Annotated in this window: 57 protein-coding genes, 1 rRNA gene and 1 pseudogene; 18 read left to right on the forward strand and 41 right to left on the reverse strand. The window is 35.9% G+C overall.

Going from position 1 to position 57,671, the window contains the following annotated elements; genetic code table 11:
- Positions 1-71, reverse strand: a 16S ribosomal RNA gene (locus ACQKNI_RS20695); the annotation flags it as partial.
- Between the two features lie 401 nt (positions 72-472).
- Here ACQKNI_RS20695 and ACQKNI_RS20700 point away from each other — a divergent pair.
- A complete protein-coding gene (locus ACQKNI_RS20700; protein WP_088231693.1) occupies positions 473-829 on the forward strand; it encodes a YgzB family protein in 357 nt (118 codons plus the stop codon).
- A gap of 192 nt (positions 830-1,021) precedes the next feature.
- On the opposite strand, the gene ACQKNI_RS20705 is transcribed toward ACQKNI_RS20700, so the two are convergent.
- The 7 genes from ACQKNI_RS20705 to ACQKNI_RS20735 form a co-directional block, all read right to left on the reverse strand.
- Positions 1,022-1,441 carry a GNAT family N-acetyltransferase gene (locus tag ACQKNI_RS20705; RefSeq protein ID WP_098252951.1) on the reverse strand — a complete coding sequence of 140 codons (420 nt, stop codon included), beginning with the start codon at positions 1,439-1,441 and terminating at the stop codon, positions 1,022-1,024.
- Positions 1,442-1,610: 169 nt separating this feature from the next.
- Positions 1,611-2,039 (reverse strand): peroxide-responsive transcriptional repressor PerR, encoded by a 429-nt coding sequence (gene perR / locus ACQKNI_RS20710; RefSeq protein WP_000237831.1) that lies wholly within the window; start codon positions 2,037-2,039, stop codon positions 1,611-1,613.
- Positions 2,040-2,337: 298 nt separating this feature from the next.
- Positions 2,338-2,793 carry a thioredoxin-dependent thiol peroxidase gene (gene bcp, locus ACQKNI_RS20715; protein ID WP_088231857.1) on the reverse strand — a complete coding sequence of 152 codons (456 nt, stop codon included), beginning with the start codon at positions 2,791-2,793 and terminating at the stop codon, positions 2,338-2,340.
- Positions 2,794-2,836: 43 nt separating this feature from the next.
- Positions 2,837-3,241 (reverse strand): potassium channel family protein, encoded by a 405-nt coding sequence (locus ACQKNI_RS20720; protein ID WP_088231695.1) that lies wholly within the window; start codon positions 3,239-3,241, stop codon positions 2,837-2,839.
- Positions 3,242-3,313: 72 nt separating this feature from the next.
- Complete coding sequence (locus ACQKNI_RS20725) at positions 3,314-4,099, reverse strand: ABC transporter permease (protein ID WP_088231696.1); 786 nt, start codon at positions 4,097-4,099, stop codon at positions 3,314-3,316.
- A gap of 4 nt (positions 4,100-4,103) precedes the next feature.
- Positions 4,104-4,895 carry an ABC transporter permease gene (locus ACQKNI_RS20730; protein ID WP_088231697.1) on the reverse strand — a complete coding sequence of 264 codons (792 nt, stop codon included), beginning with the start codon at positions 4,893-4,895 and terminating at the stop codon, positions 4,104-4,106.
- Positions 4,888-5,901, reverse strand: coding sequence for an ABC transporter ATP-binding protein (locus ACQKNI_RS20735; RefSeq protein WP_088231698.1), 1,014 nt, complete (start codon positions 5,899-5,901; stop codon positions 4,888-4,890). The genes ACQKNI_RS20730 and ACQKNI_RS20735 overlap by 8 nt, the downstream gene beginning before the upstream one ends.
- A 121-nt stretch (positions 5,902-6,022) precedes the next feature.
- Here ACQKNI_RS20735 and hemL point away from each other — a divergent pair, with 121 nt between their 5' ends.
- The 3 genes from hemL to ACQKNI_RS20750 all read left to right on the forward strand — a co-directional run bounded on the left by hemL (position 6,023) and on the right by ACQKNI_RS20750 (position 13,310).
- Positions 6,023-7,327, forward strand: coding sequence for a glutamate-1-semialdehyde-2,1-aminomutase (hemL, locus tag ACQKNI_RS20740; RefSeq protein WP_098252949.1), 1,305 nt, complete (start codon positions 6,023-6,025; stop codon positions 7,325-7,327).
- 199 nt (positions 7,328-7,526) lie between these two features.
- Positions 7,527-11,963 (forward strand): glutamate synthase-related protein, encoded by a 4,437-nt coding sequence (locus ACQKNI_RS20745; protein WP_098841153.1) that lies wholly within the window; start codon positions 7,527-7,529, stop codon positions 11,961-11,963.
- A gap of 258 nt (positions 11,964-12,221) precedes the next feature.
- Positions 12,222-13,310 carry an aromatic acid exporter family protein gene (locus tag ACQKNI_RS20750; protein ID WP_088231701.1) on the forward strand — a complete coding sequence of 363 codons (1,089 nt, stop codon included), beginning with the start codon at positions 12,222-12,224 and terminating at the stop codon, positions 13,308-13,310.
- Positions 13,311-13,324: 14 nt separating this feature from the next.
- Here the strand turns inward: ACQKNI_RS20750 and ACQKNI_RS20755 are convergent, their stop codons facing one another.
- From ACQKNI_RS20755 to ACQKNI_RS20770, 4 genes are all read right to left on the reverse strand, one after another.
- A complete protein-coding gene (locus ACQKNI_RS20755; RefSeq protein ID WP_088231702.1) occupies positions 13,325-15,085 on the reverse strand; it encodes an ABC transporter ATP-binding protein in 1,761 nt (586 codons plus the stop codon).
- Between the two features lie 54 nt (positions 15,086-15,139).
- Positions 15,140-15,670 (reverse strand): nucleoside tri-diphosphate phosphatase, encoded by a 531-nt coding sequence (gene ntdP, locus ACQKNI_RS20760; protein WP_000506628.1) that lies wholly within the window; start codon positions 15,668-15,670, stop codon positions 15,140-15,142.
- 292 nt (positions 15,671-15,962) lie between these two features.
- Positions 15,963-16,223 carry a YgaB family protein gene (locus ACQKNI_RS20765; protein WP_000997587.1) on the reverse strand — a complete coding sequence of 87 codons (261 nt, stop codon included), beginning with the start codon at positions 16,221-16,223 and terminating at the stop codon, positions 15,963-15,965.
- A gap of 169 nt (positions 16,224-16,392) precedes the next feature.
- Entirely contained in the window at positions 16,393-16,674 is a 282-nt protein-coding gene (locus ACQKNI_RS20770; RefSeq protein WP_088231703.1) for a gamma-type small acid-soluble spore protein, read from the reverse strand.
- Between the two features lie 125 nt (positions 16,675-16,799).
- Here ACQKNI_RS20770 and ACQKNI_RS20775 point away from each other — a divergent pair, with 125 nt between their 5' ends.
- Positions 16,800-17,024, forward strand: a complete 225-nt coding sequence (locus tag ACQKNI_RS20775) for a hypothetical protein (RefSeq protein ID WP_140417422.1) — start codon at positions 16,800-16,802, stop codon at positions 17,022-17,024.
- 34 nt (positions 17,025-17,058) lie between these two features.
- Here ACQKNI_RS20775 and mutY read toward each other — a convergent pair whose 3' ends face one another.
- The gene (gene mutY, locus ACQKNI_RS20780; RefSeq protein WP_098252946.1) at positions 17,059-18,156 is read right to left on the reverse strand and encodes an A/G-specific adenine glycosylase; all 1,098 of its coding nucleotides are present in this window, start codon (positions 18,154-18,156) and stop codon (positions 17,059-17,061) included.
- 149 nt (positions 18,157-18,305) lie between these two features.
- On the opposite strand from mutY, the gene ACQKNI_RS20785 reads away from it, so the two are divergent.
- Positions 18,306-19,286 (forward strand): metal-dependent hydrolase, encoded by a 981-nt coding sequence (locus ACQKNI_RS20785; RefSeq protein WP_088231706.1) that lies wholly within the window; start codon positions 18,306-18,308, stop codon positions 19,284-19,286.
- Positions 19,287-19,310: 24 nt separating this feature from the next.
- Here the strand turns inward: ACQKNI_RS20785 and ACQKNI_RS20790 are convergent, their stop codons facing one another.
- Positions 19,311-19,577 (reverse strand): YfhJ family protein, encoded by a 267-nt coding sequence (locus ACQKNI_RS20790; RefSeq protein ID WP_060629438.1) that lies wholly within the window; start codon positions 19,575-19,577, stop codon positions 19,311-19,313.
- Positions 19,578-19,699: 122 nt separating this feature from the next.
- On the opposite strand from ACQKNI_RS20790, the gene ACQKNI_RS20795 reads away from it, so the two are divergent.
- Positions 19,700-19,858, forward strand: a complete 159-nt coding sequence (locus ACQKNI_RS20795; protein ID WP_000517891.1) for a small, acid-soluble spore protein K — start codon at positions 19,700-19,702, stop codon at positions 19,856-19,858.
- Between the two features lie 37 nt (positions 19,859-19,895).
- Positions 19,896-20,048: a YpzG family protein gene (locus ACQKNI_RS20800; protein ID WP_000122093.1), complete on the forward strand. Its 153-nt coding sequence runs from the start codon at positions 19,896-19,898 to the stop codon at positions 20,046-20,048.
- Positions 20,049-20,111: 63 nt separating this feature from the next.
- On the opposite strand, the gene ACQKNI_RS20805 is transcribed toward ACQKNI_RS20800, so the two are convergent.
- A complete protein-coding gene (locus ACQKNI_RS20805; RefSeq protein ID WP_088231707.1) occupies positions 20,112-20,429 on the reverse strand; it encodes a YfhH family protein in 318 nt (105 codons plus the stop codon).
- Between the two features lie 9 nt (positions 20,430-20,438).
- Entirely contained in the window at positions 20,439-21,251 is an 813-nt protein-coding gene (gene recX / locus ACQKNI_RS20810; RefSeq protein WP_088231708.1) for a recombination regulator RecX, read from the reverse strand.
- An 81-nt stretch (positions 21,252-21,332) separates the two neighbouring features.
- Here recX and ACQKNI_RS20815 point away from each other — a divergent pair, with 81 nt between their 5' ends.
- The 4 genes from ACQKNI_RS20815 (at position 21,333) to ACQKNI_RS20830 (ending at position 24,509) form a co-directional block, all read left to right on the forward strand.
- A complete protein-coding gene (locus tag ACQKNI_RS20815) occupies positions 21,333-22,238 on the forward strand; it encodes a TIGR01777 family oxidoreductase (protein WP_088231709.1) in 906 nt (301 codons plus the stop codon).
- Positions 22,239-22,349: 111 nt separating this feature from the next.
- The gene (locus ACQKNI_RS20820) at positions 22,350-23,480 is read left to right on the forward strand and encodes an amidohydrolase (RefSeq protein WP_088231710.1); all 1,131 of its coding nucleotides are present in this window, start codon (positions 22,350-22,352) and stop codon (positions 23,478-23,480) included.
- A 241-nt stretch (positions 23,481-23,721) separates the two neighbouring features.
- Positions 23,722-24,279, forward strand: coding sequence for a GNAT family N-acetyltransferase (locus ACQKNI_RS20825; RefSeq protein ID WP_000914736.1), 558 nt, complete (start codon positions 23,722-23,724; stop codon positions 24,277-24,279).
- Between the two features lie 110 nt (positions 24,280-24,389).
- Positions 24,390-24,509, forward strand: a complete 120-nt coding sequence (locus ACQKNI_RS20830) for a YfhE family protein (RefSeq protein ID WP_002174739.1) — start codon at positions 24,390-24,392, stop codon at positions 24,507-24,509.
- A 365-nt stretch (positions 24,510-24,874) separates the two neighbouring features.
- Here ACQKNI_RS20830 and ACQKNI_RS20835 read toward each other — a convergent pair whose 3' ends face one another.
- From ACQKNI_RS20835 to nagE, 13 genes and pseudogenes are all read right to left on the reverse strand, one after another.
- Positions 24,875-26,041 (reverse strand): diglucosyl diacylglycerol synthase, encoded by a 1,167-nt coding sequence (locus tag ACQKNI_RS20835; RefSeq protein WP_088231711.1) that lies wholly within the window; start codon positions 26,039-26,041, stop codon positions 24,875-24,877.
- 412 nt (positions 26,042-26,453) lie between these two features.
- On the reverse strand, positions 26,454-27,185 hold the full coding sequence (pflA, locus tag ACQKNI_RS20840) for a pyruvate formate-lyase-activating protein (protein ID WP_088231712.1): 732 nt from the start codon (positions 27,183-27,185) through the stop codon (positions 26,454-26,456).
- Positions 27,186-27,253: 68 nt separating this feature from the next.
- Positions 27,254-29,503 carry a formate C-acetyltransferase gene (gene pflB, locus ACQKNI_RS20845; protein ID WP_088231713.1) on the reverse strand — a complete coding sequence of 750 codons (2,250 nt, stop codon included), beginning with the start codon at positions 29,501-29,503 and terminating at the stop codon, positions 27,254-27,256.
- Between the two features lie 153 nt (positions 29,504-29,656).
- Positions 29,657-29,877: pseudogene (locus ACQKNI_RS20850) on the reverse strand (hypothetical protein).
- Positions 29,846-31,390, reverse strand: a complete 1,545-nt coding sequence (locus ACQKNI_RS20855; RefSeq protein ID WP_140417432.1) for a glycosyltransferase family 2 protein — start codon at positions 31,388-31,390, stop codon at positions 29,846-29,848. The pseudogene ACQKNI_RS20850 and the gene ACQKNI_RS20855 overlap by 32 nt, the downstream one beginning before the upstream one ends.
- Positions 31,383-32,348, reverse strand: coding sequence for an NAD-dependent epimerase/dehydratase family protein (locus ACQKNI_RS20860; protein ID WP_088231716.1), 966 nt, complete (start codon positions 32,346-32,348; stop codon positions 31,383-31,385). Before ACQKNI_RS20860 ends, ACQKNI_RS20855 begins: the two co-directional genes overlap by 8 nt.
- Positions 32,345-33,589 (reverse strand): nucleotide sugar dehydrogenase, encoded by a 1,245-nt coding sequence (locus ACQKNI_RS20865; protein ID WP_088231717.1) that lies wholly within the window; start codon positions 33,587-33,589, stop codon positions 32,345-32,347. Before ACQKNI_RS20865 ends, ACQKNI_RS20860 begins: the two co-directional genes overlap by 4 nt.
- On the reverse strand, positions 33,579-35,159 hold the full coding sequence (locus tag ACQKNI_RS20870) for a glycosyltransferase family 2 protein (RefSeq protein WP_098252944.1): 1,581 nt from the start codon (positions 35,157-35,159) through the stop codon (positions 33,579-33,581). Before ACQKNI_RS20870 ends, ACQKNI_RS20865 begins: the two co-directional genes overlap by 11 nt.
- Complete coding sequence (locus ACQKNI_RS20875; protein ID WP_088231719.1) at positions 35,140-35,334, reverse strand: hypothetical protein; 195 nt, start codon at positions 35,332-35,334, stop codon at positions 35,140-35,142. Before ACQKNI_RS20875 ends, ACQKNI_RS20870 begins: the two co-directional genes overlap by 20 nt.
- A 16-nt stretch (positions 35,335-35,350) precedes the next feature.
- On the reverse strand, positions 35,351-35,752 hold the full coding sequence (locus ACQKNI_RS20880) for a DUF2642 domain-containing protein (protein ID WP_088231720.1): 402 nt from the start codon (positions 35,750-35,752) through the stop codon (positions 35,351-35,353).
- Positions 35,753-35,918: 166 nt separating this feature from the next.
- Entirely contained in the window at positions 35,919-36,734 is an 816-nt protein-coding gene (locus ACQKNI_RS20885; RefSeq protein ID WP_088231721.1) for a sugar ABC transporter ATP-binding protein, read from the reverse strand.
- An 86-nt stretch (positions 36,735-36,820) separates the two neighbouring features.
- A complete protein-coding gene (locus ACQKNI_RS20890; RefSeq protein WP_088231722.1) occupies positions 36,821-38,065 on the reverse strand; it encodes a serine hydrolase domain-containing protein in 1,245 nt (414 codons plus the stop codon).
- A 264-nt stretch (positions 38,066-38,329) separates the two neighbouring features.
- A complete protein-coding gene (gene nagE, locus ACQKNI_RS20895; protein ID WP_088231723.1) occupies positions 38,330-39,823 on the reverse strand; it encodes an N-acetylglucosamine-specific PTS transporter subunit IIBC in 1,494 nt (497 codons plus the stop codon).
- A gap of 321 nt (positions 39,824-40,144) precedes the next feature.
- Between nagE and glsA the strand changes: the two genes are divergently transcribed.
- Positions 40,145-41,074, forward strand: a complete 930-nt coding sequence (gene glsA / locus ACQKNI_RS20900) for a glutaminase A (RefSeq protein WP_098357397.1) — start codon at positions 40,145-40,147, stop codon at positions 41,072-41,074.
- Between the two features lie 171 nt (positions 41,075-41,245).
- Positions 41,246-41,587 (forward strand): DUF3969 family protein, encoded by a 342-nt coding sequence (locus ACQKNI_RS20905; protein WP_000766602.1) that lies wholly within the window; start codon positions 41,246-41,248, stop codon positions 41,585-41,587.
- Between the two features lie 109 nt (positions 41,588-41,696).
- Here the strand turns inward: ACQKNI_RS20905 and ACQKNI_RS20910 are convergent, their stop codons facing one another.
- On the reverse strand, positions 41,697-42,308 hold the full coding sequence (locus ACQKNI_RS20910) for a manganese efflux pump (protein ID WP_280147318.1): 612 nt from the start codon (positions 42,306-42,308) through the stop codon (positions 41,697-41,699).
- A gap of 129 nt (positions 42,309-42,437) precedes the next feature.
- Between ACQKNI_RS20910 and ACQKNI_RS20915 the strand changes: the two genes are divergently transcribed.
- Complete coding sequence (locus tag ACQKNI_RS20915) at positions 42,438-43,091, forward strand: DUF1232 domain-containing protein (protein WP_427282671.1); 654 nt, start codon at positions 42,438-42,440, stop codon at positions 43,089-43,091.
- Positions 43,092-43,192: 101 nt separating this feature from the next.
- Here the strand turns inward: ACQKNI_RS20915 and ACQKNI_RS20920 are convergent, their stop codons facing one another.
- The 3 genes from ACQKNI_RS20920 to ACQKNI_RS20930 all read right to left on the reverse strand — a co-directional run bounded on the left by ACQKNI_RS20920 (position 43,193) and on the right by ACQKNI_RS20930 (position 46,356).
- Entirely contained in the window at positions 43,193-44,467 is a 1,275-nt protein-coding gene (locus ACQKNI_RS20920) for an acetylornithine deacetylase (RefSeq protein ID WP_427282672.1), read from the reverse strand.
- A gap of 109 nt (positions 44,468-44,576) precedes the next feature.
- Entirely contained in the window at positions 44,577-45,998 is a 1,422-nt protein-coding gene (locus ACQKNI_RS20925; protein ID WP_088231728.1) for an amino acid permease, read from the reverse strand.
- Between the two features lie 103 nt (positions 45,999-46,101).
- Complete coding sequence (locus tag ACQKNI_RS20930; RefSeq protein WP_088231729.1) at positions 46,102-46,356, reverse strand: biotin/lipoyl-containing protein; 255 nt, start codon at positions 46,354-46,356, stop codon at positions 46,102-46,104.
- Between the two features lie 282 nt (positions 46,357-46,638).
- Here ACQKNI_RS20930 and ACQKNI_RS20935 point away from each other — a divergent pair, with 282 nt between their 5' ends.
- A complete protein-coding gene (locus ACQKNI_RS20935; protein ID WP_088231730.1) occupies positions 46,639-48,042 on the forward strand; it encodes a sigma-54 interaction domain-containing protein in 1,404 nt (467 codons plus the stop codon).
- An 80-nt stretch (positions 48,043-48,122) separates the two neighbouring features.
- Positions 48,123-48,326: a hypothetical protein gene (locus tag ACQKNI_RS20940; protein ID WP_088231731.1), complete on the forward strand. Its 204-nt coding sequence runs from the start codon at positions 48,123-48,125 to the stop codon at positions 48,324-48,326.
- 52 nt (positions 48,327-48,378) lie between these two features.
- On the opposite strand, the gene truA is transcribed toward ACQKNI_RS20940, so the two are convergent.
- The 6 genes from truA to ACQKNI_RS20970 form a co-directional block, all read right to left on the reverse strand.
- A complete protein-coding gene (gene truA / locus ACQKNI_RS20945; RefSeq protein WP_088231732.1) occupies positions 48,379-49,116 on the reverse strand; it encodes a tRNA pseudouridine(38-40) synthase TruA in 738 nt (245 codons plus the stop codon).
- A 56-nt stretch (positions 49,117-49,172) separates the two neighbouring features.
- Positions 49,173-50,552 (reverse strand): 23S rRNA (uracil(1939)-C(5))-methyltransferase RlmD, encoded by a 1,380-nt coding sequence (rlmD, locus tag ACQKNI_RS20950; RefSeq protein ID WP_048563996.1) that lies wholly within the window; start codon positions 50,550-50,552, stop codon positions 49,173-49,175.
- A gap of 10 nt (positions 50,553-50,562) precedes the next feature.
- Entirely contained in the window at positions 50,563-51,426 is an 864-nt protein-coding gene (locus tag ACQKNI_RS20955; protein ID WP_088231733.1) for a DNA-3-methyladenine glycosylase family protein, read from the reverse strand.
- Between the two features lie 60 nt (positions 51,427-51,486).
- Positions 51,487-52,269, reverse strand: coding sequence for a delta-lactam-biosynthetic de-N-acetylase (gene pdaA, locus ACQKNI_RS20960; protein WP_088231734.1), 783 nt, complete (start codon positions 52,267-52,269; stop codon positions 51,487-51,489).
- 126 nt (positions 52,270-52,395) lie between these two features.
- Positions 52,396-53,916 carry a class I fumarate hydratase gene (gene fumA, locus ACQKNI_RS20965; protein ID WP_427282673.1) on the reverse strand — a complete coding sequence of 507 codons (1,521 nt, stop codon included), beginning with the start codon at positions 53,914-53,916 and terminating at the stop codon, positions 52,396-52,398.
- 204 nt (positions 53,917-54,120) lie between these two features.
- Positions 54,121-54,303, reverse strand: a complete 183-nt coding sequence (locus tag ACQKNI_RS20970) for an SE1561 family protein (protein ID WP_000513558.1) — start codon at positions 54,301-54,303, stop codon at positions 54,121-54,123.
- Positions 54,304-54,516: 213 nt separating this feature from the next.
- On the opposite strand from ACQKNI_RS20970, the gene yfkAB reads away from it, so the two are divergent.
- The gene (yfkAB, locus tag ACQKNI_RS20975; RefSeq protein ID WP_088231736.1) at positions 54,517-55,644 is read left to right on the forward strand and encodes a radical SAM/CxCxxxxC motif protein YfkAB; all 1,128 of its coding nucleotides are present in this window, start codon (positions 54,517-54,519) and stop codon (positions 55,642-55,644) included.
- A 36-nt stretch (positions 55,645-55,680) separates the two neighbouring features.
- Here the strand turns inward: yfkAB and ACQKNI_RS20980 are convergent, their stop codons facing one another.
- A complete protein-coding gene (locus tag ACQKNI_RS20980) occupies positions 55,681-56,478 on the reverse strand; it encodes a YfkD famly protein (RefSeq protein WP_088231737.1) in 798 nt (265 codons plus the stop codon).
- Positions 56,479-56,559: 81 nt separating this feature from the next.
- Complete coding sequence (gene cax / locus ACQKNI_RS20985; RefSeq protein WP_140417424.1) at positions 56,560-57,615, reverse strand: calcium/proton exchanger; 1,056 nt, start codon at positions 57,613-57,615, stop codon at positions 56,560-56,562.
- Between the last annotated feature and the right edge of the window lie 56 nt (positions 57,616-57,671).

A 57,671-nucleotide genomic window follows, 5' to 3' on the forward strand; every position in this document is an offset into this window, starting at 1 on the left:
ATTCGCTCGACTTGCATGTATTAGGCACGCCGCCAGCGTTCATCCTGAGCCAGGATCAAACTCTCCAATAAAGTTAGTTTGTCTAGCATCTAAAATAAAAATTGACGTTTCACGTTGTTTGTTTCGTTCAGTTTTCAAAGAACTACTTGGTCGCTCATTTGCGACTTCCTTATGTTAACATCTTCGTTTTTCGATGTCAACTAAGTTTTTCAATTTCTTTTTTGTCGTTTTCTGCGTTTCCGCATCGGCGACGGTTATTAATATATCATGCAGTACATACAGGGTCAATACTTTTCACAAAAAAATTTCACATCCCGTTAAAAGCTTCAAAACATATTTTAAAAATCTTTATATCTTCCATTCATTTCTTTATCGATCTCCCTCTTATTCATATCTTATCTCTTTATCACGCCTACACATAAGTGAAAATTCTAAATTTTATGTTATATTATTGTTATAGGAGTTGGTGAGAATGAGTATTAAGTATTCAAACAAAATCAATAAAATCCGGACCTTTGCATTAAGTTTAGTATTTATCGGCCTCTTCATTGCATACTTAGGAGTCTTTTTCCGTGACAGCATTATTATTATGACAACATTTATGATGGTTGGCTTTTTAGCTGTTATCGCTAGTACTGTCGTTTACTTCTGGATTGGTATGTTATCTACGAAGACTGTACAAATTATTTGTCCAAGCTGCGATAAACCAACGAAAATGCTCGGTCGTGTCGATGCATGTATGCACTGCAATCAACCTTTAACAATGGATCGAAATCTAGAAGGAAAAGAATTTGATGAGAAGTATAATAAGAAAAGCTATAAATCATAGGTATATCAAGGAACGTACGAGTTTACAACACTACAGAAGTTTCAACTCATTAAAAAAGGTTGATTTCTTTGTTAAGAAATCAACCCTTTTTATCGTTCGTATTAAAGCTCCCGCTAGCTTATTGAGGAGAAAATTAACAGAAGGGTATTGACCTTTCTATCGCTTACTGTCTTCTCTTAAAACCCATTATGTCTATTCTTTCGAAATGACAGTAAACATCCCTGTCATGTTAGGCGCATAATTTTTAAAATCATACTTTTCGTAGAATGACGTTTTACCTTGTGATGCAAACAAACCAATAAATGCTTTATCGGGAGCATTCCGATTTAAGTATTCAACTAAAGCATTCATTATTTTCTTTCCAATACCATTCCTTTGATAATCTGGATGCACTACTATATCTTGAATATAGAAATAGATAGCCCCATCACCAACAATTCTCCCCATACCGATAATTCGATTATTATCATTGACTGTGATGCAGTAAATAGAGTTTTGAAGTGATGTTTCCACCACTTCAAAATTCATATAATTAGTCCACCCCACAGCGTCACATAAATATTTGTATTCTTCCAATGTTGGAATGTTATTTTTAATCTCATATCTCTTCAAAACGTGTCCTCCAAGACTTCATTTTCACCAATATAAAGTAAATTCGACACATTTTTATATAACCCTCTTACTAACTTAAGTGCTGTAAACCCGTATTAGCCTGGCGCTACTCTTATATAATAAAGAAAGAGGTCGACGTAAAGCCGTCAGCCTCTTTCTTTATTATATATTACGCCTTATGACACTCTGGACAAACGCCATAAATTTCTAAGCGATGACTATTAATAACGAAGCCTGTCGTTTTCGCAGCTTCCTCTTCAAGCTGTTCCAAGCCCCCATAAGGAAAATCAACAATCTTACCACACTTTTCGCAAATTACATGATAATGTTGACTTGTAACATAATCAAATCTACTTGAAGCGTCTCCATAAGTTAATTCCTTTACAAGCCCAACTTCTTTAAACACACGTAGGTTATTATAAACAGTTGCAACACTCATATTTGGAAACTTACCTTCTAATGCTTTATAAATGTCATCCGCTGTTGGGTGCGTCATAGATTCCACAAGGTACTCTAAAATAGCATGACGCTGTGGAGTAATGCGTACACCCGTATTTTTCAGCATTTCTAGCGCTTCTTTTAATTCTTCTTTGACCACCGTCATGCACCCCGATTCTATACGGATTATTATTTTATAATTCTTATAAATAGTGTACTCCTTTTCTTATAAATCGTCAATATTTCTACTATAAGTATGTGGTTTATTTTTGTATATAGCCTTATTCTTATGTATCTTTCCCTATTTTTTATACATTTTGCATAGAAAAAAGTGCGACATAATCGCACTTGGAATACTATCATCTGAGGAGGTATGCCCTACACTTCACTTTATGTAAAATGGATAAATATGTATAGACACTTGCCTTACTTCTATATATTTTATCTTCACTACATACTTATTTTATATAAGAAAGAACGTCCTCAATATGTCCTTTTACTTTCACTTTACGCCACTCTTTTACAAGCTCACCATCTTGATTAATAAGGAATGTAGAACGTTCAATTCCCATATATTCTTTCCCGAAGTTTTTTTTCAATTTCCAAACATCATACAATTCAGCTAGTTTATGATCTTCATCTACTAAAAGTACAAATGGAAGTTCATGCTTCTCAATGAATTTCAGATGTCTGTTCGCTGAATCTGGACTTACTCCAAGAATAACCGTATCCTTCTCTTGAAATACTCCATAAGCATCGCGAAAATCACATGCTTCAGTTGTACATCCTGGAGTCATATCTTTCGGATAAAAATAAAGAACTACATTTTTCCCACGAAAGTCAGCTAAGCGAACTTGTTCTCCGTTACTTCCCTCTAGTGTAAATTCCGGTGCCATTTCTCCTACTGTAATCATTGTTATCACTCCTTCTCTTTCCCTTACTATAACAAATGCTACCTTATTTTTCATTGTCTATTACTGACCTCATCACAAAAGCAAACGGCAGTGTATATCCAATTAGTGCTTCTCCGATTGCAATCCATCTCCCTATTCCAATCGGAGCTATATCACCATATCCAACGGACAATAAAGTGACTGCACTAAAATATAAACAGATTTCAACAAGCTGAAAAGAGTGAGCAGTCAATCTTTCTCCATCTTCTTTCAAAACTGTAAAACCCATTTCCTCTAATACAACATAACTTAACCCAAACGCAATTAGTACTGTTGTATAAATCAAAAATAACGAGGCTAAATTATACAGCGAAAAAAAACGCGTTGAATCCGAATATGAACTCCATAATAATTGGACACTTCTTAAAATAGCTATTGCTGCAATTAATAGAATAAATCCCCATAACATGTCCTCCACCTCATTTTATATGTATGAGATAGGCGGCTGATTTATCCCATAGAAACGAACAAGCTTCTATAATTAATTCCCAGCACCACGGTACCTTTTTACCCCTTGATTCCAAAGAGTGATTGCAATCGTAAAACAGATCACACCAACGAGTGGTGTTGCAAATGCATAGCTATTCCACTCTGTTTTTCTTAAAAAGTATGCTGCTGGATATACTCCAACAAACGCAAACGGTAAAACAAACGTTAAAATAAAACGAATAACACGATTATAAATATCAACAGGATAGCGCCCATAATTCCCTATGTTATACATAAGCGGCATAATGGAACTTTTTGCATCCGACCAAAAACCAAGACTCGCAAGTGTAACAAATATCCCGCCGTATACAAGCGCTCCTCCGCCTACCATCAGTAAAAATAAGAAGAAATCATACCAGTAAAAAGATAACTGTAACTCCATTGCTGCATATGCCATTACAATAATTCCTGTAACGGCTCCAATTAAAGATTCAAGTTCCATTCTTTCTAATATAATTTGAAATAAGCTATGAATTGGTCTTGTTAACACACGATCCATCTCCCCTTTAATAATGTATCGATCATTAAAATCCCATATATTAAAGAAGGCTGAAAAAATGGCAAACGGTACTAAAAAGAAACCATAAATAAAGATTACCTCTTCTCTGCTCCATCCTTTTAACGCTTGTGTATGCCCAAATACAACTAAAATAAAGATTAAATTAACCGCTTGGAGTGATAAATCAGAAAGTAATCCAACGATAAAATCGCCCCTATATTCCAATTTCGTTTTTATATATTGACTTGCATATTGTAAAAATAATTTTATATATAGCATCCCATCATCCCCCTTGTACAATTAGACGTTTTCGCGCCGTTCTCCACATGAGTACAATTGGAATAATAAGTACGATTGCCCAAACTACTTGAAATACTAACGCCTCATACAACTCACTTCCCTGTATACCTTCTGAAAAAATCATACTCGGAATATAACTAATGGCTTGAAACGGTAAAAACATCATTGCTTTTTGGGCCCATAACGGATAAAAACTAATTGGTAATAATAGACCTGAAAATAAATCAATCACAACGCGTTTTGCATACATGATTCCACTATTATTAAATAGGAAGAACGTAAGCATTCCCGTCATTAAATTAATTTGTGTATTAATAATAAAACTAAATATTAAAGATAAGAAGAAATATAACCACGTTTGAAAATTCGTTGTAATTTGCAACGAAAACAATAACGTAACGATAACCATGCCCGGAATGGAAAAGAATGCAAAACGGAATATCCCCTCGCCAAGACCTTGCATAACTTTCATACCTAAATAGTTATAAGGACGAATTAATTCCACAGCCACACGGCCTTCTTGAATTTCCATCGCAATTTCTCTATCTATATTATTAAAATAAAAAGCACGTGCCATCCACGCGATTGCGATATACGTAGTCATTTGCGAAATAGATAAACTTTCAATATTCTCTTTTCCGCTATAAATTGCTTGCCACAAAAAATAATATGCACCGATATTAATTGTATAAATTAAAATCCCGCTATAATAATTTGTACGGTAGGCAAGCATCATTAAAAAGCGAATTCGAATCATTTCAATATACTTACCCATGCCTAATACCTTCTTCATAAATGTTACGAATAATTTCCTCTGTAGACACTTCATTAATTTTTAAATCTTTAATTTGAAAGGCTTGTACTACTTTAGCAATAAGCATTGAAATAATAACTTCTTCATTTGGTATTTTTGCAATCCACGCATTTTCTTCTTTCGCTTTTGACCAAACGACATGGCTATCAGGCATAACCATTGATAATTCCTGATATGAAACCGGGGCAACAAATTGGAAATGTATTTCTTTCTCTGCTCCCCACTGCGTGCGAAGATCATTTAAAGAACCGTCATACATAATGTTCCCTTCATCAAGCATGATAACGCGCTCACATAAAGCTTCAATATCCGTAATATCATGAGTTGTTAATAAAATTGTTGTTTTATAACGTTCATTCATCTCTTTTAAAAATTCACGTATTTTCAATTTCACAAGAACATCTAGTCCAATTGTTGGCTCATCTAAAAATAATAACGGTGGATTATGAATTAATGCCGCTGCTAATTCACAACGCATTCTTTGACCAAGTGATAACTTTCGAACCGGCTTATCTAATAAAGGACCAATATCTAACGTTTCAATTACGTGCTCCATATGTTCCTTATACTGAGCGTCCGATACACCGTACACTTTTTTTAGTAAACGAAACGATTCTTGTACCGCAATGTCCCACCAAAGCTGCGAGCGTTGACCAAAGACAACACCAATTGTTCTTACAAATTCTTCTCTTTGTTTATGTGGATTCATTCCATTTACTGTGATTTGCCCTGATGTCGGAGTCAAAATCCCCGTAAGCATTTTAATTGTTGTTGATTTACCAGCACCATTCTCACCGATATAACCAACCATTTCACCTTGCTTTACAGTAAAAGACACATCATTTACTGCTGGTACTATTTTATAATTACGATTTAATAAATCGCGAAATGCACCCTTTAAGCCCGGACGACTTGAATAGGCTGTAAACTCTTTACGTAACCCTTGTACCTCAATTACCGATTTCATAATCGGACCCCCTTCCTAAATGTCACAACGAATAGTTTACCCAACTGCCTGCGCTATCACAAACAATACGTCTTTTCGAAAAACATGTTAGAATAATACATAGATTTTTGTAAGGAGATGAATGGTAGTGAAATTCACAAAGTCAGAAGCATTACATAAAGAAGCTTTAGAACATATCGTTGGCGGTGTTAATAGTCCTTCTCGCTCTTTTAAAGCAGTTGGCGGCGGCGCTCCTGTTGCTATGGAACGCGGAAAAGGTGCTTATTTCTGGGATGTAGACGGAAATAAATATATCGATTATTTAGCAGCATACGGTCCTATTATTACTGGACATGCTCACCCGCACATTACAAAAGCAATTACAACAGCTGCTGAAAACGGGGTACTTTACGGAACACCAACAGCACTAGAAGTAAAATTTGCAAAAATGTTAAAAGAAGCAATGCCCGCTTTAGATAAAGTCCGCTTCGTAAACTCTGGTACTGAAGCAGTAATGACAACAATTCGTGTCGCTCGTGCTTACACAGGCCGCACAAAAATTATGAAATTTGCAGGTTGTTACCACGGACACTCTGATTTAGTACTTGTAGCAGCTGGATCTGGTCCTTCAACTCTAGGGACTCCTGACTCAGCTGGCGTACCACAAAGTATCGCTCAAGAAGTTATTACGGTTCCATTTAATAATGTAGACACTTTAAAAGAGGCATTAGATAAATGGGGACACGAAGTAGCAGCTATCCTTGTAGAACCGATCGTTGGAAACTTCGGTATTGTAGAGCCGAAACCAGGATTCCTTGAAAAAGTAAATGAACTCGTTCACGAAGCTGGTGCACTAGTAATTTATGATGAAGTTATTACTGCTTTCCGCTTTATGTATGGTGGTGCTCAAGACTTACTTGGTGTGACACCAGACTTAACAGCCCTTGGTAAAGTTATCGGCGGCGGACTTCCAATTGGCGCTTACGGAGGTAAGAAAGAAATTATGGAACAAGTTGCCCCGCTTGGACCTGCATACCAAGCTGGTACAATGGCTGGAAACCCTGCCTCTATGGCATCAGGTATCGCTTGTCTAGAAGTTCTTCAACAAGAAGGCTTATACGAAAAATTAGATGAACTTGGTGCAATGCTTGAAAAAGGAATTTTAGAGCAAGCGACTAAACATAATATCGATATTACATTAAACCGTCTAAAAGGTGCTTTAACTGTATACTTCACAACAAATACAATCGAAGATTACGATGCAGCACAAGATACAGATGGTGAAATGTTCGGTAGATTCTTCAAACTTATGCTTCAAGAAGGAATTAACTTAGCCCCTTCTAAATATGAAGCATGGTTCTTAACGACAGAACATACAAAAGAAGATATTGAATATACAATTGAAGCTGTTGGCAGAGCATTTGCTGCATTAGCAAACAATAAATAACCCCATCATTAAAAGGAAAAAAGAAAGCACATCTTTCTTTTTTCCTTTTTTCTATTTCATAAATTCCTTATTAATAGTATAATTATTCATAATTATCTGTTTTGTTTTCCTTTTACATCCTTACTATCCTTGTATACAAGGCTGCTCACGCCTGAAATAGTAAGATTATTCAAACTTTCATAAGAGGGGGGATTGACGGATGCTCAATAAAAAAAATACATGGACACCGTCTTTATTTCGAGATTATAGAAATGCAGAACATGATGCGTGTGGAATCGTTTCCGTTATGGAGAAACGAAAAATTCCTACAAAAGAAAACATTGATCTTTGCATACGATCACTCGTCAAAATGAATCATAGAGCTGGTTTCATTAATGGAGAAGGCGATGGCATCGGTATTCACATTGATGTACCAAAAGCTCTTTGGAATGAAAAACTAAAAAGTAGCGGATATAATCCAACGATCGTGGATCATCCCCACTTTATCGTTGGACATTTTTTTCTAAATAAAAACGCAAATATAGTTAATTTAAAAAATCATATTCGCACACAACTAAACAACGAAAACTTTGCAATCCTTTTCGAAAGTGACGATGTAATAAACTCCGATGCACTCGGTCCACTTGGTAAACAAGAAGAACCTTTATTTTGGCAAGTTGCCCTGATCGCCGAAAATGAAGTTGCCAATATTGAGCAAACATTATTTTCTGTCACAATAAAAATAGAGGAAAACGAAGCGATTCATGTTGCTTCATTAAGTCGTGATCACGTTGTATATAAAGTTCTAGGTGCTGGCGATACACTTGTTGCCTATTACAATGATTTACAACACCCACTTGTCGCTTCAACTATGACATTAGGACATAACCGCTATTCTACTAATACATTATCTAATTTTTTTCGTGTACAACCATTTAGCATTCTCGGACATAATGGTGAAATTAACACAATTGCAAAATTACGCGATCAAGCTGAAATGATTGATGTACCACTTACCGCTGGGGGCAGTGACTCCCAAGATTTAAACCGCACCTTAGAAACTCTACTTGTTCAATACGACTACAGTTTATTTGAAGCAATGGAAATACTATTTCCACCAATTATTAATGAAATTAAACTTTATGAAACACATTTACAAGATTTATATACGTATATACGTGAAGCTTGGGGACATTTTGCACAAGGACCAGCTGGCATCATTTCTCGTTTTAAAGATGAAGCTGTTTTCAGCGTTGATTCCCTTGGCCTACGACCGGTATGGAAAGTGGAGACAGAGAGCTCTTATATTTTCTCTTCTGAGCCTGGAGTTGTATCACCAACTGAATATGTAGCAGAACCAAAACCACTCGCTCCTGGAGAAAAAATCGGATTAAAATGGAATGAACAAGATGAACTTGTTCTTTATGAATATGACAAATACCAAACTCAAGTATATAACCGTTTTAAAAAGCGAGTTAATACTACCGATTATCATTTAAACTTATCTACTCCTGAAACGAAAAAAATCCAGGGATTATGTGATTCTGTTCAAGTTGAAACGAAACAATACGTTGCTTTTGGATGGGATCGAGAACATATCCAACTCCTTGAACAGATGGCAACAAAAGGCGTTGAGCCAATTCGCTCACTGGGGCACGATTCACCACTTGCCGCACTTGATACGGATAGACGAAATATTGCTGACTTTATTAAAGAAAGCGTAGCTGTCGTTACAAACCCAGCAATTGACCGTGACCGTGAAATTGAACACTTCTCCACACGTACTGTACTTGGAGAACGCCCAAGTTTATTAAGCGGTGTGAAACAGCCATTTGTAGTTGAGATGCTTTCCCCCATTATTTTAGAAGGAAGCGTGGCACAATCCATTGCAGAAGATTTACACACAATTACGTACGAACAACTTACAGAGCTATTCATGACTCATAGCTCTATCACTACAATCTCTGCTACATTCAGCTCGCCAGAAACTTTGCAATGCGCATTAAACCGTATTAGTTCTGAAGCGATAGCTGCCGTTAACAACGGCGCTTCTCTACTAGTATTAGATGACGCGAAAGCCCATCTAAATGAACAATTGTGGATTGATCCGCATTTAGTTACCGCGAAAGTACATCAAGCATTAAGTGAAAATAAATTGCGCCGCAACTGCTCTCTCGTTATACGTTCTGGTGCCCTGCGCTCCCTACATGACATCGTCACGCTATACGGATTAGGAGCAGACAGTATTAATCCATATTTATTGTTCGCAACCGTAAATGATGGAACAAAAACACCAATTATGAATTTGTATACGGCCCTTAATAAAGGACTAGAGAAAGTCATTTCAACAATCGGAATTCATGAGTTACGTGGTTACGGACGTCTCTATTCATCTATTGGGTTACATGAGGAAATCGCAAATATATTACAAATTACAAATTTCCTCGGTTCAAATGATTTAGCTTTTTCACTTGAATCACTTGCTGAAGATGCAAGAATGCGCGCAGATGATTATAACAATCCGAAAGTTAGAATGCGAAAATCATTTCACATATTCCCGCGGATTTGGAAAGCCATTGGCGATGTTGCAAAGGGAAATCCTTATGATGATTACCGCGAAAAGTTAAGTGAATTAGAAAACAATAATCCAATCGCAATCAGACACCTTGTTCAAACGAAACAAGCAGAACATATCGTTCCAACTGAAGACGTATCCATTAGAATCCAAAATCATGATCTACCATTTATTATTAGTTCCATGTCATTTGGTTCTCAAAATGAAATTGCCTTTCGTGCGTATGCAGAAGCTGCCGATCAACTAAATATGATTAGTTTGAACGGTGAAGGCGGCGAAATTAAAGATATGATCGGTAAATACCCACATACACGCGGACAACAAGTTGCATCTGGCCGATTTGGAGTAAACGCCGAACTACTAAATTCATCAAATTTAATTGAAATAAAAATTGGTCAAGGAGCAAAGCCTGGTGAAGGTGGACATTTGCCTGGTTCAAAAGTAACAGCCAAAATCGCCGAAGCACGTAATGCTACAATTGGATCAGATTTAATTTCACCTTCTAACAACCATGATATTTATTCAATTGAAGACTTAGCTCAAATGATTACCGAAATTAAAACGGCTAATCAACTTGCAAAAGTAGCCGTAAAAGTTCCTGTCGTTCCTAACATCGGAACAATTGCTGTTGGCATCGCAAAAGCTGGTGCTGATTTCATTAACATTAGCGGGTTTGATGGCGGAACAGGTGCTGCGCGTATTCATGCATTGCAACATGTAGGTCTTCCAGTAGAAATTGGTGTGAAAGCTGCTCACAACGCTCTACTAGAAGCAGGGATGAGACATAAAGTAGAAATTTGGGCAGATGGTGGTATTCGAAGTGTAAGTGATGCCTTGAAAATTATGCTCCTTGGAGCAAACCGTATTGGGTTTGGCACATTATCAATGATTGCAATTGGCTGTACAACTTGCCGCGGATGTCATTTAGATACTTGTCATGTTGGAATTGCAACACAAATTGAATCTGAAGCGCAAGCGAAAGAACATGGGCTACGCCGTTTCGTCCCAAGGGAATTAGAAGGTGCAGTTACTGGTTTAATACATTTATTCACCACTTTTGGCGTAGAACTAAAACGTTTAACAGGGCAGCTTGGTTATACAAATTTACAAGAAATTGTCGGGCGTTCCGATTTATTAAAGCAAGCTCGTGGCAAAGATTTATTAGACCTATGTAATTTACTGCAAACGATAGAATATCCATCTGTTACAAAAACAGAAGCCGTACCGGAAAAACAATTTGAAACAGTCCATTCTCTTCACTCAAAAGAATTAGTAGGCGTTGGCGTAGAACAACGCGTTATGGGTGGTCTAGAATCTTGTTATCGCGTTCGTAGTAAACTATATGAAGCTACTCAACTTGAACCACTTACATTAAAGTATACAAATGGCTCCATTCCAGGAAATGGATTAGGTGCTTACAATAGCGAGAACTTATTTATACACGTAAATGGCGGTGCGCAAGATGGCATTGGCAAAACGTCCTTTGGCGGTGGTATTTATATCACGAAAGCAAAAGGAAAAGATGGCGTATATTATAACGGTTCTGTCGGAAAAGGATTTGGATATGGCGCACAAAAAGGGGCACTTTATGTGCAAGGTAACGCCGACGCTCGCGCTGGTATTCGCCTTTCTGGAGCAGATATGATTATTGGCGGCAGAATGACAAAACCACTCCGTGAAAAAGAACAAGGAAACATTGGAGTATATTCGAATATTAAAGGTTTTGCTTTTGAATATATGACAAATGGGCGAGCACTTGTTTTAGGAGACCCTGGTCCGTGGATTTGTGCTGGTATGACTGGCGGTGTTGTTTATTTACGTCATGATTCAAACTTAGGTTTAACAGAACAGACCTTAAAAAGAAGAATCGCAAAAGGGGCTAATGTTACATTACAAGCAATTAGTAAACATGGTGTGCAAGATGTGAATGAATTATTGCTAGACTATATTCGTGTACTAAACGAGCACGAGCAATACGAAGAAGTTGCTTTATTAACACCATTATTAGATGATATTCAGCATCAGTTTTTTGAAATTATCCCGAAAAAAGAACAGGCTGATCCGTCTATCTCAACAGAGTGATATACACCCTTTTCACTTTCAATAAAAAATTGACGAAGTACACTTCTCATAGTAATCTATAGTAACAATTTGAAACCTGCTGAAATTCAGCAGGTTTTTTTACTAAAAATTGATGTTTAAAAAGAATTAGGAAAAATTATAAAATGAATCTTAATTTCTTTTAACGTCACTAAAATATCACTTGCTAACATATTGTAATGAATGTATAGTATCATGTTGTACATTCATTATGACAAGAGAAAGGATCTTATTTAGGGTATGAAACTTGGTGCTCGCATTTTAAAAACGGGTATTGCCATCACATTAGCTTTATTTGCTTGTATTTTACTTCACTTACCGAGTCCGGTATTTGCGGGAATCTCAGCTATCTTCGCTGTTCAACCGTCTGTATACCGTTCGTATTTAACTGCTCTTGAACAAATTCAAGCAAACGTCATTGGTGCGGTATTCGCTATCGTATTTGCTACTGCTTTTGGACATAATCCTTTTATTATTGGATTAACATGTATATTAGTAATTGCTCTTACATTACAATTACGATTAGAAAACACAATATCAATCGCTTTAGTAACAGTTATCGCCATTATGGAGTATCAAGGTGAAGATTTCTTTAGTTTCGCCTTACTTCGCTTCGCGACGATTATGATCGGAATTATTGCGGCTTCACTTGTAAATTTAGTATTTATGCCGCCAAAATACGAAACAAAACTTTATCATCGTATCGTTGATAATACAGAAGAAATTGTGAAATGGATTCGAATGAATAGCAGGCAAGCTTCTGACTTTACAACGTTAAAAACTGATATTGATCGTATGAAAGAAAAAATGATCAAACTAAACCATTACTATTTGCTGTATAAAGAAGAAAGAAGCTACACGAAAAAAGTAAAGTTCGCAAAAATTCGTAAGCTCGTTTTATTCAGGCAAATGTTAGCGACAACAAGTCGTGCTTTAAGTACTTTAAAGTCATTACATCGTACTGAAAATGAACTGCGCTATATGCCAGAAGAATTTCAAGAATCTATTCAAAACGAACTTGACTCATTAACGCATTATCATGAACAAGTTTTATTAAAATTTATTGGTAAAGCAAAGAAACAACAATCCGTTGAAATGCTGGATGAAGTTGAAACGGGTAAACAAGAATTAATTGATATCTTTATGGATTATCAAAACAAGGATGATGAAGAAGCATATAAAACATGGCTACATCTCTTCCCTCTTATTTCTGCAATTATTAACTATAGTGAAGAAGTAGAGCATTTAGATTTACTTGTGGATAGCTTCTACACATACCATAAACCAGAAACAGAACTTCAAATCGACGATAAAAAAGAAGACGAATAAAAAAACAGCTCCTTTTACGCTAAGGGAGCTGTTTCTGTTATATGTTGAAGTTGATATAAATTGTAATAAAATCCCCTTTTTTTCATTAACTCTTCATGAGAACCTGTTTCTTTAATTTCACCGTCTTCAATGTAAATAATTGTATCCACATGCGTAATCGTCGCCAATCGATGTGCGATTATAATCGTCGTCCGATCAGCCGCTAACGTCTGAAGCGCCTGCTGAATATATCGTTCGTTTTCTAAATCTAAAGCGGAAGTCGCTTCATCTAATATAAGTAACGATGGATTCTTTAGAAACACTCGCGCAATTGCTACACGTTGCCTTTGTCCGCCCGATAACTTCACACCACGTTCTCCAACGACAGTACCATAACCATCTGGTAACTCTATAATAAAGTCATGAATTTGCGCAGCTTTGGCAGCGGCGATCACTTCTGCCTCTGTAGCTTTCGGATTTCCATATAAAATATTTGCTCCAATTGTATCACTAAATAGCAAATTATCTTGCAGTACAATTCCAATATGACTACGTAAATTCCTCATATCATACTTTCTTACATCTATCCCATCTATATAAACTGCGCCTGCAGACACATCATAGAAACGTGGGATTAAACTAGCGAGAGACGACTTTCCTCCTCCACTCGCTCCAACAAGCGCTACCTTCTCTCCTGGCGACATAGTTAGCGAAAGATTATGTAATATCTCCTTTTCATCTGAATTGTAACGAAAAGAAACATTATCAAATATAACTTCCCCATTTAATTTTTTCGTTTGTACCGCACTTGGTACATTAACAATATCGTACTTTTCATCTAACAGCTCAAAAACTCGATCCATTGATGCGAAAGACTGCGTTAATGTTGTAGATGAATTAACAAGACGGCGGAGCGGACTATATAAACTGTCCATATATCCGACAAAGGCAACCATAGTCCCTAGTGTTAACGAGCCTTGAATTACTTCATATGCCGCAAAACCAATTACAAGTAACGGTCCTAAATCCGTTAACGTATTCACTGCTGAAAATGTCCTTGCCGTCCAACTTGTATGCGTTAGTGCTTTCGTTAAAAATTCATTGTTTCTTTTTTCAAACTGCTTGCCCTCATACTCTTCTAAGGCAAAACTACGTGTCACTTGCATCCCTTGAATACGTTCATGTAAATATCCTTGCATCGTTGCTAATGCTTGCGAACGCTCTTTCGTCAATTTTCGAAGACGTCCAAAAAAATATTTCACTGCAACTACATAAATAGGTAAAATTAATAGCGCAACAAATGTTAATTTTATATTCATAGAAAACATTACGATAACGGCAATAGCAATTGTCGCAGTATCTAACCAAACATTCATCAAACCAGTAATTACAAAATCCTTTGTTTGTTCTACATCATGAATGACACGTGAAATTATCTCTCCTGTTTTTGTATTCGAATAATAGCGTAAACTCAACTTTTGTAAGTGACCAAAAATATGTTTCCGTAAATCATATAATATTGTATTCGCAATACGCTGCGCGAAATATTGGCGATAATATTCAATCGGCGGTCTTAATACTGCAAAAATAAAAAAGGCAATCCCAATTGCTGTTATTAATTGGGACGTTTTGTCTTGAAGTGACCCTCCGCCTTGAATTACATCATCGATAATATACTTTAATAACCACGGCATGATAAGCGGGATACCGAATTTAACTAGACCGATAACAATCGTAACAGCAATAAGCCACCTATATGGTTTAACAAATTGTAAATATCTTTTTATTCCTTGCACATAATCCCCCCTCTAATAGGACAAACCTGCCGGGAAATTCCCTGCAGGTTTGTTTTAATTTCTGTACATTAAATATCTCTCATACCACATATCTACGAAATCCGGTGCGAATGGACCTTTCCTTTGATGAATCCATTGCGTTAATTGTGCCACATTTCGTTTTAAAATGGTATCAATAACAGGTGGATACTGCATAATTTGACTATGCTTTTCATACTCATCTTCATCTAAAAGCGTATATGTCATATCTGGATACACTTTAATATCTAAATCATAATCAATGTACTTTAACGCTTCAGAATCATATGCAAAAGGTGAGCTTAAATTGCAATAATAGTATACTCCCTCTTCCCTTAGCATCCCAATCACATTAAACCAATAATTGGCATGAAAATAACAAATCGCAGGTTCACGAGTAATCCATGTTCGGCCATCTGATTCTGTCACTACTGTACGATCATTCGCTCCAATCACAAGACTCTGTGTCCCTTTTAAAATCGTTGTCTCTTCCCACATTCTATGAATGGAGCCGTTATGTTTATAACTATGTATTTGTACTTTTTCTCCTTCTTTGGGAAATCCCATATATGCTCCCTTCTTTCAACTGCAAATGCCCTTTGAACTGCATTCACTTTTTTTCTATTATAACTTTTTTGTCGAAATTTTAAAACTAAAGTGACAAAGCTTTACTTTTAAAATGAATACACCAATCCTCTTAAGAGGTATGGACTTCCGCTGCATTACTCATAAAGTTAAGCTTTAATTAAAGCGAGCTCCCCCTCAATGATTATTGGAACTCACCCATCATGATAATAGAAAAAGCCCTTCCTTATTTCCATGTAAAGAAGGACCTTTCATCTGAAGGCAACAGTATATCTTATCCTAAATTTGAAATCATTTTTTCAGTTTCAAAAGATTTAATCACACTATTCGTTTGCTTTTCGAATTTTTCATGTAATAGCTTTAATGCTACCTCTGTTCTATATATTTCTTGGCGAATAAAATGTAAGTCTTTTTTATCGCACGTATCCTTTTCACTCATTTCGATTTGCTGATATTTCTCTAAATGTGATTGCAATTTTAACAGCTCATCCATCGTTTCCAACTGTTCTCCCACCAACTTATCAAAATCGTTCATTACTTACCCCCTTTTAAATTCCTATTACATATTTCTAATCGTGAACTTATTTCTCCTTTGACTACATTTGTTGACTTATTAGAAGTTATGTCGTTCACGTTCTTTTCATTACAATGACCCACTCACAAAGAAAACACTTCTCTCGAATTAGAGAAGTGTTTTTCTTTCGTTACTGATTTGAACTAGAAGATTGTGATTTTTTTGCAGCTGCTTTCGCATTTTGTTTTTGCACAGCATGCACATCTGTTTCAGTTGCAAACTCAGTACCATAACTAGCATTCGCAGCTTGAGCACCAGAAGCTTGTGCTTTCTTTGCAGCTGATTGTGCGTTTGCTTGTTTTACTGCTTGTACATTTGTTTCAGTTGCAAATTCTGTACCATAGCTAGCATTTGTACTTTGAATGCTTGCACCAGAAGTTGCTTTATTATAACCTTGTTGTTTTTTACTCATCTTTCTCACCTCCACAATCAATAATGTAACCAATTCACTTAGAAGCTATCCGTAATTTTCTTTTAAAAAAATTCTGCATATATCTCTCATCACTCATTCAAACTATAGAAAATGGAGGTGGAAATATGTATATAGGACGCGATATGACTGAACTAACGATGGTTTCAAAAAGTGAATGGAAAGAAGATGAATTAGCTTATTTTCATCATTCATTACAACAGATTCTGCCTTATTTAAATGCTGAGGGTCAAAGTATTTACAAAGAAATTGTAATAGAAATTGAAACAAGAGGCGGCTTACAAGAAGATGAGGCTAGTTGGACTCATGGGACAAAAATTTCTTACGATTAAAAAAGTGTTCCCAATCTAGGGAACACTTTTTTATTTATTGCATTGTAATTTTCTCAACGCAATTTTCATAAATTGTACGATGCGATTTTGAGAAAGGTAACTGTTCAAACGCTTCTTTCGATACAAATTTCAATGTATCTGTTTCAACAATATCACCAGTTACTTTTCCGTAAAATACGAATATATCCCAAGTACGATGTGTAAACGTATGTTGTACATTCATTGCGTACTCCTCAATAGAAATTGAGAGCTCAAATTTTTCTTTCATATAATCTATAAGCTGTTCCTTCTGATTTCGAATTCCTTCACCAAGTTCAATATTCGGAAATTCCCACATATTAGCTAATAATCCGGTGCCCGGACGCTTATTAATTACGTAACGACCATCTTCAGTTTGAAGTACTCCTGCAACGAGCGGTACCATTGTAGGAGCTTTCGCTTTACTTTTTACTGGCAATTCTTTTTGAACACCTTCGGCATATCCCCTACAATGCTCACGTACAGGACAAAGTAAACAAGATGGATTTTTTGGGATACAAATCAATGCGCCTAGCTCCATTAATCCTTGATTAAAATAAGAAGGGTTTTCTACCGAAATAATTTCACGTACAATCTCTTCAAACACTTTTCTAGTCTTTGGCTTTGCAATGTCATCCCATACAGATAAAATACGAGATAACACACGCATAACATTCCCGTCAACCGCGGGCTCTGGTATACCATATGCAATACTTAAAATAGCACCTTTTGTATATGGTCCTACTCCTTTTAGCTTTTCAATTTTCTTTACATCGCTCGGTACTATCCCGCCGTATACTTCTTTTACCTCTTTTACGGCCGCATGTAAATTCCGTGCTCTAGAATAATATCCTAAACCTTCCCATGCTTTTAATACTTCTTCATCATCAGCATTTGCTAAAGCTTCCAGCGTAGGAAACTTCCCCATAAAATTTGCGTAATATGGTTTTACAGCTTCTACTCTTGTTTGCTGTAACATAATTTCCGAAACCCAAACGCGGTATGGATCTTTATTTTTTCGCCACGGTAAATCGCGTTGCTCTTCTTCAAACCAACCAATTAAATCATTTTGGAACTGCTCTATGTTAAACTTATTTAATATTTCAAGTGTCAAACTTGATCCCCCTCATTTTTTTGCATATAAGTACTATTATAAAGATTTTAGGAAAAAATTTAAGTAAGACGACATAGGAAATAGAAGGCAAAGGACTTGAGGTATCGAATAAAAAGAGTTACATTAATAAAAAACGGAGGTGGATTTCTATGGACACAGCCACTCACCTTGTTATGGGCGTTACTCTAGGCAGTTTGGCAACATTAGATCCAGCCATAGCACAAAGTGATATTGGACCACAAGCAGTTATGCTTGCTACAATTGCAGGTTCCAATATTCCCGACATCGATACAGTTTTAAAATTACGTAATAACGCTAAATATATAAGAAATCATCGTGGGATTACTCATTCCATTCCAGCAGTAATTCTTTGGTCATTCCTTATAAGTGGCATCTCTTTCGCCTTCTTTTCAGACGCTCCCTATCTTCATCTACTACTTTGGTCATTTATCGCCGTCTTTCTTCATGTCTTTGTAGATATTTTCAATGCTTATGGTACACAAGCATTACGGCCATTTACAAAAAAATGGGTAGCGCTCGGCATAATCAATACGTTTGATACTGTCATTTTCTTTATCCATATGCTAGCGATTGCTTGCATGCTCGTAGGTTCCCATAAAGGGTATACTGCCTTAGCAGCATATATATTGATGATTGTTTACTACATTGGACGAATTATGATGCACAGAAATATACGTAGCGTCGTATACAAACGTTTCAATCACGTCGAGAAGATAATCATTTCTCCTTCTTACCGTTTTTATCATTATCATTTAGCAATCGTTACAAACGATTCTTACTACGTTGCTAGATGGCATCGTGGTAATATCATGATATACGATAAGTTCGATCGAGTACCGTTCCCAGATAATGCTATTATGCGCGCCGCTAAACAAGATGAAAACATATCAGCGTTTTTATCTTTCTCCCCTGTATATCGCTGGGATATTTTCGATTACGATCATTATTACGAAGTGCGATTCATTGATTTGCGATATCGAAGTAAAGATTATTATCCATTCGTCGCAATCGTTCAACTCGATCACAATTTGAATATTATTAGTTCCTATACAGGATGGATTTTTAGTGAAGAAAAACTTCGAAAGAAGCTGGATTTACTTCCACATTAAAAAAAGCGACTTAAGTCGCTTTTTTTAATGCTTCAAATGATCTTCTTGATTAATTAAATGGCTATACTTCGGATTATTTGTACGCATTTCATGAAGACGCGCTCCATGATTATTAATCCATGTTCGTACCACTTGTTCCGTCATTTCATCACCTTGGTAACGACCTGATTTCGCATAAGTTGTTTGAAAATCTTCCCACAGTAATTCCACCCATGCACGAGCTTGTGCGTAAGAAAGCTTATCATTTTTATCTAATAGTTCTTTCGTTAATGCTTCATAAATATCATTCATGTTCTAATCTCCTTTTACCTATTTATCCCTTCATTTCTAAAGGATAGTTTCTTCTGTTTTGCACATTCTATAAGTGATACTTCTTAAAGAGGTATCAACTGATGATGAGGAGGGCGTTCGCAATGGGTAAACAAGCCGAATTTTGGTCTGAGTCAAAAAACAACAGCAAAATCGATGGTCAACCGAAAGCGAAATCACGCTTCGCTTCGAAACGACCTAACGGCACAATTAACACGCACCCACAAGAACGTATGCGTGCTGCAAATCAGCAGGAAGAGTAGTACAAATTAAATTAACTTCCTACACGAGGTGATAAAGATGAGCTACCGTGATCGTTTAGATAGTCGTTCTGAATTATTTAACCATACGTGGACTCGTCCGAAACATGCAAAAGCGCAAGTTAACGGACAGACGCAACAGACCCAGTCTCTCATTATATTGGCAAACGAATGTAAAAAACGCCAATTTTAGATTCTCCTATCTCCTTTAACGCCTACCAAGATGAAAACCAGAGAGATATTCGCTCTCTGGTTTTTATTTTTCTTGCAATAAAGAAATTGGTATTCCAATCTCTTCATTATCATTTTGCTTATGTCCCCAAGCAAATACCCCATTGAAATACGTAATTTCAAATAATATACCAGGTTCTTCTACTAATTCATATGTCTCACCAATATGGAATTTGTTTATATCAGTCATGTAAGCACGAGCCATTGCCATCTTTCTCATTAATACATCGAATTCATTCACAATTCCAAGTTGCTCGGCCTTTATTGCTTGCTCCTTCAAAACCCCAATTTCTTCCCTTAGCTCATGTTGTGTCATTTCACTGTAGCGTTTTGGCATATTCATCTTATTCCCTCATCCCTCTTCACGTTTCAATTGCAAAAATATCTCTATCTCATCAATAGAGAATCCTTTTCGATATAACGCTTGTTTCATCTTATTTTCAAATGTCCATCCATCATACTTCTTATATTTCTCATAATATTTATTCCCATGATAGTGTAACGCTTCTTGTTGCTGTTCGTCATCTTTTTCGTCTTTCAATTCTTCCAAACAAATTTGAATTACATCTCTAGAATATCCTTTACGAACCAGCATTTCATCTAACTTTAGCTTCATTTGTAAAAATGAATGCTTTTGATAAGATTTTTTCTTCTTTTCTATAAGAGATAAAGCATTATCAATTTGCTTCTCTTTTGGATACTCTTGTAAACTGTGCGTAATAATTAGATCCTGAACACCTTTATTTAACAACTCTCTTTTAATAACAGTTGGACCTTTTCTGTTCACATTACTTTGCGTTCGCGTATATAAAATGGCGTACTCTTTATCATTAATATATCGATCATGTAATAATTTTGAAACGACTTCAGAGATGATGGCCTGTCCCACTTCTTTTTTTCGTAAAAAATCTTCTATTTCTTGTTTTGTTCTCATTTGATAGGATAAATAGGAGATTGCTTGTAAATAAGCTTTTTGTACCTCTTCATTGTACAAAATATTCCCTAACTCTATTTCATCAATTTCTAAGCCCTTTTGTAATCCATGTTTTATTAAGATTACTTCATTTACACTGAATCCGTACTCTTCACCTTGACCTTTATCAATATAAATATTAAACCGTTCTTTCAATCGTTTTTGCACTTCTATTTTTGTAATGACAGCCATACTCTCACCTCTCTATTATTTTAACATAGTCAAGGAACGTTTTTGCTTTTCAAGAATATATATAATGAGGAGGAAATAATTGTGAAAATCGCAATTGCTGGTGGCACAGGCTTTATCGGTAAATACCTTTCTACTTTTTTTATTCAAAAAGGACATACTGTTTACATTCTCACGCGAAAAAAAACTACTGAAACTTCATCGCCTAACCTTCACTATGTTCAATGGACGCCGGAGTTACACACTTTCCCACTCTCCTCTATCGATGTAGTTATTAATCTAACTGGAGAGTCTATTAATAGTAGATGGACAAAGAAACAAAAGGAAGCCATTTTAAACAGTAGAATCCAAACAACAAAAGGGCTCATTAAACAATTGCAAACACTCACTACAAAACCACACACATTCATTAACGCAAGCGCTATTGGATACTATGGAACGTCTGAAACCGAAACTTTTACAGAACAGCATGAGACTCCTGGAAATGACTTTTTAGCGAATACAGTATATTTGTGGGAGCAAGAAGCATCTAAAGCTCGTTCTCTTGGAATCCGCACAATCTACACAAGACTTGGAGTCGTATTAGGTGCAGACGGAGGAGCTCTCCCAAAAATGCTAATTCCCTATCAATTTTATATCGGAGGTACCGTTGGATCTGGAAACCAATGGTTATCATGGATTCATATAGACGACGTCGTTCGTATGATTGATTTCATCATACACAAAGAGGAAATTGACGGGCCTTTTAATATTACAGCTCCCCTACCTATAAGAATGAAGGAGTTCGGTGAAACCATTGCCACTGTAATAGGAAAACCTCATTGGCTACCTGTCCCTTCATTTATGCTTCAAGCTTTATTTGGTGAAATGAGTATACTTGTACTAGAAGGGCAACACGTATTACCTAGTAAAGCGATTGAACACGGGTATCAATACACATTTCCAACAGTAAACCATGCATTACAAAATATACTTTCGCATACAATGTAGTACTTCCAAAATACAAATTTATAGGATCCGGAGCATCGCTATACGAATAACCTTTCAGTTGCTTTGTCTTAAATTCCATTAGTATTTCAAAGTAACAGAAACGAGGTACCTATGAAAATATTGCTCAAACAGGCCATTGTATACCCCATTACATCCCAAAAATTCCAAGGGGATGTACTCGTTACAGGAGAACGAATTACCGAGGTAAAACCTTTTATTCAGCCTACTCAAGATATGACCATTATAGATGCGCGAGCTCTTCATCTCTTACCTGGATTTATTGATGTCCACACTCACCTTGGTCTCTATGATGAAGGCACTGGTTGGGCTGGAAATGATGCAAATGAAACATCTGAAGTTTCAACACCACATATCCGTTCTTTAGACGGAATCCACCCTTTTGATATTGCCTTTCAAGACGCTGTACGAAATGGAATTACAACTGTTCACGTTATGCCGGGAAGTCAAAATATTATTGGGGGCACTACTTGTGTAATAAAAACAGCTGGAACTTGTATTGATCATATGATTATTCAAGAACCTGCTGGTTTAAAGATTGCCTTTGGAGAAAACCCTAAAAAGGTCCATAGTAATGGAACAAAAGAATCCATAACACGCATGGGGATTATGGGGCTACTTCGGGAATCATTTTATGAAGCACAACACTACGGGCATGAAGCGGATTTTCGGATGCTCCCTATTTTAAAAGCATTACGCCGCGAAATACCCGTACGTATCCACGCTCACCGGGCAGATGATATTAGTTCTGCTCTACGCTTTGCAACAGAATTCAATCTTGATTTACGTCTTGAACATTGTACAGAAGGACACTTTATTGTTGAAGAGCTTTCGAAACACAACTTGAAAGTTTCGGTTGGCCCCACTCTTACACGCCGTTCTAAAATCGAATTAAAAAACAAAACATGGGATACTTACCACATATTATCAAAAAATGGAGTGGAAGTTTCTATAACAACAGATCACCCTTATACACCCATTCAATACTTAAATGTTTGTGCCGCTGTCGCAGTAAGGGAAGGGTTAGACGAAAAAACTGCATTGGAGGGCATCACTATATTCCCAGCGCGAAATTTGCGTTTAGAGGATAGAATTGGAAGCATTGAAGTTGGAAAAGACGCTGATCTCGTGCTATGGACTCACCATCCTTTCCATTATTTAGCCAAGCCTGTACTAACTATGATTGATGGAAAAATAATTTACAAAAAAAATAAAAAAAACTAGTTTATTTTTTTGACTAGATAAAGTATTATACGATTATAAACTGAATGAAACCATAATCAATTTGTGTCGTGATTATCATTTTCAAATTGATGAATGGGGAAGGCAAATGGTGCGCCACCAGCGTTAGAAACTGGTTCTAGTGGGTTCGATTCCCACCCCGAAATTTTTTAAAGATTGATATAAAAATTTCGAGGGTGGGGTGTTTTTTCGTCATGCTACCCTCGTGTGAGGAGGAGTTAGTATGTTGAAAAAACGCGACTTACACGACAGCCACGTTCTATACGAGTTAATGGTGGATCCAGCTGTCTTCCCTTTTGTGCGTCAAAAGGCTTATTCTTATGAGGAATATTTATTTTTAACGAAACAAACAATCGAAGCTGAAGAACGCGGGGAATTAATTTCACGCACAATTTTAGATGAATGGGGTAACCCCATCGGAACAATTACTTTATTTGATGTGCAAGAAAAAGCCGGATTCCTCGGAACATGGCTTGGCAAACCTTATCATGGAAAAGGCTATAATAAATTGGCAAAAGATTCATTTTTCAGCGAACTTTTCTATGAGTTAGATATTGAAACAATCTTTATGCGTATTCGTAAAATAAATATTCGTTCTATTAAAGCTGCAGAAAAACTACAATATGTAAATCTAGCAAACGAAACACGAAAAGCCGTTTACGATGAAATTAACGCGAATGAAGAAGTATATAACTTATACGAAATTCCAAAAGATCAATATACGCTTGCTACAATGCGAGATACAACATTCCAAGATGCTCACCATTTAAAAGAAGCATAATCTAAATTTTTTGAAATAATAATCAACCATTAACATTTTATCATATACGTATATCTCCCCATGTCTTTGGAAACGATAGATAGTGACTTTAAGACACGAGGTGATTTGTAATGGATAAAAAGAAACGTGATAAAGCAAAAAACACATTATCTAGTACACAAGAAGTTCTCTACCAACGAGAATTTCGAAAAGCAGATCGTGCAGCTGGGTATCGTTCGAAAGGTATTTAAAGTGAGAATGAAGAATTAGAAGTTTTCCCCCCTAATTCTTCATTCTCATTACATATTTTGTCTAATTAATAGGATAGACAAAAAGGTTCCTTATTTATAAGGAACCTTTTTATGTGGATAAAGTTATCCACATACTTTATAGAATTGTTAATAAATTCTGTAAACCCTCCACAAGTTCATGTATTGTAATGGATATCGAACGTTATAATTGTGGATATTTTTCTGAAAACTGTGGACAATGTGGATATAGTTGTTAATATTCCGACTTTACTGTTAAATAAAAGCGCAATCCCCATTGTGGATAAGTTACTATTCCATCTAAAAACAAAAAAACCCTCTTTAAACATATAAAAGAGGGTTTCATATTAAGTAAACGACTCTGCAAGAGCAGGTGATTTAATAGGTATATGATTCGGTTCTGCATGATTTTCTGCCAAAATTGCATCTACAATATGGCTGGCTGGCTCCGGACGATAAATACTTTTCATTGCTTCTTTCATTTTGAGAAGCTTCATATCGTCTTGTATTAAAGCCTCTGTTTTTGCAAAAACTTCGCTATCATCACGAATGACAACGGCAGCTCCTTTTCTTTCAAAGTACATTGCATTTTCATTTTCTTGTCCTGGAACAGGCTTAAATAAAATGACAGGTACTTGCAACGCTGCTGCTTCGCTTAACGTAATACCGCCTGGCTTCGTAATCATACAAGAAGTAACACGGAATAACTCATCAATGTTTTCAACATAACCAAATACTTTTAATGCATCAGAATTTTTTGCCTGTAGCTCTAATAAATCTTGTTTTAAAGCTTCATTTTTCCCACAAACGACAACTACTTGTAAATTAGGTACTGACATAAATGACTGGCATAGTTCTTTAACACTCCCTAATACCCCATGAGCACCTGCTACAATTAGTAAAATCTTTTTATTTTTACATAACTGATATTTATTATATATAATGTCTGGATTTATCTTTAACTCAAAACTACTACGGATCGGAATGCCAGTCTCAACAATTTGCTCTGCAGGCACACCAATATCAATCATAACTTTTTTCACATGATCAGTTGCTACAAAATAACGATCTACTTCCCGGTGAATCCATATTTTGTGCACACAAAAATCCGTTAATACGTTATAGACAGGAATTGAAATACCTGTTTGCTTTTTCAATTCTGGTACAGCTATGATTGGAAAGGTATTAATTACGATATCCGGTTTCTCTGCTTGTAAAAGTAATTTCAAACGTTTTCTTCCAAAATTCGCATACCAAGATGCTATTTTCTTATCATAAATTTTTTCTACACCGTAATAAAACAAGCGATATAATTCTTTTCCTATTGTATAACTTTTTAAATATAAGTATTTTGTAATATCGGTTATAACTGGATGTGATTCTCCAAACAAATCGCATACAATTACATCTTCGATTCCTTTTTGGCGAAATGTTTGTTCTAATGTTTTCGCTACTTGCACATGACCGTTACCGTAATGTGCAGTTAATATTAAAACCTTGGGGTTTTTTATCAAACAAATCCACTCCTAGCTTATTGTTTCTCCATATTGCATATACGACAATAGGAAAAACATTTTCCTTAAAAACTACATAAACAGATTCTAATATTTCACTTTCAGCTATGTACCTGTCGTGGATATGCAAAGCATATAAGATTGACCCCTTAATCCTATCTGTGCTCATATCTTTACATTATACTTTCCTATAAGAGCTTTCGCAATAACTTACAAGTGTTCTCTATTCCATGATACTCACTCTTTTACTTCTTAATTCTTTTTACTATTTTGATTTCCCTTTACAATTATGTAAATTTCTCCACTTATTCCTTACAAAAATATGGATATTCTATTTTCAGTATACTCTTTTCAATATATATACTCTAGGTTTTATTGTAAAGAAAGCAAAAAGCCTAATCCAATATTTGGATTAGACTGCTTGTAAAATACGTTTCGCTTCTTCTACATTTTTTTCAGTAGGTGGTTCTACATTTGCAAGTGGATATTTATGTCCAAGCGCCTCCCATTTGTATACACCAAGCTTATGATATGGTAGCACTTCAACTTTCTGAACATTAGACAGACTTTGAATAAAGCTAGATAATTTTTGTAGATCCTCTTCGTTATCAGTAATACCAGGAACTAATACGTGTCGTACCCAAATCGGTTTGTTTTTATCCGATAAATAACGAGCAAATTGTAAAATATGTTCATTTGGTTTTCCTGTTAATTTACGATGCTTTTTGGAATCGATATGTTTCAAATCCAATAAAACTAAATCTGTATAATCCATTAAAATATCTAGCTTATTTTGGAATTCTGGTTCCTCAGAATAACAACCACCAGAAGAATCGATTGTTGTATGGATACCAGCTTCTTTGCACTTTTTAAACAACTCAATTAAGAAATCTAGCTGTAATAGTGGCTCTCCACCGCTAACTGTTATACCGCCTCCAGAAGCTTCAATAAATGGAAGGTAACATGTCACATCCTGCATCACTTCTTCAACTGTTATTTCTTTACCTTTACCGATTTCCCATGTATCAGCATTATGACAATATTGACAACGTAATAAACACCCTTGTGTAAATATGACATAACGAATCCCTGGGCCATCAACAGTACCACAAGACTCTACAGAATGTATTCTTCCTTTTACCATGTTACTTCCTCCTTTATTGAAACAGCCCCCTCTGCTATTTACCAAAAGCAGAGGGACGCTTTTTTCACTTACATGCTTTCATGCATTGTACGGTTAATTACATCAATTTGTTGTTCACGAGTTAATTTAATAAAGTTAACAGCGTAACCAGATACACGAATTGTTAATTGTGGATATTTTTCAGGGTGCTCCATCGCATCCATTAATGTTTCACGATTAAATACGTTAATATTTAAATGGTGTCCTTCTTTTATTGCGTATCCATCAAGCATAGATACTAAGTTACGTACTTGTACATCATCTTCTTTACCAAGTGCTTTTGGAATAATAGAGAATGTATTAGAAATACCATCTTGTGCATCTTCATATGGTAATTTAGCTACAGATAATAATGAAGCTAATGCACCTTTTGTATCACGACCATGCATTGGGTTTGCACCTGGTGCAAATGGTTCTCCAGTACGGCGACCATCTGGAGTGTTACCAGTTTTCTTACCGTATACAACGTTAGATGTGATTGTTAAGATTGACATTGTATGAACAGAATTTCTGTATGTTTTATGTTTACGAAGCTTGTTCATAAATGTTTTCACAAGGTTTACAGCAATTTCATCTACACGGTCATCATTGTTACCGTATTTAGGGAAATCTCCTTCGATCTCGAAGTCAACTGCGATACCATTTTCATCACGAATTGGTTTTACTTTTGCATATTTAATCGCACTTAAAGAGTCTGCTACTACAGATAGACCCGCGATACCTGTTGCCATTGTACGAAGAACATTTGTATCATGAAGCGCCATTTCAATACGCTCGTAGCTATATTTATCATGCATGTAGTGGATAACATTTAATGTGTTTAAATATAGACCCGCTAACCATTCCATTGTCATATCAAACTTATGCATAACTTCTTCATAATCTAATACTTCAGAAGTAATTGATGCGTACTCAGGGCCAACTTGCGCTTTAGATTTTTCATCTTTACCGCCGTTAATCGCATATAGTAATGCTTTCGCTAAGTTTGCACGTGCGCCGAAGAACTGCATTTGTTTACCAATTCTCATTGCAGATACACAACATGCAATACCGTAGTCATCGCCGTAATCAGGACGCATAATGTCATCATTTTCGTATTGAATCGCTGATGTTTTAATAGACATTTTCGCACAGTAGTTTTTAAAGTTCTGTGGTAATTGTTTAGACCAAAGAACCGTTAAGTTTGGTTCTGGAGCTGGTCCTAAATTATCTAATGTATGCAAGAAACGGAATGAGTTCTTTGTTACTAACGGACGACCGTCTAAAGCAATACCACCGATAGATTCAGTTACCCAAGTTGGGTCACCAGAGAATAGTTCATTATAATCAGGTGTTCTTGCGAATTTCACAAGACGTAATTTCATAATGAAATGGTCAACAATTTCTTGCGCTGCTTCTTCTGTTAAAGTACCATTTGCTAAATCTCTTTCAATGTAAATATCTAAGAATGTAGAAGTACGTCCAAGGCTCATTGCTGCCCCGTTTTGCTCTTTAATCGCTGCAAGATACGCAAAGTATAACCACTGGAACGCCTCTTGTGCATTTGTAGCTGGCTTAGAAATATCGAATCCATGAGAAGCAGCCATCTGTTTTAACTCTTGAAGTGCACGCATTTGCTCAGATAACTCTTCGCGTAAACGCATTGTCTCTTCGCTCATTACACCGCCTGTTAAATTAAAATCAGCTTTTTTCGCTTCAATTAAATGATCTATACCATATAACGCTACGCGGCGATAGTCACCAATAATACGTCCACGTCCATATGCATCTGGAAGGCCAGTAATAACACCTGATTTACGAGCAGCTTTCATTTCTGGTGTGTATGCATCGAATACACCTTGATTATGAGTTTTACGCCAGTCTCTGAAAATACTGCTAAGTTCTTTATCCATTTCATATCCATACGCTTCACAAGCTTGTTCCGCCATACGAATACCACCATATGGTTGTAAAGAACGTTTAAATGGCTTGTCAGTTTGGAAACCGACTACTTTTTCAATATCTTTATTTAAATATCCTGGATCATGTGATGTAATAGAAGAAACAATTTTTGTATCCATATCAAGAACGCCACCGTTTTCACGCTCTTTTGTTGTTAAATCCATTACTTGATCCCAAAGTTGTTTCGTTGCTTCAGTTGCTCCCGCTAAGAAAGATTCCTCTCCTTCATAAACGTTTACATTATTTAAAATGAAATCGCGAACATCAATCTCTGCTTTCCATTTTTCACCTTTAAAGTTTTCCCATGCGTTTTTAACATTTTCTAATACTTGAGTCATCCTAATCTCCTCCATTTTTTGATTAGTACAGGACTAAGATTTTTTATATAACAGCTTACACACTTAGAATACTACTTTTTTGCGAAAGTGAACGAAATAGTTGTGACATGTTTGTGAAATGTTGAGCAAACTACTATATACATAGTGTTAACTTCATTTAGAAGCCTTTAGAATTAACCCTTTCCTTAATTGTATTTTTTTGGTACCCTTATATACGAGTCCTATTTTGTAATATAAGAACAATACCCATTGTAGAGCTGTAATACCCTTATCTCCTAATCTGTTATAATTTTTGTAACAGAGCAAAAAAGTGTACATACGTTGTACACTTTTTTTGTTATCCTATAAAACATCTCTTTTTCTATTTCCATCATAGAATCCACCACGACTATCTGTTGATACAATTAATTGTTCTAACCCTTCTATATGGTCTCCAATAATTCGGATTACAGCTGGAGGATGACCTATTTTTGCAAAATGTTCACTAAGGCGAATGCGGTTCATCTTATCGACCTCAACACGACTTACACATGCAATCTCGAATCCTGAAAGAATAGCTTTCACCTGCGCCGCGCACGGTGCCAGTAAAGACCTATACCCAATTGCTTTCAAACAAGTCCGGCTAAACGCATTAGGCACTGCAATAAGCGAGCCTACGCCTAAATCTTTTCTATCGCAAGCTAAATTTAATGCATATTTAAATGCAGTTACAAGATGAAGAGGTACTCTTAAATCTAAATAATGATTTAGGTCATTTAATGCGACATCTGTTCCATCTGCAATAGCTTTCGCAAAAGGATATAGCTCACTCGCTGGAATAATAAAATCACCGTCTATAAATAACACAATTTCTCCTTTAGCAAAATACGTTCCAAGTGAGCGCCCCACATCGTTTCCAAGTGCTTCTTTATATACAATTGTCGTTGCTCCCTTGTCTTTTGCAATGGTTGCCGTTTTATCTGACGAACCATTTACAACAACGATGATTTCAAAAGGTTCTATTTTTCGCAGCTCTTCTATAACGTTTCCAATTGTTTTCTCTTCATCTTGTACAGGAATAATTACAGATAATTGTTTCCCTTTATACAACTTAGATGCAACGCCCCATCCTTGATAAAAATCTTCAAAATCTAAAGTGTGATAGACGCTATCCCTTTTCCTATTCCCATCATAATATCCTCCGCGCTCATCACTGCCCGCTATCCGCTCTGCTACAGCTTCTATATGATCACCTATCATTCGTTTCTCAGATTGAGAAAGACTGGTGCCATACGCAGCATGCTCAGTCGGCCGAAATTTATTCGGCGTAATAACATCAATTGCACAATGGCGACTAATTCTCCATGTACTTTGTGCTATGCGCAAATGAGCCACAATAGGATTAGCTAAGCATTCATATCCAATACTTTGAACGACTTCTTTCGTCAGTGCATGAGGTACAGATAGTACAGAATCAATTTTTAATTCTTCACGCTCTAACAGCGCATTTAATATTTGCCGCCATACTGTAATGGAATGTGGTTTTTGTTTCTTTAAAAACAATGCGTCCAAATTATTTAAAACGATGTCGGCCTGATCATATAAAATGGGGTTAAGAAATAATTGTAATTTTGAAGTTGGAATAACAAAATCTCCATCTATAAATAGTAATACATCACCTATCGCGTGTTTTGCACCGACTGCACGTCCAACGTCGTTTCCAAGTAACTCTGTATACTTGATTACTTTACACCCTAAACGATTAGCAACCTCTTCTGTACTATCATCACAACCATTTACTACTACAATAATTTCTACTGGATTTAATGGTTTTACCGATTGAATAACGTCCGAAATTGTTTCCCCTTCATTACATACAGGTATAATAACCGATAGCGACTTACCCATTGTTTTCTTCACGAAACCATTTAATAGTTTCTTTCAATCCTTGTTCCCACGTTACTGTCGCTTGAAATTGAACAAGTTCTCTTAACTTCGTTACATCTGGTCTTCTATTTGGAATTTCTTCAAAGCCATGTGGATATACTTCTTCAAAAGGAACTTGTACAATGTCCGAGGAAGATTTCGTTAGTTTTTTAATTACTTTTGCTACTTCTTTTATACTCTTTTCATTCTCAGAACCTATATTAATAATCTCACCATTTACCTTCTCATCCATTGCCCGAATCGTTGCCTCTACCGCATCACTTACATACGTAAAGCAACGTGTCTGTTTCCCATCCCCATATACAAGAATATCTTCACCTTGCAAAGCCGCATAGATAAATCGCGGGATTACCCCTGCGTATGGACCATCTTTCGCTCTTGGACCATAAATATTAAAATAACGAATGATCGTTACAGGTAAGCCTTCTAATGCGTATCCTAAACATAATGTTTCTTCTAACGTTTTACAAACTGCATAACTCCAACGTATTTTAGAAGTTGCCCCATATAATCGATCTCCTTCTTCAGAGAAAGGTGGCTTGCCCTTACCATATACTTCTGAAGTAGACGCAAAGACTACTTTCTTCTTTCCTTTTAGCGCTGCTTGTAAAATATTTCTCGTTCCATCAAAATTTGTTTCAATGAGCTCTATACTCTTTTCCATTGTTGTTTTCACACCTAAAATTGCCGCTAAGTGAAACACTACATCATGTTGATTTACTAATTCATAAATAGAGTTTTTATCTAAAATACTGATTGGAATAACTGGAATCTCTTTTATTAGCTCATTATGATACTTATTTTTCCCTTTATAGAAGTTATCCACAATCGTGACTTCATAACCTCTTTTCACCAACTCTTCCGCTAAATGAGATCCAATAAATCCGGCTCCACCTGTAATTAAACATTTCTTATTCATACACTCACCTTCTTTACAATCCCACGTGTATCTATTACTCGCTTCATTCCTTTAAAAAGCTTCCAATCGATATTAGAGTGGTCCGTTAAAATTAAAATACAATCCGCCTCTTTAACGGTTTGTTCATCCAAAGAAACGGATTGATACACCTTATCTGCAATTTCCGCAGAAGAAATATATGGATCATGGTATTTTATCTCGTATCCTTCTTTTATTAATAATTGAATAATTGGCAACGCCGGTGATTCTCTCAAATCATTTACATCTTTCTTATACGCAATGCCTACAATTAAAACTGTTGCAGGTGATTGCACCATGCCTTTTACTTTCCGGGCTATTTTCTCTGGCATTTCTTCATTAATTACATGTGCAGCCTCAATTAATTGACTAATTTCCCCATTCTTTTTTATTCTCCATTGAAAATATAAAGGGTCTACTGGAATGCAATGCCCTCCTATCCCTGGTCCTGGCCAATATGAGGTAAATCCAAACGGTTTTGTAGAGGCAGCCTCAAGTGCCTCATAAAAATCAATTTCTAAACTTTCACATAGTGTATTTAACTCATTTACTAAAGAAATGTTGACTAAGCGTTGAATATTTTCAAATAGCTTACACATTTCCGCCACCTTTGGAGAGCTAACCGGAACAACTACATCAAATATAGTGCTATACAAATCCTGTACTTTTTGCTTACACTTTTCTGTTTGCCCACTAATAACTTTTGGAATCGTCTGAACTGAATATTGACTATTGGCTGGATCAATTCTCTCTGGGGAATATCCGATATAGAAATCTTCTCCTACTTTTTGGCCTGCTTTAGAAATAATAGGAATGATAACTTCTTCAAGTGTACCTGGGTATGTGGAGCTTTCGAAAATGAAGGTTTGTCCTTTTTGAAGGTTTTGTTGTATATAATGTGAAGCTGAAATGAGGGCGCTTAAATCCGGTTCTCTATGTTCATTAATTGGAGTTGGAACAGTGATAATAACATAATCACTAGTTTGGAATTCAGTAACACCTTTATCTGGTGTATTTACTAGTAAGCTTTTTTTCGCTAATAAACTTTGTAACTCTTTAGAAGAAACATCTGGAATATAACTTTCTCCTTTTATAATCGATTCTACTTTTCTAATATCTTTATCTAGTCCAAGCACTGTATATCCTTTTTCTGCAAAATGGACCGCTAAAGGTAGGCCAACATATCCTAATCCAATAATAGCTACTTTACTACTAACATTCATTTATATTCTTTTCTTCCTTTCTCAATTGTTGAATACTATCTCTATCCCGCTCTCCATCTGTAAAACTCCCGCGTTCGTCTGTATATTGTAATAGATAAGCAATCGCCTCAAGTTGATCACCGAAAATACGGTCAAATGCTGGAATACGTCCATTTACAAATCCATGTTGCTCTGGGCGTACTCGATTTGTTTTTATAACATCTACAAATTCTACTGCTGTAATAGAGAATCCCTCCAAAATAGCTTTCATTTGAGCTAATGGTGGGATAACGAGAGAGTCATATCCAATTTTCTCTATTACCTTCTTATGCACAGCGTGCGGCACCGCTGTTAGTGAGTTATTCCATAAATCTGGTCGTTTCGCTACCAAATTCACAAAATATTTTCCCATACTAATTGGGTCTGCGGGATGAAATATATCTAATAAACATTGCAAATCATTTAATGCCACATCACTTCCATCTTCAATAGCACGCAAAAATGGAACTATTTTTTTTGCCGGAATAGCAAAATCACCATCAACGAATAAACAAATATCTGCCGTAGCGTGCATGGCACCTATCGCTCGTGCTACATTATGTCCAAGCGCCTTCGTAAATTCAAGAACGATAATATTCTCTAACTTCGCTTGTTTAATTGTCTCACTATCCGCTCCATTCGCAACAACTATAATTTCATCTACTCCTGCTTTTTTCACTTCTTGTATAACAGATCTTATCGTCATTTTCTCTTCTGATACTGGTATAATCGCACTATATTTCGCTTTTCCCTTTTGTAATACAACTGGTTTATACTTCCCTATAAACTCTCTATCCCTGTTTCCCTCCGAAAAACCACCGCGTTCACCGTATGTTTCGATTACGTATTGCAGAGCACGTAAATGATCCCCCATAATACGACTAGTCGCTTTCGGATAAGGAGAACCAGGTGATGTACCAGTATGAACAGGACGAACTTTATTTGTGTGAATTACATCGACCGAAGCCATATCGACAATATCTACTCCTCTAGACATCGCCATCGCTTGAAATAATGCTGGATCTGCTAAATTCCACCATCCAAGTTTCTGAATAACTTCCCTACTCATCGCATGTGGAATTGCGATCAAAGATCCTACAACAAGCTCTTTTTTATTCAAATAACGATTCAACATACATTTTCCCACTGTCGTATAATGTGGTCTCATCTTTAAATAAACCGACCATGTTAAATTATTCACAATAATTTGGTGGCCTTGCTGAATTCCTTTCACGAAACGTTGTAGCTCTTTACTATCAATGACGATGTCACCATCTAAAAATAATACAATTTCTCCTTTTGCTTCTCTAGCTCCAATCGCACGTCCAACATCATTACCAAGAGAGTGTTTATAATGAATCACACGGCAATGATGTTGTAACGCTATTTCTTTCGTTTCATCTGTTGATCCGTTATCGACTACGATAATTTCATAAGGCTCAAGCTTCCTCACTTCTACTAGGACTTGATATAAAGTACTTGCTTCATTATGCGCTGGGATAACAACTGATACTCTCATATTTGTATCCCTCTTACCCTTCCAAGCGAACATAAGCGATAATAGGAGTACGCACAATTACATCTTCCGGTGGTCCATAAGAAGGAGAAGTACGAACACTTACTGCCCCATCCGTCACAGATAAAAGAATGCCTGCAACGATTTCTACAGCTGTCACAACTTGCACTAACTCACCAACATGGTCACGCAACTCATCAGTAAATAACATATATAAGTCTCCTTTCTTACACTTCTTTAATTGATATAATACTTGTAAATGGTAATAAAACTTTTGTTCCTATTCCTTCTTGCAGTGTTAAAAAATCGTCACCAACTGCTACAATCACACCCGTTAACTGTCCAACTGTCACAGTAATTTCTACGTTTTTATTTAAATACTGCTGTGCAATTTCTTTAAATGGTGATGCACTGCATTCTTTTAAAATGTTACAAATAATAGCTTGAAATTGACTTGATTCTATAAATTCTTCCGTGGCTTGCTTAGAATTTCTTTGAATAAACCTCGCAAAGTTTTGCGAAAATAAAAGCCGTTCCACAGCAGGCATTAACTTATCATCTAAAAAATAATTTAATTGTCTATTAAACAATCGAGATAATTTATGCCAATATTTTCTGAACAGACACATACACTTCTCCTCCTATTATTTTAAAATATAAAATTCACATTCATACATCTTAATGTATACAAAGCAGGCTTTTTTTGTGATAGGTAAGGCATACATTTTCTAAAAGAAATATTTGTCTCAGAACATAAAAAAGATAGATGGTATCCCATCTATCTTTATATACATTTTAATTTTTAATTGTAACAATGGCAGCTGCACTGTAATAAACCGCTCGTGGTAATTCTGTCTGTTCACTTATAGAAGCTGTAACAAGAGATCCACCACTCGCCGAAAAATATTTAGCTGCTTCTAACGGAATTCCATCTTCTTTCACATCAATCTGCGTTCCATCTCGCCAGTCTATTTTCTGCATTGTTGCTGAAAAGTCCCCAGTCACTTTACCAATTTCTTTACCTTCCACCCCTAAAAAGATCCATTCCCATTTTGTTAAACTTAGTACTTGTTTCAACTCTCCAATTTTCTTTCCATCTACACTAGAAAAAATATAGAAGTTGCGTACTCCCATCTTCTTTTGGACACGTAACAATCTTTCTCCCGAGTGATTATATAAATAAAATTGTTGCTTATGTAATCCCTTAAAAAGAAAAGAAAGTACAGCTTGCCACACACTTTGAATAACAGAATCATACTCTTCTTTTAAAAATCCTACTGCATTTCCATCTAAACCAAAGTATGTTATTACTTGAAATACCCCTATCTCTTTGCGAACAACAAATTTTTGTTGCTCAAATAATTCAAAAGTCTCTATATTATAATTGTCCTGTTTAAGCTTTTTTGATCTTTGCTTTTCTATAAAGCTATATAGTAACAATCCAAATGCTGGAAGTACAACACTTATTAATTTCAGGCTTTCTTTCTCCGAAGTGAATAACGTCCCTTTTTTATATTCCATCACTAATCCAATTGCAACGATAACCCATACAATAATAGATACAAAAAAAATTCGTTTCGCATTACGTGCGTGATGCTTATGTATCCCCATATCCCTCCCCCTTTTCCATTTATTTCATTATCGCATTGTACATACACTTCCTCAATACAAAAAAGACTATCCGAAAGGACAGCCTTCTACACTTCAATATTTCGCAACATCGTATAAATGTCGTTATTCACTTTACCAAATGATTTAATGTTATTTTGAATGTTAGATAACAAAACAACATATACACTTCCGTTTTTACTAAATCCATTTAAGCAATTCCATCCTGGCATTACACCGTGATTCGAATAACTTCCCGGGTCTACATACCAGCCAAATCCGTAATCTTTTTTGACGGCTGTAAACATTTGATCATAACTCTCTTTCGAAATTAATTTTCCAGAGAATAGTGCTTCATTAAATAAATATAAATCATGTGCACTCGTATATATATCACCACAACCATATAGTTGTGACATACTTGGAATATTTGGTGTTGTCATATTGTTATTTACGATTTTATAACCCGTTGATGGGAACCTTGTTTGCTCTAACGCTTTGCCGAAACCAGAATGTTTCATACCAGCAGTAGCAAAAATATGTTGTTTAATATATTCTTCTAACGGTTGTCCACTTACCTTCTCAGCGATATAGGCAAGTATCGAATAGTTCGAATCAGAATACTTCCATTTTTCTCCTGGACTCCCAATACGCTTTTGCTTTCCTATTCGCTTTATCAATTCTTCATGAGAAATATCCTCTGTTCCCTGTTCATACTCTGGAATTCCTGATGTATGTGTTAGTAAATGTTTTAACTGAATACCATTACCTTGAGGGAAATCTGGAATATACTTCGCAACCGTATCCTCTACGTTTAATTTATTTTGATCTTTCAGCTGCATAATAGCAGTCGCTACAAATGCCTTCGAAATAGAACCAATATAGAAAGTTGTTTCCGAATTATTCGGTACTTGCTTCTCTTTGTTCGCCATCCCGTATCCTTTATTCAAAAGAACTTTTCCGTTCTTCACAATAACTGCTGTCCCGCTAAATCCTGCATTTTGTAAATATTGATCCAATTGAGCGTTTTCATTAATTTCTTGAGGAGGTCCCTCAGCAGGCTTTTCCAAAGCTTGCACTTGCTTCACTTGTTCTTCCTGCTCTTTTTGTTTTTGTGCTTCTTGCTTCTTTTTTTCTTCTTCTTTCTTTTTTAGCTCTTCTTGTTTTTTCATTTTTGCTGCAACTTTTAAAGCTTCTTCTTTCTTATTATGCGCAACAATTTTTGTATACATGAAATATACAAGTGAAAATAGTAAGACGAGAATGATTGTTCTTTTTATGTATACAATCGGCCGACGTGCTTTCCCATTCGTATTATTTTTTTCCTGATCCATAATTGCTTTTTTCCCCTTATTTACCGATAATTTAATTCCATTACACAAGATTCATTCCGGATCTTTTTCATAGATTTTTGACATTCCATTCTATGTCATCCCTACTTTATCACGCACTACACATATTACCAACCTATATTCACAAAAAAGAAAAAGAAAATTTACAAAAGTAAGATTCCTATTAAATTTTTAACATAAAAAAAGAGGATACCCTCTAAAAAACTGATGTTATCAATCTTTTGGGATATCCTCTTATCTCACTATTTATACGTGTTTTTTCATATCATCGGCAACAGATTCAACATTTGTACCTACGATAACTTGTACACTTGTATTACTTAATTTCATAACACCTTTTGCACCCGCACGTTTTAATGCTGCTTCGTTTACTTGATCAGCATCTTTCACTTGTAAGCGTAGACGTGTTGCACAGTTATCAATAACTGTTAAGTTTTCTTTTCCACCTAAAGCTGCTACGTAAGTTTCACCAATTGAACCTGCAACTGGAGCTTCTTCGCCTTCAACTACTTCCTCTTCATCTTCACGACCAGGAGTTTTTAGATCGAACTTCTTAATTAAGAAGTAGAATACTACAAAGTAAATTGCTGCGTATATGAAACCGATTCCCGCTAGTAACAATGGTTTTGTTGCAATACCGAAGTTTAAGAAGTAATCGATTGCCCCAGCACTAAATGAGAAACCATCGTGAATGCCAAGTGTTGTTGTAATAAATAGAGACAGACCTGTTAATACAGCATGAATTCCATATAATACTGGTGATAAGAACATGAATGAGAATTCAATTGGTTCTGTAATACCAGTTAAGAATGAAGTTAATGCTAGACCACCTAACATACCTGTAACCATTTTACGTTTTTCTGGTTTAGCAGCCGCAATCATTGCGAAACACGCTGCTGGTAAACCGAACATCATGATTGGGAAGAAACCAGTCATAAACATACCCGCTGATGGATCTTTTGCAAAGAAGCGTGCAATATCACCATGAACGATATCGCCAGCTGCGTTTGTAAAGTCACCAAGTACGAACCAGAAGTATGTGTTCATTACGTGGTGTAAACCAATTGGAATTAATAAACGGTTTAATAATCCGAATAACCCCGCACCAACTGAACCTAAGTTCACGATACCGTGTGCTACTGCATCAATACCACTTTGAATTGTTGGCCAAATTTGACCGAATACTAATCCTAAAAGAAGCATTACAATTGAAGTAATGATTGGTACGAAACGTTTTCCTGCAAAGAATCCTAACCATTCTGGTAATTTAATCTTATGGAATTTGTTGTATAATAAACCAGCAACAACCCCAGCGATAATCCCACCGAGTATGGCCATATTAATTTTCGGCGTTAACGCCGCTGCTTTTGAAACCTTTGTCATTGTATCCGCTAATTTAGTTGGATCTACTGAACCGACTAAATCTTGAACACTTTTTAATTTATCATTTAGCTCTGCTGCTGAGTACGTCTTACTTAGAGCATTCGTTGTATTTTGTAAAACAAGATATCCGATTGCCCCAGCAAGTCCAGCTGCTCCACTACCGTCAACAGACAAACCGATTGCAACACCAATTGCAAAAATAAGTGCTAAATTATCAAAAATTGCTGCACCGGCCTGTGCCATAACAGGAATGTTAAACACATCATCTTGTCCTAAACGAAGCAATAATCCTGCTGCTGGTAGTACGGCGATTGGAAGCATTAATGCTTTACCAATACGTTGTAGAAACTGCAACATTTCAATTCCCCCTATCAAGTTTATGAAATCGTTATCATTATAAGTACGCCTTAGAAAACGCTTTCTATCACATAACCATAATAACATATAGTTGTATAGATGTGTAGTTTTTATTTTGAGTTTTTTATGGATAACTTTTCTATTTCCAAACTGTTATATAAAAGGAAAATTCTCCTTTTTAATGCGGAATTTTCGCAACAAAAAATCCACTATAGGACACGTAACTTTCGTTTTATCATTCCACTTTTTCATGTTATTATTTATTTCCGAGCATATCGGGAAAAGTAAACTTAGTTAATTCGAAATAGGAGCGTTGGTACTATGCAGTGCATTGAAACAAACAACTTACAACAGTTGTTAGAACAAGTAAAACCATATACGAAAAAAGGAAAGCTTGCTACTTACATCCCCGAACTAGGAAATGCAAATCCAAATGATTTAGGGATTGCCATTTTCCATAAAGAAACAGAATATATCCATGCTGGTAACTCACAAACACTATTTACTCTTCAAAGCATCTCCAAAGTAATTACACTTGCACTTGCCCTTTTAGATCGTGGCGAAGAATATGTATTTTCTAAAGTTGGAATGGAACCAACTGGTGATCCATTTAATTCTATTATTAAGTTAGAAACGACAAGTCCCTCTAAACCACTTAATCCAATGATTAATGCAGGGGCACTAGCTATTACAAGCATGTTAGAAGGAAAAGATAATGAAGAAAAAATGGAGCGTATCCTTCATTTTGTACGTGAAATAACAGATAACCCTACTATTCATTATTCTTCTAAAGTTGCCAATTCAGAATTAGAGACAGCTTATCTAAACCGTTCACTTTGTTATTATATGAAACAAAATGGCATTATCGATTGTGATATTGAAGAACTGATGGACTTATATACTCGTCAATGTGCAGTTGAAGTAAACTGCATCGATTTAGCACGTATTGGCTTAATTTTTGCAATGGATGGATATGATCCATATAAGAAAAAACAAATTATCCCTAAACATATTACAAAAATCTGCAAAACATTTATGGTTACGTGTGGTATGTATAACGAATCTGGTGAATTTGCAATTCGTGTTGGTATCCCTGCAAAAAGCGGTGTAGCGGGTGGCATTTTCGGCTGTGTAAAAGGAGAAATGGGGATTGGTATTTTCGGACCAGCTCTAGATGCAAACGGAAATAGTATCGCTGGTTTTAAAATTCTTGAACTTCTTTCTGCTCAAGAAGGTTGGAGTATTTTTTAATCCGACGTTATCCTGCTCATATAGCAGGATTTTTTTTACGAAAAATTCATTGTTACTGCTCATCAATAACCTTATAAAAACAGTACTGAAAGTTTCGCTTTATTATGCATATTTGCTCCCCCCTCCTGAATAATATAGTACAACCTAACGCTATATGTGGAGGTGTAAAAGATGAAACTGATATTTCAAATGGAGAAACAACCTGTTCTTGAAAAAACAATTCTTCTTTTTATATTGAGTATTGTAGAAAGCTTGAAGCTAAAAGTTGTTTCACTCGACGAAGCTCACCGATACATATTCAATTTAGAAGTACTTGAACTATTAATGGATCGAAACATCGATGATCAAGTGCTTGAACTTATTCATTTTGGAATGGGACTTGAAGACATTCATCATGTACTTCCTGAAGAACTTGAGCATACTATCGAGGAATTAAAATGGCTTTGCATCCAAGTGTTAAGTGAATACAGTATGCATGAAGAATCAGAACAATTAATTGAAGATATACGCTAAAAAGCACCTATGTAGGTGCTTTTTATTTATTAAGAAGTAACTATCCGATGTCGATATGTGCAATTTATTCAAGTATTTCCGAGGAAATGCTCGAACATTGCTTTTATTTTCACAACAACTGATCGATCCCAATAAGAATTAATAACACTCCTGCAATTATCGTCGCCCAGTTCCCTAAGTATTCGGCTAAAAATCGTTTTCCAACATACGAAAAACCACGAATGCAAATAAAACTAAACACCCCAGAGATACATGCCGTAAGCCAAAGATTTAAATTTGTTACTCCTGCATCAAAACCACCTGCAATATTATTAATAGATAATGCCACTCCTAAAACAATAGCTTCTGAAAAACTAATTGTTTTGGATCCATCAAAATCTGCTTTTTCTGGATCACGTAAAATTCCCATAAGTATATTACCATCTTTAGAGCCCACGGTATCTTTTTGATTTAAAAATGGCTGGCATAAAATAAACACTCCGATTACTCCTAAAACGATTGCTCCAATCAAGTTTGCTGTAAAATCTGAAATAAATAATGCGATCCAGTTCCCAAAAAATCCAGCAAGTAAAGTAAATAAAAAACCAAAAAATGCGATGATACAATTGTTAAACCACGAAATTCGAATTTTACGAATGCCATATGCAATCCCGACACCCGCATTATCTAAATTAGAAGCAATCCCGATTAAAAAAATTGAAAATAAACCTGCTGTACTCATAAACAATCACCCCTTTTTCTCACTTTTCCATGCATCTTATGAAAATGTTGAGCAACTGTGCCTGTCTGTTTCATATACTTGTAATAAATGCTCAACATTTTTTCAACAATAAAAAGGAGTGTCTATACTGTGCCTAAAGAAGATCAAAATAATCGGCTTAGTACATTAATAAAAAAACTTTTAAAAGAACGTGCCTTATCCATGCGCCAACTAGGAATACTTACAAATATTGATCCTGCAACAATCTCAAGAATTATGAATGGCAAACAACAACCAAAACAAAAACATCTACAAAAATTTGCAGAATGTCTGCAAGTTCCACCCCAATTGTTATTTGATGAGATGTATCCTGATTCTCCTCATATAAATAAAGAGAAGACGGATATGTACACATCTCTTGATACAATTCAGCAAACCCTGCAATCCTCTAACTTATTCGATTTCAATTACACAACAACTCGCGTAAAACAAGAACTTGAAAATTACGAACGCTATGCGCAAACAACAGAAGGTGAAAAACGTATTCATGAAAGTTTCGCAAGCAAATTAGAACAGATTGATAGTGCCGGTCCTTTTATTGAACAATTAACAGATATGTATCAACAATTTTGCAATGAAACCATTCCAAAAGAAGAGCGTGCAGTGCTTGGAGGCGCATTACTGTATTTCATTTTATCAACAGACATTATTCCCGATTATCTCTTTCCAATTGGCTATTTAGATGATGCAATTGCTGTTGAATTAGCGAAAGAGAAGTTAATCGAACTAAGACGAAAGACATAAAAAATAAATAACTATTTCAGTTGTTATTTCTGTTCAACTCTGAAATAGTTCCATAAAAAAACGTACAAGTATACATACCTGTACGTTTTCAACATACTAGTCTATTTTTTTGTATGACACCATTCATATATGAATGCTGTTATCACTTTTGTAAATTCGATTAACTGCTCCACTTCAACTTTTTCATTTACAGAATGAGCCTCTTCTAATGTGCCTGGTCCGTAAATAACCGCTGGAATATGAAATTCACTAAACCAACCACCATCCGTTACCGTTGCAGACATATCTAAAATTGTATTTTTACATAAAATAAATTCGTGTACTGAACTAAGAGTTTTCACAGCTACATGTTCACAATCTACTTCTAAAGAAGGGAAAATTTCACCACGATCTACAATCATCGATTCTCCGCCCCACTTAAATTGCGGTGGATTTTCACTTAGCCATGGATCGGCAGCTGCTACTTTCCCAATATATTCTTCAATTTCTTTTATTATTTGTTCATGCGTTTCATTTGGATAGAAGTGCACAGTTATCCATAAACGGCACTCATCCGCAATAAATGCTGCATGACGTCCTCCTTCAATAACAGCCGGGTTAATTGTCGTTGTTCCAGATGGATAGCCTTCATATGTTTTCATGACTGCCCAATGACGCTCTAATTCTTGTAAGCTCTGCACAATTTTCATCATTTTTTCAATCGCACTTGCTCCAAATAAACGTCCACCAGCATGAATCATTTGTCTACGTGTTGCATCATGAAATGTTTGCGGGCTTTTCACAGTAATCCATCCAGTAATTACGCCCCCCTGTCCTTGCATATGTAAATCACTTGTGTCCACTACTACTGCAAAGTCAGCATCGTAACCTCTTTTACAGCATTGAAGCGTGCCTGCTTCTCCAACTTCTTCCCCAATTACTGATTGAAAGATTAAATCTCCAGGCAGTTCAATACCAGCTTCTTGTAAAAGCTGAATAGCAAATAGCGCTCCAGCTAACCCACCTTTCATATCAGCTGCACCGCGGCCAACTAACCAGCCATCTTTTGTAAATGGATCAAATGGATTTGTTTCCCACGCCTCATCTGCTGACACTTCAGCTACATCCATATGCCCATTAATAATGAGACTTTTATGTGTGTCACTTTCTTTTCCTTTTTTTACCCCAACAACGTTCGGGTCATTTGGATATACATCCCATTTATCAATACTAAAATTTCGTTTTCTTAAAAACTCTGCAACAAATTCTTGCGCTTCATTTGTATTTCTCGCCGGCGGTGCAGGTGTTTCAAAACGGATTAATGTTTTTGTAAGTTCTAGCAATTCCTCTTTCCTTAAATCTATTTGTTTTAACAACTGCGAAACTTCTGGATTCATCACTAAATTCCCCTTTGCATACGTAGTATGTTTCCAGCTTTATTTTCACAAAAAAAGAGACTGTTTACAATTTTACAGTCTCTAAATTACTTGCAAGTTTCTAATATGTTTATAAACTCTCTACTTCAGTTGTATTTACTTTTTCAATTTGTTCTATTTTTCTGTTCTTATTTTTTGTCGCGCGATAAAACAGTAAACAAACAATCATAAATGGGATACCACAATACAATGCCATTCTTTGTTCTGGAATAAAGGCCATACCAACGATTACCGTTAAATTTAATACTAGTGCAAGAAGCGGTACAAATGGATACAATGGTGTTTTAAATTTCAAGTCCTTAACATCCCCGCCCTGTTTAATGTACGACCTTCTAGCTAATAAGTTAGATAATGCAATAGATGCCCAAACTAATATCGCTCCAAACCCAGCAATAGAAAGTAGCCATAAATAAACTGTATCTTCCGCATAAATACCTGATAGTAATGAAAGACACCCTACAAACGTACTTACAATCAAAGCATAAATAGGAACGCCGTTTTTAGATAACTTCCCAAAAATCGGGCTAATCATTCCTTGATTAGACATAGACCATAGCATACGAGAAGTTGCATATAATCCTGAATTCGCAACGGATAATACCGCTGTAATAATAACAAAATTTATAATATCTGCCGCATAAGGAATACCAATTTTATCAAATACAACAACAAACGGACTTTCTATCACGCCTGCCTGCTGCCAAGGAAATAGTCCAGCAAGAATAAAAATAGATAGTACAAAGAAAACAAGTATGCGCCAAACAGTATTATTAATTGCCTTCGGGATTGTTTTCTCTGGATTTTCACTCTCACCAGCCGCAATACCAACTAGTTCCGTTCCTTGAAAGGAGAAATTGACTGCAATCATCGTAACTAAAATGGCTGATAATCCATTTGGGAACAATCCACCGTAATCAGTAAAGCTAGAGAACATCGGTGCCGGTTCATTTCCTTTCATATCTAGAAAACCAAACATTGCTGCCCCGCCCAAGATAATAAATGCAATAATTGTAATTACTTTAATACTTGCAAACCAGAATTCAACTTCCGCAAAGCTTCTTGAAGATAACGCATTAATAGCAAAGAGCAGTACTGCGAACACTACACACCAAATCCATGACGGTACATCAGGAAACCAGCGTTTCATCAAAATACTAACTGCAATTAATTCAATACCTATCGTAGCAGACCAGTTTAGCCACGACATCCATCCGACTACATAACCCGCTGCAGGGGAAATGTGCTTTGTAGCATACGTTTGATAAGATCCTGCGTCAGGCATCGCAACAGCTAGCTCACCAAGACAGAGCATCGTTAAATACATAACAAATCCTCCGACAAGATATGCTACAATCGCTCCTCCAGGTCCAGCTTCATGAATTGTATAACCAGATCCTAAAAAAAGACCAGTACCAATAACTCCTCCAAGTGCAATCATAAATATGTGTCTGCTTTTCAATTCTCTTTTTAATCCTTGATTTTGATCCATCATATAAATCCCCCCTTTTCACTTTGTAAACCCATTTCATGTAAGCGTTTTTATTTTTTGTAGTAAAAATAATGATTTAAACGAGCAAAAATACATATCACTTATATTAATCACTGCCTGTTACTAAAAGATCGTCCCTCACTGTTATTAATAATTTTTGATCAGCGATAGCTTGTCCCTCTACTACTTCTAATGATTCGATATAACCACTGATTCCTATCTTAATTTCTACTTTCTGTTTATCTATTGTTTCAATTAGCGCTAATTTCTCCCACTCGTATACGTAAGAATTTTCCGTAACGAATAACTTCTCTACTTTCCCGTAACAAGGACTATACACGCCTTCTATAACCGTCTTCACTTTATAAACTCCTCCTTCTTATTAATTGCCATTGGAACGTTGCATATCCTGTAAAGATCCATATTCTCCCCTCTAGAGATTTTGAATATTATTTATGCAAAATACGTACCAATCTCTAATTCGCATATAAAATAAGAGTTTTGCACAAAAAAATCTGCCTAACTGCAAAATTTTCTATCGTTTTAAAAGAAAAATAGCAAAAAAATTTTGCGATTTTATAAGAATTTTAATAAAATTATAAAAAGTCAGTCTTCATAGGGTGAAACGAGGAGAAGATGATACATGCATACAGAAGAAATTAATTTTAAACAGATTATTGAAATGAATATGCTATATGAAACTTTACTCAATGAACTCGATATCGGGATTCATATTATTAATGAGGAAAGTAAAACAATTATCTATAACCGCAAAATGATGGAAATTGAATCAATGGACCGCTTAGATGTGCTACATAAGAGTCCTTTAGAGGTTTTTGCATTTGAAGAAAATGAAAATAGTACTCTTATAGAAGCATTAAAATTTGGAAAAACAAACAAAAATATAAAACAAACGTATTTTAACAATAAAGGGCAAGAAATTACGACGATTAATGATACTTTCCCTATAATAGAAAATGGAAAAATTAAAGGCGCTATTGAAATATCAAAAGAGATGAGTCACTTAAAGCAAACAACAAGAATGAACCCTTCACGAAAACAAAATACTAAATTTACCTTTGATCACATAATTGGTGATTCTGGAGCCATTCAATCAATCATTGCGGAAGGAAAGAGAGTAATTCGTACATCCTCATCTATACTTCTCGTAGGAGAAACAGGGACTGGTAAAGAGCTATTTGCACAAAGCATTCATAATGAAAGTCAACGTTCAACAAAACCGTTTATTTCACAAAACTGTGCCGCTATACCTGATACTCTAATGGAAAGCCTATTATTTGGTACGAATAAAGGTGCCTTTACAGGAGCAATAGATAAACCTGGTTTATTTGAAGAAGCAAACGGAGGAACTTTGTTATTAGATGAAATCAACTCATTAAGTCCAACCCTTCAGGCTAAATTGCTACGGGCTATACAAGAAAAAACAATACGAAGAATCGGAGGTACACAAGAAAAGGAAATTGATGTTCGTATTATAGCAACTATCAATGAAGATCCCTTCACAGCCATTACACATGATCGACTAAGAGAAGACTTATATTACCGATTAAGCGTCGTTACTTTATGCCTTCCGCCTTTACGGGAACGAAAAGAAGATATTCCAGCTCTTGTTCAGCACTTTATCGAAAAGTACAACATTCAATTTGGACTCGATGTAACAGATGTAGATGTACATGTAAGGGATTTCTTGTATGCATATGATTGGCCTGGAAACGTACGAGAATTGGAACATATCATTGAAGGTTCAATGAATTTAGTTGAAGATGAAAATATTATTACAGCGTTTCATCTTCCCACTCGCTTTCGCGAACGAATAAAAAAAGAATTCAATATACACCCTTCACTAACTAATAACGATACTGATGCACCTAAAACGTTAAAGCACACAATAGCAGAAATGGAAAAGAACTATATCAATCAAATTCTTAAAGAGAATGATGGCAACATCTCACAAGCTGCAAAATTTTTGGGATTAAGTAGACAAAATTTACAATATCGAATTAAAAAACTGCATTTACACATTTAAAATGAACCTTTCTCGTAGCGTTACCATTTGGTAAAATATGTTATGATGAATATATAACATGCTAGAATGGGGCGATATATATGAGTAATAATAATAAATTAAAGCTATTACAATACTTATACTTTTTCCCTGCCATGCTATGTATGATGTTATTCATTAGTACTGATATGAGTAGCTTTCCTTACGCAAAACTTTTAGGAACAATTAGCGGCTCCTTTGCAGCTATTATGCTTGCTGCTTTTTGGAATTTGAAGATACGTATGAAGAAAGAGAAATCTTCTTAACGCCAAAATATAAAAAAATCGAGCCTACACAGCTCGATTTTTTTACTTATTATTAAAACTCAACATTCTCCAAATACAAACCACTCGCCTCTGCAAGGCAATTAATTTGATTACGTTGTTTCGCCTCTAAAATATTTGGAATTGCTTTCGCATCTAATTGACCTAATCCAACTTCAATTAATGCTCCAACAATTTTTCGTACCATGTTATGAAGGAATCCGTTACCACTTACTCTAATTTGTACAAATCCTGCCTCTTCCATCACATCAAGTGAATATACTTCTCGAACCATAGACTTTTTCTTTGATTTCGCATTTGAAAAAGCAGTAAAGTCATGTGAACCAACTAAATGTTTCGCAGCTTCTTTCATACTCGCCACATTTAATTTTTTATTCACATGCATGCTGTATTTACGCATAAATGGATTTGTATGCTCTTCATTCCAAATCTTATAAAGATATGTTTTTGCTTTTGAATTGTAACGAGCATGGAAGCGATCTTGTACTTCTTCTACACTCGTAATGCTAATATCGTTGGGTAAATATTGATTTAAATACTTTTTCACTTTATGTTCTACTAACTTCTCATCACTTTGAAAGTTAGCAACTTGATTCAAAGCATGTACACCAGCGTCTGTTCTACTACAACCGATAATTTCAATTTCTTTTCCGACCATTTCAGATATAACGCTTTCGATTTTTCCTTGAATCGTATTATCGTTATTACCGAGACGTTGCCATCCTTTAAAACGTGCGCCATCGTACTGAATCGTTAATTTATAATTGTTCATTTTATTCTCCTTCATAGAAAATATTCCCTCGTATCGTGAGGGAATATGAATACACTTTACTTTCTAACAAGCTTCACTACATTTTCTACATGAGCTGTATGTGGGAACATATCAACTGGTTGCACATACTCCACTTCATAACTCTTCATTAATGCTTGTACATCACGTGCTAATGAAGAAGGATTACAAGATACGTAAACAACTTGTTTCGGCTTCACTTTTAAAATTGTTTCCAGTAATTTATCATCGCAACCTGTACGAGGTGGATCGACAACAATTACATCTGGACGCCATCCTTCTTTTACCCATTTCGGTAACCATTGTTCAGCTTTACCTGCTTCATATTTCGTATTTGTAAATCCGTGACGCTTCGCATTTTTTCTTGCGTCTGCAATTGCTTCTGGAATTACATCCATACCACGTACTTCCGCTGCATCATTCGCAAGCCAAAGCCCAATTGTACCAACACCACAATACGCATCCACGATTTTCTCGTTTCCTGTTAAAGCAGCTGCTTTTTTCGCTTCATCATATAACACAACTGTTTGTTCTGGATTTAGCTGGAAGAATGCACGTGCTGATAATTCAAATGATAAATCACCAAGCGTTTCTTGAATTACTTCTTTTCCAGCTAATTTAAATGTTTTATCGCCAAAAATAACAGATGTTTTACGCCAGTTTACATTTTGCATAATTGATTTAACAGCTGGCATCTGTTTTTGTACTTCTGCAATAAATTGTTCTTTATTTGGCAACTCTTCTTTTGTTGTAATAAGTGTAACTTGTACTTCCCCTGTTTGAACTGCAGTACGTGTTACAATTGTACGTACTAAACCTTTTTGTTTTTTCTCATTGTAAATAGAAACGTTTAATTTTTCTAATATACGTCTTACAACTTTTGTCGCTTCATTCGTTGCTTTATGTTGAATCATACAGTGAGCGATATCAATTAACTGATGTGAATTTTGTTTATATAGCCCTGTAATAACCTTTTCGTCTTTACGCCCTACTTGTAATTGACTCTTATTACGATAATGCCATGGATTTTCCATACCAAGCGTTGGACGAATTTTCTCTTCTAAACTGTTGTTCATATACTTCTCAAATGCTTGTACAACGATATCACGCTTTTGATTTAATTGTTCTTTATAATCTAAATGCTGCAGCTGACAGCCACCACACTCCTCATATACTGGACACGGTGCTTTCACACGATGTGGTGAAGCTTTACGAACTTTTTTCACTTTCGCTTCAGCGAAGCCACGCTGAATTTTCGTTGTTTCAGCAACAACTTCTTCTCCTGGTAATGCTCCTGGAATGAAAACAACCTGTCTCTTAAAATAACCAACGCCTTCTCCGTTAATCCCAAGACGTTTAATTGTCACAGGAAATGTTTGACCAACTTCCAACTTACTCTCATGTTGTTTTTGTATCATTATTACACCTCTACTCTATACTTTTCCATAAATATAACGCTGCATAACTGCAGTATGGTTCACATTCTTGTTTCACGTTTTCTAAAAACGCATCACTCGGTTTATCCTCTAATTGAAATACACCTTGTACTGCACGCTGAATCCCGATGTCTGCTTTTGGAAACATATTTTTCCGTCCAAGCCCAAACATTAAAAAGTTTTGCACTGTCCATGCACCAATCCCCCTAATTGGTAACAATTGTGCTGCAACCCCTTCTTCTGTTTCGTTTTCTATTCTAGTTAAATCTAACTTACCACCTATAATACACTTTGCTAATCCTACCATATATTCAGCTTTTCGCTGACTAAATTTTTGCTCTCTCAATTCTTCAATTGAAATATTTGCTACTATTTCTGGAGTAGGGAAAAAGAATACACCGTTCTTCTCTGTTCCATATCGTTTTACAAATTGCTCTGTCAGCACAGTAGCAAATTTCAAATTTATTTGTTGATGAATAATACAGCGAAGTAAACACGCAAAATAATCGAATTCTAAAATAATTGGAGTATAAGCATATGTTTCAAATAGTGGACGTAATGATGTGTTTAAAAAATGATTTTGTATATCTTGAAACGAATCATTCCAATGAAAAATGGCCTTCATTCGTTTCATTACTTTCTCCGAATCTCCTGCCTGACTAGAAATCCAAAATTGTGGATTTTGAACAGTACCAATCCCTTGCAAACGGACAACAATCTGTTCCTCGTCTATACAAAGCGGGACATACATGACTTTCTCATCTAATTGAATGACGTTTAGTGGATCAAAAGATAAACGCTTTAACACTTCTTCAAAATGGTACGGATACTCTAACGTAACATGTTCGCTCCACATACGTTTTCCCCATCCTTTTTACACATCATTATAGCATGAGAAAACCGCAAGCATACATGCTTACGGTTGATTGCCTTTTACTAAGTCATCTAGACTTTTAAAATGATACCCTTTCTCGCGCAAATCATCAATGATTTTTGCAAGTGCTTCTGCATTATCTTTTGATATTGCATGAAGTAATAAAATAGATCCTGGATGAATCATCGTCATTACATTATTATGCGCGTATTGCCATCCTCTTTGCTGATCCACTTTCCAATCTAGAAATGCGAGTGACCAAAACACATTATAATAGCCCATTTCTTTCGTAAGAGCTAATGTTCTTTCACTAAATACGCCGCGCGGAGGGCGTACATATTTCACTTCTTTTTGTCCAGTTACTTTTTTGATTTCTTCCGTTACACTCGTTAATTCTTCACGAAGTTTCTCATCATTTACCGCTGTGAAATCAGGATGACTCCACGAATGATTCCCAATGATATGTCCTTCATCTTTCATTCTTAATAGCAAATCTTTTTGCGTTTTAATGTAATGCCCTGTTACAAAGAAAGTTGCCGGTACTTTTTTCTCTTTTAATACATCTAAAATTTGGCCTGTGTATCCATTCTCATATCCATTATCGAACGTTAAATAAATATCTTTTTTCTTTGTATCCCCTAAATAAAATCCACCATTCTTTTGTAGTAAATCTGTATATAATTTCCCTGCATCTGGTACTGTTTCATCTTTAGGACGTGGGATTCCCCAGTTATGTGGAGTATTTGTATAAGCCAATGCCGAAACTGGAACAAGTGCCATCATAATTGAAAAAATGAGACCTATATATAACCATTTATATTTCATAAATAGTCTCCTTTCCATATATAATCGTACCTGTAGTTTCTGTTGCTGTGCATTCTTTCATGCCGAACATGTTTTGCTATATATACCAAAAAAATGCATCTCGAATGATTCGAGATGCATTTTTATTTACTTAAATACCGGTTCTTTAAAGCTTGCTAATTTTTCAAGTGATGTTTTATCAACATCTGCATGTAAGCTATTACCATGAGAGTCCATCGTTACAACTGCTTTAAACCCATCGATACGTAAATGCCACATTGCTTCTGGAATACCGAACTGTAAGAAATCAACATCTTTCACTTCTTTAATACATTCCGCATAATACTGCGCTGCGCCACCAATGGCATTTAAGTAAACACCACCATGTTCTTCTAATGCAGCTAATGTTTTTGCACCCATACCACCTTTACCAATTACAGCACGAATACCGAACTTTTTCATAATATCGCCTTGGTATGGCTCCTCACGAATACTTGTCGTTGGACCTGCCGCTTTAATTTGCCAGTTGTCATTTTCATCTTTTACTACAACTGGACCACAATGATAAATAATTTGTCCATTTAAATCTACAGGACAATCGTTATCCATTAAATACTTATGAATTGCGTCACGACCTGTATACATCATGCCATTAATCGTTACAACATCACCAACGCGAAGTTCACGAATTTGCTCTTCTGTAATTGGTGCTTGCAATACAATCTCACGTTGCTCTGTTTTTTCTTGTGCTTCTTGCTGAAGTGTATCTTCACCTTCTTGATATAGCCAATCCATAATTTCTCCTGTTTCAGGATGGATTTTCACACCTAGGCGACGATATGCCCAGCAATTATATGCAACAGATACATAGAAGCTAGCTGGCAGACGGTTATATACGCCAATTTTACAACCAAGTAAAGTTGTTTCTCCGCCGAATCCCATTGTACCAATACCAAGCTTATTTGCATTTTCTAACACGTACTCTTCAAGTTGTTTTAGCTCTGGTACTGGATTGATGTCATCTAATGTACGGAATAATTGATTTTTTGCTAATTCGTAACCTGATGTACGGTCTCCCCCGATACCGACGCCGATTACACCTGCGCTACATCCTTGACCTTGCGCTTGATATACTGCATGAAGAAGACATTTACGAATCCCTTCTAAATCGCGTCCTGCGCGTCCGAGTCCTTCTAATTCACATGGTAAGCTATATTGAATATTTTTATTCTCACAGCCGCCACCCTTTAAAATTAAACGTGCATCAATATAATCTTTTTCCCATTGTTCAAACTTAATAACAGGTGTACCTGGTCCTAAGTTATTTCCGCTGTTGTCCCCAAACAGAGAATCAACAGAGTTTGGACGAAGTTTACCATCTTTCGTCGCCCGCTCAAGCGCACTATAGATAGCTTCCTTCAGTTTTAATTGATTCACACCAACTGGTGTATAAATTTTAAATGTTGGCATACCTGTATCTTGGCAAATAGGCGAGATATTATCATCAGCCATTTTAATGTTATTCGTAATTGTGCCAAGTGCCATCGCTGAACGAGTCCCTGCATTTTCTCGTTCTTTCGCTTGTTGAATCGCACGACGAACATCTTTCGGTAAATTCGTTGACGTTTCAACAATTAGTTGATACATGCTTTCTTGAAGCTTTTCCATTGTTACTTCCCCCTCAATTGTGAACGCTACCAAAACGTTATGAGATGAAAATTCCATTGTTATACTCTTCAGCTATATATATTTCATGCTATTAAAGGATAAATGAAATTTTTCACAACTTGATTATACCTCTTTTTCTACCGTCCTTCTATTATCCGTACAGAAAAAGGCTACCAATTTTGTATTGGCAGCCTTTTTAATATATTATTCGTCTTTTTTAAATTGCTCACATTTTAATTCTAATTCATCTAACATCGCAAGAAGACGATCTACATCTTCTAACTCTACTTCTTCAGGTTCAATTGTATCAATTACTTCAATGAACATATTTAAACGTTCTTTTAAATATACTAATTGTGTATCTTTATCTTGAATTGCTTTTCCCATGAAGGCACTCTCCTTTTAATTCGAGTTGCTTTTATTATACCGCAAAAATGATTACTATGGACATAAAATTTCATCAATTTTGTCACAGTCATTCATGATAATGTAAGCCCTCTCTCTTTTTCTCCTGAAAAGTTTCACTTTATAAAAAGCACATATTCTTCTATTATAGAGAATGGACAAATTGTTATTTCAATAGTCAAAGGAGTATTTCATATGACGATATCACAAAAAATGAAGCCGATTACTCCTTCTTACGATCCATGGGAAGCGTATATGGACCTTGAAGAGTACGGCAAACTACTATTAACAAACGTTGAGTTTACAACGACAACGTTATGCAATATGCGTTGCGAGCATTGCGCTGTTGGTTACACATTACAGCCGAAAGATCCAAATCCGCTTCCGATGGAGCTTTTATTAAAACGATTAGATGAGATTCCTCATTTACGTTCTTTAAGTATTACTGGCGGAGAACCTATGCTTTCAAAGAAATCCGTCGACAACTATGTAACACCACTCTTAAAATACGCCCATGAACGAGGCGTTCGCACTCAAATCAACTCAAACTTAACTATAGATTTAGCACGTTACGAACAAATTATTCCTTATTTAGACGTACTGCACATTTCTCATAACTGGGGAACAATTGATGATTTCGTTGAAGGTGGATTTGCAATGATGGAGCGTAAACCTACTTATGAACAGCGTGCAAAATTATTTGAACGAATGATTACAAATAGTAAAGCTCTATCAGATGCAGGTGTACTCGTATCAGCCGAAACGATGTTAAACAAAAGAACTCTACCACATATTGAACATATTCATCGTCAAATTGTCGAAGAAATGGGCTGTAAACGTCACGAAGTACATCCAATGTATCCAAGTGATTTCGCGAGCAATCTAGAAATTTTAACAAAAGCTGAAATTCGTGATGCAATTGAACATTTACTAGAAATTCGCGACGAAAATGTATGGATGTTATTTGGGACTTTACCTTTCTACGCTTGTAGCGATGACGAGCGGGACATCGCCACATTTAAAAAATTACAAGAAAGCAAAAATGTAACAGTCCGTAATGACCCTGATGGCCGTTCTCGTTTAAACGTCAATATTTTTGATGGAAATATTATCGTAACTGATTTCGGTGACGTACCACTTCTAGGTAACGTACAAACAAACACACTACAAGAGGCTTATGACAAATGGAGTGCTTCAAAAACAGCAAAATCATTAAGCTGTCACTGTCCTGCAGTAAAATGCCTTGGACCGAACGTTCTTGTAAAAAACAGCTACTATCCAACAGAAGATTTCTTATCAAAAACAGCAAATATTACATTATAAACAAAAAACGTCAGCTTATAAGCTGACGTTTTTACGTTATTGCGAGTGGGAAGAAGAAATGAATTTAAAATATAAATGATCATGAATCGGAATCGCTGCTCCAATTCCCTGCGAGGTAATATTTTTCACAACAAGCCTTTTTTGATTTCCCTTTAACACAAGATACACTTCTCCGAATGTTACTTTTCCTTTTTCATTTACAGCTGGTGTATAAGCGTATAAATACCCAAGTTGACTCGGACTAATATTATACACACGCTCATGTCCCGTTCCATAACCAATCGTTGTTTTAAATGAAAGGGGCAATTGTACCTTTTCAAGCGCTTTTAGAAGCATCATTTTTTTCACATCAGCAGCATCTCTCATATCTGCCGTTAAATCACCCTCAACTGTCTTTTGCGTTTCTTGCTTATAACGAAGTGGGTATAAGCGATCTCCCCCGCGATTATCATACACATTGCGATTCACTTGCTTATACTCCCAATTAATTGATGTATCTATCGATTCATAATTTAATGCCCATTGTCCTAAATAAATTTTTGCCCTGTATCCCACAGCAAGTGGCGCATTTGAAATTGTCGTTTCATTAAACATCCGAATTAAGTCTGGATTTTCAATTGTAATGTTTGCCGTTTTTAATAATTCTTGAGCGAATTTACTTGGCTGTAAACGCGGCAAATCTTGTGCGTCATTTGGAAATGTATTATCTTTTGAAATATTTAAAACAGATGAAGGCACTTTTACTTCTACTGTCGTCTTTGCAAAACTACTGTTAGGAAATAATAAAATAAACGAGACCATAGTTGAAAGACATATGCTGTATACTCTTTTCACCTGTCTGGCTCCTTCCTACGTAAAGGTATATATACTACTTTGTTTATTGTTTTCTCTGGGTACAATTGTTATGCCTATTTTTCATAATAAATAAAAACCAATTCCCATAATGACGTATGCCGCTAATAAAGTGCCTCCTTCAAACCAGTTTGTATCTCCATCATTCGAAATCGCAATTGTTAAGAAAACAGCTGTAATCATAGAAACAAGTTCTGGTATCGTAAATACTAAAGGCATCTTTTGTACAAAAAACATAGACAGAAGCACTAATACAGGAGCAACAAACATCGCAATCTGTAAAGTCGAACCTACTGCGATTTCAACTGCAATATTTACTTTATTTTTATAAGCCATAAGAATTGCGGAAGCGTGTTCTGCTGCATTCCCAACAATTGCGACGATAATAACCCCTATAAATAACTCTGACCAGCCAAACGACTTTGCAACCGTCTCAAATGTATGCACAAGCGCCTCTGACACATAAGCTACCGCAATTGTCGCTATAGCTAAAATGAGTAGTGCTTTTCCTTTCGACCACTCAGGCTCTTCCTCATGAGCTACTTCATCACTCTTATGTTGATATACACCGCGGTGCGTAACTAACTTAAATAGCAATGCAGCAAGGTACATAATAATCATAATAATAGAAACTCCTATACTTAATTGATACGTCTTTCCAGCATCCATCTTCATCGCAAAAATCTCCGGAATAACAAAAGCTACGACAACGGCAAATATTAATAAAGCTGAATTATGCCTTGCATCATACACATTAAAACTTTGTCTTTTATATTTAAGACCTCCTACAAAGAAGGATAGCCCTCCTACTAGTAATAAATTTCCAAGTACAGAACCTGTTAAAGAGGCTAAAACAACTTCAATTAATCCTGCCTGAAGTGCAAAAATTGAAATAATCAATTCAACAGCATTACCGAAAGTAGCATTTAATAATCCGCCTATTCTAGGCCCAGAAACAATTGCCAAACTTTCTGTTGCTCTCCCCATAAAACCGGCTAATGCGATAATAGTAATACAATACACAGCGAACATAATCGTTTGGGGCCAATGAAGTGTTTTCCCAAGTACAGAGAGTGGTACACCTATAAGCGCTACTATCAGAAATATTTTATTAAACATGTTTTTCATCCTTCCATCGTATGTATTTCTCCTCATCATTAATATTATTCTTCTCC

This window comes from Bacillus sp. NPDC094064, from assembly GCF_050279585.1.
Lineage (GTDB): Bacteria > Bacillota > Bacilli > Bacillales > Bacillaceae_G > Bacillus_A.

Bases quoted from the DNA above. Each gene is read 5' to 3' on its own strand.
- ACQKNI_RS20700 (WP_088231693.1), top strand. From the start codon at position 473: ATGAGTATTAAGTATTCAAACAAAATCAATAAAATCCGGACCTTTGCA.
- bcp (WP_088231857.1), bottom strand. From the start codon at position 2,793: ATGATTACAGTAGGAGAAATGGCACCGGAATTTACACTAGAGGGAAGT.
- ACQKNI_RS20720 (WP_088231695.1), bottom strand. From the start codon at position 3,241: ATGTTATGGGGATTTATTCTATTAATTGCAGCAATAGCTATTTTAAGA.
- ACQKNI_RS20725 (WP_088231696.1), bottom strand. From the start codon at position 4,099: ATGCTATATATAAAATTATTTTTACAATATGCAAGTCAATATATAAAA.
- ACQKNI_RS20730 (WP_088231697.1), bottom strand. From the start codon at position 4,895: ATGGGTAAGTATATTGAAATGATTCGAATTCGCTTTTTAATGATGCTT.
- ACQKNI_RS20735 (WP_088231698.1), bottom strand. From the start codon at position 5,901: ATGAAATCGGTAATTGAGGTACAAGGGTTACGTAAAGAGTTTACAGCC.
- hemL (WP_098252949.1), top strand. From the start codon at position 6,023: ATGGTAGTGAAATTCACAAAGTCAGAAGCATTACATAAAGAAGCTTTA.
- ACQKNI_RS20745 (WP_098841153.1), top strand. From the start codon at position 7,527: ATGCTCAATAAAAAAAATACATGGACACCGTCTTTATTTCGAGATTAT.
- ACQKNI_RS20750 (WP_088231701.1), top strand. From the start codon at position 12,222: ATGAAACTTGGTGCTCGCATTTTAAAAACGGGTATTGCCATCACATTA.
- ntdP (WP_000506628.1), bottom strand. From the start codon at position 15,670: ATGGGATTTCCCAAAGAAGGAGAAAAAGTACAAATACATAGTTATAAA.
- ACQKNI_RS20765 (WP_000997587.1), bottom strand. From the start codon at position 16,223: ATGAACGATTTTGATAAGTTGGTGGGAGAACAGTTGGAAACGATGGAT.
- ACQKNI_RS20770 (WP_088231703.1), bottom strand. From the start codon at position 16,674: ATGAGTAAAAAACAACAAGGTTATAATAAAGCAACTTCTGGTGCAAGC.
- ACQKNI_RS20775 (WP_140417422.1), top strand. From the start codon at position 16,800: ATGTATATAGGACGCGATATGACTGAACTAACGATGGTTTCAAAAAGT.
- ACQKNI_RS20785 (WP_088231706.1), top strand. From the start codon at position 18,306: ATGGACACAGCCACTCACCTTGTTATGGGCGTTACTCTAGGCAGTTTG.
- ACQKNI_RS20790 (WP_060629438.1), bottom strand. From the start codon at position 19,577: ATGAATGATATTTATGAAGCATTAACGAAAGAACTATTAGATAAAAAT.
- ACQKNI_RS20795 (WP_000517891.1), top strand. From the start codon at position 19,700: ATGGGTAAACAAGCCGAATTTTGGTCTGAGTCAAAAAACAACAGCAAA.
- ACQKNI_RS20800 (WP_000122093.1), top strand. From the start codon at position 19,896: ATGAGCTACCGTGATCGTTTAGATAGTCGTTCTGAATTATTTAACCAT.
- ACQKNI_RS20805 (WP_088231707.1), bottom strand. From the start codon at position 20,429: ATGAATATGCCAAAACGCTACAGTGAAATGACACAACATGAGCTAAGG.
- recX (WP_088231708.1), bottom strand. From the start codon at position 21,251: ATGGCTGTCATTACAAAAATAGAAGTGCAAAAACGATTGAAAGAACGG.
- ACQKNI_RS20820 (WP_088231710.1), top strand. From the start codon at position 22,350: ATGAAAATATTGCTCAAACAGGCCATTGTATACCCCATTACATCCCAA.
- ACQKNI_RS20825 (WP_000914736.1), top strand. From the start codon at position 23,722: ATGTTGAAAAAACGCGACTTACACGACAGCCACGTTCTATACGAGTTA.
- ACQKNI_RS20830 (WP_002174739.1), top strand. From the start codon at position 24,390: ATGGATAAAAAGAAACGTGATAAAGCAAAAAACACATTATCTAGTACA.
- pflA (WP_088231712.1), bottom strand. From the start codon at position 27,185: ATGGTAAAAGGAAGAATACATTCTGTAGAGTCTTGTGGTACTGTTGAT.
- pflB (WP_088231713.1), bottom strand. From the start codon at position 29,503: ATGACTCAAGTATTAGAAAATGTTAAAAACGCATGGGAAAACTTTAAA.
- ACQKNI_RS20855 (WP_140417432.1), bottom strand. From the start codon at position 31,390: ATGGGTAAGTCGCTATCGGTTATTATACCTGTATGTAATGAAGGGGAA.
- ACQKNI_RS20860 (WP_088231716.1), bottom strand. From the start codon at position 32,348: ATGAATAAGAAATGTTTAATTACAGGTGGAGCCGGATTTATTGGATCT.
- ACQKNI_RS20865 (WP_088231717.1), bottom strand. From the start codon at position 33,589: ATGAATGTTAGTAGTAAAGTAGCTATTATTGGATTAGGATATGTTGGC.
- ACQKNI_RS20870 (WP_098252944.1), bottom strand. From the start codon at position 35,159: ATGTTCGCTTGGAAGGGTAAGAGGGATACAAATATGAGAGTATCAGTT.
- ACQKNI_RS20875 (WP_088231719.1), bottom strand. From the start codon at position 35,334: ATGTTATTTACTGATGAGTTGCGTGACCATGTTGGTGAGTTAGTGCAA.
- ACQKNI_RS20880 (WP_088231720.1), bottom strand. From the start codon at position 35,752: ATGTGTCTGTTCAGAAAATATTGGCATAAATTATCTCGATTGTTTAAT.
- ACQKNI_RS20885 (WP_088231721.1), bottom strand. From the start codon at position 36,734: ATGGGGATACATAAGCATCACGCACGTAATGCGAAACGAATTTTTTTT.
- ACQKNI_RS20890 (WP_088231722.1), bottom strand. From the start codon at position 38,065: ATGGATCAGGAAAAAAATAATACGAATGGGAAAGCACGTCGGCCGATT.
- nagE (WP_088231723.1), bottom strand. From the start codon at position 39,823: ATGTTGCAGTTTCTACAACGTATTGGTAAAGCATTAATGCTTCCAATC.
- glsA (WP_098357397.1), top strand. From the start codon at position 40,145: ATGCAGTGCATTGAAACAAACAACTTACAACAGTTGTTAGAACAAGTA.
- ACQKNI_RS20905 (WP_000766602.1), top strand. From the start codon at position 41,246: ATGAAACTGATATTTCAAATGGAGAAACAACCTGTTCTTGAAAAAACA.
- ACQKNI_RS20910 (WP_280147318.1), bottom strand. From the start codon at position 42,308: ATGAGTACAGCAGGTTTATTTTCAATTTTTTTAATCGGGATTGCTTCT.
- ACQKNI_RS20920 (WP_427282672.1), bottom strand. From the start codon at position 44,467: ATGAATCCAGAAGTTTCGCAGTTGTTAAAACAAATAGATTTAAGGAAA.
- ACQKNI_RS20925 (WP_088231728.1), bottom strand. From the start codon at position 45,998: ATGATGGATCAAAATCAAGGATTAAAAAGAGAATTGAAAAGCAGACAC.
- ACQKNI_RS20935 (WP_088231730.1), top strand. From the start codon at position 46,639: ATGCATACAGAAGAAATTAATTTTAAACAGATTATTGAAATGAATATG.
- ACQKNI_RS20940 (WP_088231731.1), top strand. From the start codon at position 48,123: ATGAGTAATAATAATAAATTAAAGCTATTACAATACTTATACTTTTTC.
- truA (WP_088231732.1), bottom strand. From the start codon at position 49,116: ATGAACAATTATAAATTAACGATTCAGTACGATGGCGCACGTTTTAAA.
- rlmD (WP_048563996.1), bottom strand. From the start codon at position 50,552: ATGATACAAAAACAACATGAGAGTAAGTTGGAAGTTGGTCAAACATTT.
- ACQKNI_RS20955 (WP_088231733.1), bottom strand. From the start codon at position 51,426: ATGTGGAGCGAACATGTTACGTTAGAGTATCCGTACCATTTTGAAGAA.
- pdaA (WP_088231734.1), bottom strand. From the start codon at position 52,269: ATGAAATATAAATGGTTATATATAGGTCTCATTTTTTCAATTATGATG.
- fumA (WP_427282673.1), bottom strand. From the start codon at position 53,916: ATGGAAAAGCTTCAAGAAAGCATGTATCAACTAATTGTTGAAACGTCA.
- ACQKNI_RS20970 (WP_000513558.1), bottom strand. From the start codon at position 54,303: ATGGGAAAAGCAATTCAAGATAAAGATACACAATTAGTATATTTAAAA.
- yfkAB (WP_088231736.1), top strand. From the start codon at position 54,517: ATGACGATATCACAAAAAATGAAGCCGATTACTCCTTCTTACGATCCA.
- cax (WP_140417424.1), bottom strand. From the start codon at position 57,615: ATGTTTAATAAAATATTTCTGATAGTAGCGCTTATAGGTGTACCACTC.